Consider the following 57671-nt stretch of genomic DNA (forward strand, 5'->3'; position numbering starts at 1 on the left):
GCGAAGATCGCCGGTGCCCCGACTGCGTTCCAACTTAAAGTCACTCCGTCAGGGCACCGGCAATCTCCGCCAAGCTCCCGTCCGGGCACAACCGACGCGACGCTTGTGTTCATGTTCCACGTGAAACGTCTGCCGCCCGCAAACGCCAATTTGCTAACCTCGCATCAAATCGATCGAGCCGGATGACTGCCGCGCATTGCTCGACATTCGGCGCCGTTTGAGCGCAGGTCTCCCATCTCTAATCGGAGGATTCGTTAGACTTCCGTCCCCACTTCCCACTCGCTGTCGACTCGGGCGCCCCCCTTGCCTCCCTGCCGTAAGTACGAACGTATCGACGTCCACTAGCCCCCTCTCATACTCAAGCCGCCCATGCGAGCTTTGACCTGAAGATGCATTAGGAGAGGGTGGCGCTTACGGGGTGGCTTGTGTTCGAAGCAAATAACCCCTCAGGCGACCACAGTAATCGATGATGATCCGACTGCACCTCGATAACACGGTGGCTCATCGCCGGTATCCTCTTTACGTCCTGGACTACGCCGACCGGGGCTCGCCAGCGCCTTAAGTAAGTTCAACGATACGGTCGCATCAGCATCGGCGGATCCGCATGAGCCGGTACCGGGCAACTTGGTTCAAGAAGGATCGGCCGGGCGCGTTACACGTGAACCGTGGGCTTACGTGACACTCGCCCCGCCTGCGCAGCCAATCCGTCCTGATCGTCGATACGGTAAGAAATCACTCGACGCACACGTTTGTTCTGCGATGCACCGTTCCACGTGAAACATGAGTTCAACGATCACCCGATGTAAAACCTGGAGAACACCCCGTTGCCCCCTTGGACCAGGCATTGATCGCTCTAACGCATGGCCCTTTGTGAATCCGCAGTTCTGTCTCAGCGCGTGAGCCACCCAACCCTGTTTCACGTGAAACACAAGTCCAGACAGTTCAAGCGTCGAACGTGAAGATGTAGTTCCGGCGCTTCCAGTCATCACTGGGTGACATGCAGATTTGGAAACCGTGGACGTCAGCCCCCTCCCTTTTCGATGAACGTTTGCGCACTACCGGGAAATGACGCTCACAAGAAGGTTGAAGCTCGCCGAGTTGCCAGGCAACTCACCCCGGAGATTTGAGTGGTGGGGATTGGGGATGCCCTGACGGAGCGACTTTAAAGTTGGAGCGCAGTCGGGGCATCCCCAATCTCCACTGCCCGGGCGAATGGGAGAATGGCGCCGCAATAGCGGGATGTGGTTCAAGCGGGAACGACGAAGTATGAACGGCACCCCGGTACAGCCAGTCACGAAACCGGATCACGTCCAGAAATAGCGAGGGCGCATTCCCTGGAAATCTGATTGGTGGGGATCGGCGGTACCCTGACTGCGCTCCAACTTTAAAGTCGCTCCGTCAGGGCACCACCGATCCCCACGGCCCGGATGGATGAGAGAACGACACCGCGATACCGGCATGTGGTTTAAACCGGAAAGACGCACGAACGGCAGCTCGTCCAGTAGCAGCAAGACGCCACCAGATCACATTCGGAAATCCCACAGCCGCACTCCCCGGAAATCCGATCAGGGGGATCGGCGGCACCCTGACGGAGCGACTTTAAAGTTGGAGCGTAGTCAGGGTGCTGCCGATCCCCACTGCCCGGATGGATGAGAGAACGACACCGTGATAGCAGGACGTGGTTCCACGTGAAACACCAGAAGCAAAGAAACAAAACCCACCAACGCAAACTCCAAAGCAAGCCCCACCACAGAACGCCCCGTCCCTAGACGCACCGCGTTATCCACATCCCAACTCCACCGCACGAAATCCGTTTTCAGGAATTTGCTTTTCTGTGGATAACCCTGCACGTCAATTTCACTCGATTTTCGAAAAAATCCCGCAACCCCTTATTGCGGCAGTGCGCCATGGATTTGAGTTACCCACACATATCCACAAGCAACTGTGAATAAGTGACCTAGCACACAATCGGGATAACTTTCCCGATCCGCCCAAAATAATTGGGGACGGATACCCGACGCGAACGACCGTTCGCTAACCATCGAGAGGGTCGGAAAAGAAAAAGCCCGCCGAAACGGCGAGCTTCTTCATCGCTTCCAGGCGAAGCCAAATCGGCCAAACCGTCAGGCTGCCTTCTTGGCCAACCCCAGGTAAGTCTCGATGACCTTCGGGTTGGTTGCCAGCTCCTGTGCAGGACCTTCCAGCGCCAGTTCGCCCGTCTCGATGACGTAGGCATAGTCGGCGACCTGCAAGGCCGCACGGGCGTTCTGCTCGATCAGGAGCGTCGCCACGCCGGTCTTACGCAAATCGTTGATGATGTGGAAGATTTCCTTCACGATCAGCGGTGCCAGTCCCAGACTCGGTTCGTCGAGCATCAGCAATTGCGGCTTGGCCATCAACGCCCGGCCCACGGCGAGCATCTGACGCTCACCGCCCGACAGCGTGCCGGCCTGCTGCACCCGCCGCTCCTTGAGCCGCGGGAAAAGCTCGTAGACCACGTCCATCTGGTCCAGGAAGTTCTTCTCCCCTGCCTTCTTGCGACGATAAGCCCCCAGCAGCAGGTTGTCCTCGACAGTCATCGTGGAGAACAGCTCGCGCTTCTCCGGCACCAGACACATGCCACGCGAGACGCGCGCCTCGATGGTCAGCGCCGACATCTCCTGACCAAGATAGGCCACGCTCCCCTTGCTCGAACCATTGTGCGGCAACGCCCCCATGATGGCGTTGAGCATCGACGACTTGCCCGCACCGTTCGGACCGATCACGGTGACGATCTGCCCCGCGCCAACCCGCAGATGCGCCCCATGCACCGCCTCGACTTTGCCGTATGCGACGGCGAGGTCCTTGACCTCAAGAATCGCGTCTGCCATCACTCCACTCCTCCAAGGTACGCTTCGAGCACCGCCGGGTTCTTCTGCACGTCTTCCGGCAGACCCTCGGCAATCTTGGTGCCGAACTCCATCACCACCAGGTGATCGGTCAGATTCATCACGAAGTCCATGTCGTGCTCGACCAGCAACACGCTCATCCCCTCGGCCTTGAGCTTCTTGAGCAGATCGCCCAGCGCCTGCTTCTCTTTGTAACGCAGACCCGCGGCCGGCTCGTCGAGCAGCAGCAACGTCGGATCGCACGCCAACGCACGCGCAATTTCCAGAATACGCTGCTGACCCAACGCCAGACTGCCCGCTTCGTCGTACATGTGTGCGCCAAGGCCCACACGTTCGATCTGAAGCTTGGCTTCGTGCAACAGCATGGCTTCTTCGTGACGATCCAGTCGCAACACGCTGGACCACACACCGCCCTGCGGACGGCGACGCAGCCCGTTCTTGTCACGCAGATACGCACCGATCGCCACGTTCTCGAGTACGCTCATATGCGGCATCAGACGCACGTGCTGGAAGGTCCGGCCAATACCGCGCTTCACGATCTCGCGCGACGGCAGACGATCGATACGCTCACCCAGGAACGAGATCTCGCCACGCGTGGCCTGCAACACGCCGGTCACGAGGTTGAAGGTCGTCGACTTGCCGGCGCCGTTCGGACCGATCAGACCGACGATCTCGCCCGCCTTCACTTCGAACGACACGTCGTTCACGGCCACCAGACCGCCGAACTCCTTGCGCGCCTTCTCAAGCTTGAGCACCACTTCGCCCACGGCCGGTTTCGGGCGATGTCCCAGCGCGTCCGCCTGCTCCGGCGCCTTCGCGACACGACGTGCCGGGAAGATCTTGCCGAAGAACGGCCACACGCCGTCGCGCGCATATTGCAGCAGCAACACCAGCAAGATGCCGAAAACGATGGTCTCGAAGTTGCCGTTCGCGCCCAGCAGCACCGGCAGAATGTTCTGCAAGTAGTCCTTGAGCACCGTCAGGATCGCCGCGCCCAGCACCGCGCCCCACACATGCGACACGCCGCCGACCACCGCCATGAACAGATATTCGATGCCGTGGTTCAGGTTGAACGGCGTCGGGTTCACGGCACGCTGCAAGTGCGCGTACAACCAGCCCGAGATCGCCGCGAGGACCGCCGCGTAGACGAAGACAACGACCTTCATCCACGCAGTGTTCACGCCCATCGCTTCGGCCATCACGCCGCCGCCCTTGAGCGCGCGAATGGCACGGCCGGGACGCGAATCCAGCAGGTTCTTGATCGACACCACCGCCAGCACGACCACGATCCAGATCAGGTAGTACATCTGACGCCCGCTTGCCAACTCCAGACCGAACAGATTGATGGTCGGGATGTCGTTCAGGCCGTCGTACTTGCCCAGGAATTCGAGGTTGCCGAACAGGTAGTACAGCGCCAGCCCCCACGCAATCGTGCCCAGGGGCAGGAAGTGGCCCGACAGACGCATCGTGATCGCGCCGATGATGAGCGCGGCACCCGCCGTGATCACCACGCCGACGAGCAGACCCAGCCACGGCGAAGCGCCGTAAGCCGTCGTCAGATACGCCGTCGCGTAAGCGCCCAGACCGACGAACGCCGCCTGTCCGAACGACGTCATGCCGGCCACGCCGGTGAGCAGCACAAGGCCGATAGCGACAATGCTGTACAGACCAATGTAGTTGAGCAGCGTCACCCAGTATTCAGGCAAACGCACCGGCGCCGGCAGTACCGGCAACACGGCCAGCAGCACCAGGAAAATCAGGAAGTATTTGTTTTTCATTCTGTGGTCCGCCCCGGCTTATTCCTCGTCTTCTTCCACATGCTTGCTCGTGAGCGACAGCCACAGCAGCACCGGAAGGATCAGCGTGAAGACGATGACCTCCTTGTACGCACTCGCCCAGAAGGACGAATACGACTCCAGCAGGCCCACGAGAATGGCGCCGAGCGCCGCGACCGGATAGCTCACCAGACCGCCGATGATCGCGCCCACAAAGCCCTTGAGACCGATCAGGAAGCCCGATTCGTAATAGATGGTGGTGATCGGTGCGATCAGAATGCCGCACAGCACCCCGAGCACCGCCGCCAGCGTGAACGCCAGACGACCGGCCTGCACCGTGCCGATACCGACCAGACGCGCGCCCAGACGGTTCACCGCCGTCGCACGCAAGGCCTTGCCCGAGAGCGAACGATCGAAGTAGAAGTACAGCGCCAGGATCATCACGACCGACACGCCAACCACCCACAGGCTCTGCCCCGACACCATTACCGAACCGATGTTGAAGCTCGCGTCCGAGAACGCCTGCGTGCGCGAACCCTCAGCACCGAACATCACCAGACCCAGGCCCGTGAGCGCAAAGTGCACGCCGACCGAGACGATCAGCAGCAACAAGGTGCTGGCTTCGGCGAGCGGCTGATACGCCAGACGGTAAAGCATCGGTCCCATCGGCACGACGAGCAGCAGCGTGACGGCGATCTGCACGAGCATCGGCAAGGTCATCGGCGCGAGCGCCTTGACCACGAAGAACACGGCAATCGGAAACACGAGATATTTGCCCGCAAACACCGGCACAAGGCGACCCGCCAGTTTGCGACGCTCACTGTGACGCAGCAGGCTGGTCGTCTCCACGATGAACGTGCAGATGCCCATCGCCAGGAGCAGCCAGCTCGTCAGCGGAAACTTCTGGGTCTGGAGTGCCGCCAGCGTGAGCGCGCCATACGACACGAACTCGCCCTGCGGAATGAAGATGACGCGGGTGACGGAGAACACCAACACGAGCGCCAATGCCAGCAAGGCATAAATCGCACCCGTGGTGATGCCGTCCTGCGCCAGGATGGCTGCAATCGAAAGATCCATGCTCCTCTCACTTCGTTTGAGTACTTCTTGAACCGGCTGGCGACACAGCCGGTGTGATGCACGGTGTAGCGCGCTGCCACCCCGTTCCCCTTCAGTTCGATACACCTCGCACGGTCCCCGTGTCGCAGCGCAGCGAATTATGAATTGTATAAATCGTTATGCATTGGTAAAACCCGGGTGACTACTGAGATGACGCAATCGTCCGAGCGTTCCGACGCCTCCCGCTCTCCTCGGGAGGCGCCTTCGTGCGCCGGCCACCCGTTACTTCACGTACCTTTTCACAGACTTCTCACGGACTTCTTGCCGTACCGAGTCCCGCCCGCGCCGACCGATCCCCTACAGCCCCGCCGGCTGCCGGGATCCCTCGGGCGCCCAGGACAACTCAGGCAGCCTTGCGGCGACGGCGCGGCTTGGTCGGCAGCGACGGCGCATCGGCCAGCACTTCCGGCGGCAACGCTTCGCGCACCACGTCGAGCAGCCGGTAGATTTCGGCGAGCGTATCGCGCCCGACCTTGTCTTCCAGATAGCGATAGCGCTCCTCGACCAGCGGGCCGAGCTTCTTGCACAGGGCGCGGCTCGACGGCGTCAGCGACACCATCACGCGACGCTGGTCTGCCGCCACCCGGCGACGCATGATGAGCCCGGAAGCCTCCATGCGTTCGAGCATGCCCGACAGACTGGGGCTCAGGATGCAGCACTCACGTGCGACCTGCCCGATCTCCATTTCCCCGGATTCGCTATCGTTGACGGCCCGAATGACACGCCATTGTTGTTCCGTGATGTCGTAGCAATTGAGCAAGGGGCGAAATAAGCCCATCACCGCTTCACGCGATTGCAGCAACACCAGGGATAGGTTGCGGTGTTCGAATTCACCCGTCATGGATTTACGCTCGAAAGGATCGTCCGTTCAGCCCCCCGGCTGCGGCGATCAGGTTGGGACAATGCGGCCTCTCTTGTGCCGCTCGCAAACGCATGTCCTGCCGTCTCTTTGCGATGCGCGAAACTACCACGCTCAAAAAAAACGGGCGCGAACGCCCGTTCTTTCGGCCCGTCTGGTCAAACCGGGCGCTAATACCGCAGAAATTTTCGATGTGACAGCGGGGCATGCCTGCATGCTATAGGCAGCCCCGACGCGCATCAGTTCGCCAATTTCCACTTGCCGTCGACGATTTGCACCATCACGCGCGAGCGCTGGTCCAGACCATTGTGGTCGTTCTTGCTCATGTTGAAGATACCGGCAGTGCCCGGCATGTCCTTCACGTTCTCGAGCGCGTCGCGCAGCGCAGCGCGGAATTCCGGCGTGCCCGGCTTGGCCTTCTTCAGTGCGACCGGAATCGTCTTTTGCAGCAGCAGACCGCCGTCCCAGGCGTGGCCGCCGAAGGTCGAGATCGAACCGGCGCCATAGGCCTTTTCGTAAGCGGCCTTGTAAGCAGCCGCCGACTTCTTCACCGGATTGTCGTTCGGCAGTTGCTCGACGACGAGCAGCGGGCCGGCCGGCAGGAACGTCCCTTCGCAGTCCTTACCGCAAACGCGCAGGAAGTCGTTGTTCGCCACACCGTGCGTCTGATACAGCTTGCCCTTGTAGCCGCGCTCCTTGAGCGAGCGTTGCGGCAGCGCTGCCGGCGTGCCCGAACCGGCGATCAGCACGGCGTCCGGGTTCGCGCCCATGACCTTGAGCGTCTGGCCGGTCACCGACGTGTCGGCGCGGTTGAAGCGCTCGACTGCCACGACCTTGATCTTCTTCAGATCGGCGGCCTTCTGGAATTCCTTGAGCCAGCCTTCGCCGTAGGCGTCTGCAAAGCCGATGAACGCGGCGGTCTTCACGCCGTTGTTGGCCATGTGCTCGGCGATCGCCGTGGCCATCAGAATGTCGTTCTGCGGGGTCTTGAAGGCCCACGTGCGCTTCTCGTCCATCGGCTCGACGATGGCAGCGCCGGCGGCCATCGAGATCATCGGGGTCTTCGTCTCGGCAGCAACGTCGACCATCGCCAGCGAGTTCGGCGTGACGGTCGAGCCGAGCACGGCGTCGACGTGATCTTCACTGATCAGCTTGCGCATGTTCTTGACGGCGGTCGTGGTGTCGGTCGCGTCGTCGAGCACGATGTACTGCACCGACTGACCGTCGATGGTCTTGGGCATCAGTGCAATCGTGTTCTTCTCGGGAATGCCCAGCGAAGCCGCCGGACCGGTCGCCGACAGCGACACGCCAATCTTCACCTGAGCGTTCGCAACGCCCGCGACGAGCATCATGGCCGATGCCATACACAGCAACTTCAGTTTCATTTGGGTCTCCTCACAAAAATTTCGAATTCGTTTTTTTGATACGTCGTTGCGGTCGCCGATGTGACGGATGCGACAGCGTTCCGATACCGCCACCGCCACATTAACCGACCGCTCAGTCGGTAAATTGTCGCCCATCTTACGGGCACGGATGCCAGTTCGTAAAGTGCGGTTTCCCCACGTGTGGCATCCGCCACAGCGAGCATGCCGTCATCCGCCCCGCGAGCGCAACATCAACCGCGCAAAAAGGCGTCGTAACCGGTCTTCACGATCAGCACCGCAAGCACGGCAAGAAACATGCGCCGCACGAAGCCCACGCCGTGCTTGAGCGCGAGACGGCTGCCGACCTGGCTGCCCAGCACGTTCATGACCGCCATGGCCGCGCCGAGCTGCCACCACACGTGCCCGCTCATGCCGAACAGCAGGAGTGCTGCCAGATTCGTCGCCACGTTCACGATCTTCGAGGACGCCGACGCGTTCACGAAGTCCTGCCCGAACAGGCGTACGAACAGGAACACCAGGAAGCTGCCCGTGCCAGGGCCGAAGAAACCGTCGTAAAAGCCGATGGTGCCGCCCACGGCGATCGCCATGAGGGTCACCCCCGTGCCGCCCTTCACAGGGGCGTGAACGGTGCCGAAATCCTTTTTACGCAGGGTGTAGACCGCCACGGCCACGAGCACGAACGGCAACACCTTGCGCAACACATCGGCCGGGACATGCGTGACGGCGTATGCGCCGCAGAACGAGAAGACGAAGGCGGCGAGCGTCGCGGGCAGCACGATGGTCCAGCGCAACTGAATGCCGCGCGCGTAACGCAGCGCAGCCGAGGCCGTGCCCCAGATGCCGGCCATCTTGTTGGTGCCAAAGAGCAGCGGCGGCGCCGCATTCGGGAAGACGGCGAACAGCGTCGGCACGGAAATCAGTCCGCCGCCGCCCACGACCGCGTCGACCAGTCCGGCCAGGAAAGCTCCGCCCGCGAGCATCAGCAAATCGCTCAGCGCCCAACTCGTCAACATACATTCCCCATACACGACACCCCGAACCACCACCCCGCCCCGTGCTGCGAGGCCGGCCAGACGAAAACGGCGAGCATAGCGTTTTTATTCCGCATTGCGCGTACTAAAGCGGTGCGATTCTCGCAACACGGCGTAAAGGCCGGCCCGAACGCCCGTTTTGTGCGGGAAAACGGGGGAACGAAACTAGACACGAGTCACGCGCGAAGCGAGTTCGTTGACGGATACCAAGGGAGATGTCCTGAAGCAGGCGCTGCGATGAAAGGGACAGGGATGGATGCTGCTCGCCAGCATCGTGATCGATGCGACCGTGGTGGCCATGGGGTGGCGCCAGGCGAAGGCTTCACGAACGCGCGAAGCACAATATAAAAAGCGCTGTTGGAGTCTTCTCCAACAGCGCTTTCTTTTTTGGCGGTGCGCGTTATCGCGCTTGTTGTCTCCTCGTTCCTCGCCCCTATATCCTGCTGTGACGCGAACTGAGGGAGAGAATAAAGGAGCACCCAATGCACCACAAGTCAGCATTTACCCCTACGAATTAGGTTTTTTCTGACATTCATGCGCCAGGGTGATGAGCGGACGCCCCACAGGAGTGCATTTCCGCTCAAACGTCTTCCCGATTTCGCTCTTTTCGGGACGCCCAACCTCTCATTTATGAGTGCTGCGACATCGCTCTGAAGAACCGGCTACGGGCCGTCAGTTCGCCCACCAGACCGCGCCGGAACGACAGCACGCAGATGATGAAGATCGCGCCGATGACGATCGTCACCGACTCGCCGAGCGTCTGGAACCACGTCACGCCGGTCGCCGTCGCCAGCCAGTTGCCGATATCGCCGAGCTTGTTCTCCAGCACGATGATGACTACGGCGCCGACCACCGGCCCGAGCATCGTGCCCAGACCACCGACCAGCGTCATCAGAATCACCATGCCCGACATCGTCCAGTGAACGTCGGTGAGCGTCTCGAAGCCGAGCACTACGGTCTTGGTCGAGCCGGCGAGTGCCGCAAGCGTCGCCGAGAGCACGAATGCCAGCAGCTTGAAGCGGTCGACGTCGTAGCCGAGCGAGATGGCGCGTGGCTCGTTCTCCTTGATCGCCTTGAGCACCTGCCCGAACGGCGAATGCACGATACGCATGATGAGCAGGAAACCCAGCGCACAGATCGCCAGCACCACATAGTAGAGCGTCAGGTCCGAGTCGAGCGGCAACAGGCCGAACAGTGCGCCGCGCGGCACGCCTTGCAGGCCGTCTTCACCACCGGTGAACGGCGCTTGCAGACAGAAGAAGTAGAACATCTGGGCGAGTGCGAGCGTGATCATCGCGAAGTAGATGCCCTGACGCCGGATCGCCAGCAAGCCGATCACCAGCCCCAGCACGGCCCCGGCCACCACGCCCGCGAGAATGCCCACTTCCGGCGTGAAGCCGAGATTGCGAATCGCATAGCCGGTGACGTAACCCGCACTGCCGAAGAAGGCCGCGTGACCGAACGACAGCAGCCCCGTGAAGCCCAGCAGCAGATTGAACGCGCACGCGAAAAGCGCGAAGCACAGCACCTTCATGACGAAGACCGGATAGGCGCCTGCGAACGGCGCCACGATCAGGGCAAGCAGCAAAAGGGAATACAGCACGCGTTGTTGCATCGGTTGTTGCATTGTCCGCCCCTTACTTTTGTTTGCCGAACAGCCCAGCCGGGCGCAGCAGCAACACGATCACCATGATGAAGAACACCACGGTCGCCGAGGCTTCCGGGTAGAACACCTTGGTGAAGCCTTCGATCACCCCGAGCATCAGACCCGTGACGATGGAGCCCATGATGGAGCCCATCCCGCCGATCACGACCACCGCAAACACGGTGATGATCATCGACTGCCCCATGAGCGGCGAGATCTGGATGACGGGCGCGGCGAGCACACCGGCGAACGCGGCGAGCGAGACACCGAAGCCGTACGTGAGCGTGATCATCAGCGGCACGTTCACCCCGAACGCTTCCACGAGCTTCGGGTTCTCCGTGCCCGCGCGCAAGTACGCACCGATCTTCGTCTTCTCGATGATGAACCACGTCGCGAAACACACCACGAGCGACGCGACGACCACCCAGGCCCGATAGTTCGGCATGAACATGAAGCCGAGGTTGGTCGCGCCGGACAGGGCTTCAGGGGCGTCGAACGGCTGACCGGACACGCCGTAGATCGAACGGAACACCCCTTCGAGCACGAGCGTGATGCCGAACGTCAGCAGCAGGCCGTAAAGATGATCGAGCTTGTAGATCCAGCGCAGCATGGTGCGCTCGATGACAATGCCGATGATGCCCACCACGACGGGGGCGAGAATCAGCATGACCCAATAGTTGAGGCCGAGATAATTGCCGCCCATCCAGGCGAGCATGGCCCCCAGCATGAACAACGCGCCGTGCGCGAAGTTGATCACGTTGAGCAGGCCGAAAATCACCGCCAGGCCGAGACTCAGCATGGCGTAGAACGAGCCGTTCACAAGTCCCAGCAGCAGTTGGCTCAACAGCGCCGGTAGGGGGATGCCTAGTAATTCCATCGAAATCGATTCTCTGGCAGAAAGGTCGCGACGGGACAGGCGTCCCGCCGCTATCGTTGCATCGTGACTTGTTGTCTACGCGATGACGTTGCTGCGCTTACTTGAGCTTGCAGGTCGATTCAGCTTCCGTGGTGAAGGCCTTCTCACCCGGAATCGTGGCGACCACCTTGTAGTAGTCCCACGGCGCCTTCGACTCGGCCTTCGACTTCACCTGCATCAGGTACATGTCGTGGACCATCGTGCCGTCCTTGCGGATGTAACCCTTGCTGAACATGTCGTCGATCTTGATCTTGTGGAGCTGTTCCATGACCTTGTCGGCGTCCGTCGTGCCGGCGGCCTGTACGGCCTTCAGATACGTCGTCGTTGCCGAGTAGTCACCGGCTTGCAGGCTCGACGGCATCTTCTTCATCTTCTCGAAGTAACGCTTGGCGAAGGCGCGGGTCTTGTCGTCCTTGTCCCAGTACCAGCTGTCGGTCAGGTACATGCCTTCGGTGTTATCCAGACCGAGCGAGTGAATGTCGTTGATGAACACGAGCAGACCGGCGATCTGCATCTTGCCCTTGATACCGAATTCCTTCGCCGCCTTGATCGCGTTGATGGTGTCGCCACCGGCGTTCGCAAGACCGAGCACCTGCGCCTTGGAGTTCGCGGCTTGCAGCAGATAGGACGAGAAGTCCGAAGCGGACAGCGGGTGACGCACCTGACCGACCACCGTGCCGCCGTTGGCCTTCACCACGTCGGACGTGGACTTCTCCAGCGCGTGACCGAACGCGTAGTCAGCCGTCAGGAAGAACCACGACTTGCCGCCCGCCTTCACCACGGCCGAGCCCGTGCCGCGCGCGAGCGCAACGGTGTCGTACGCGTAGTGCACGCCGTACGGCTGGCACTGGTCGTTGGTGAGCGCATCGGAGCCGGCGCCGACGTTGATGTAGACCTTCTTCTTCTCGGCCGAGACCTTGTTCATCGCGAGACCGGTACCGGAGTTGGTACCGCCGATGAGCATGTCAACGCCCCCACGGTCGAACCATTCGCGCGCCTTCGAGGCGGCGACGTCGGCCTTGTTCTGGTGATCGGCCGTGACCAGTTCCACCGGCTTGCCGAGCACCTTGCCGCCGAAGTCGGCGATGGCCATCTTGATGGCCTCGGCACCGCCCTGCCCGTCGATGTCGGTGTACAGGCCCGACATATCGGTGATGAAACCGATCTTCACCGTGTTGCCATCAGCATGGGCCTGCGAGGCCATTGCCGCAAAACCGAACGCAGCCGCAACGGCCAACGCCTTCATCCGCATCGTCATCTTCGTCTCCTTCGTGGATTTGATCGCCTGGGTCCATCGCCCGGCATGCGCGCTACGCGTGCGCGCCGGGTAGCTCACCTCATACGCCCAACAACTCGTGCAGCACCGGCATCTTCGTCTCCAGCTCCGGAGCGCCGAAGCGCTCCACGATCTTGCCGTGCTCCATCACATAGAAGCGATCGGCCAGCGGAGCCGCAAAACGGAAATTCTGTTCCACCATCACGATGGTGTAGCCCCGCGCCTTGAGCGTAGTAATCATGCGCGCCAACGTCTGCACGATCACCGGCGCGAGGCCTTCGGAGATTTCGTCGAGCAACAGCAGATTGGCGCCGGTGCGCAGAATGCGCGCGACCGCCAGCATCTGTTGCTCGCCGCCTGACAGGCGCGTGCCCTGACTGTGGCGTCGCTCTTTCAGGTTGGGAAACATGTCGTAGATCTCGTCGAGCGACATGCCGCGCCCGCCGTCTTCGCGACGATTGCCGCTCATGCCGATGTACGGCGGCAGCAGCAAGTTCTCCTCGCACGAGAGGCTGGCGAAAATGCCGCGCTCTTCGGGGCAATAGCCCACGCCGTGATGCGCGACCTTGTACGTCGGCAGATGAATCGTCTCCTCACCCCCGATGCGAATCGATCCCTGACGCTGGCCGGTCAGGCCCATGATCGCGCGCAGCGTGGTGGTACGCCCGGCGCCGTTGCGACCGAGCAGCGTGACGACTTCGCCACGCCCGACCGTGATATCCACGCCGTGCAGGATGTGCGACTCGCCGTACCAGGCCTGAAGCCCTTCGACTTCCAGCGCCGGAACGTTCGTCCCGTTCTTGCGCTCGCCACCCTGATTGCCACCGTTACCGTACATAGCCGTCCTCACCCGTGGGCTCCCTGCATTTCGCCTTCCGCCGTGCCCATGTAGGCTTCCATCACTTGCGGATTCTTCGACACTTCGTGATACGGCCCTTCGGCAAGCACCTCGCCGCGCTGAAGCACGGTGATGGTGTCGGAGATGCCGGCAATCACGTTCATGTTGTGCTCGACCATCAGGATCGTGCGACCCGCCGAAACCTTCTTGATGAGCGCGGTGACGCGATCGACGTCTTCGTGCCCCATGCCTTGCGTGGGCTCGTCGAGCAACATCAGTTCGGGCTCCATAGCAAGTGTGGTCGCGATCTCGAGCGCACGCTTGCGGCCGTAGGGCAATTCCACGGTAAGCGTATGCGCGAATTCGGTGAGGCCGACTTCCGCGAGCAGTTCCATCGCACGGGCGTCGAGCTGGCGCAGCGTACGGCTGCTGCTCCAGAAGTGGAACGCGGTGCCGAGGTTGCGTTGCAAGCCGATACGCACGTTCTCGAGCACGGTGAGGTGCGGGAACACGGCGGAAATCTGGAATGAGCGGATGATGCCGCGGCGCGCGATTTGCGCGGGCGCTTCGCGGGTGATGTCTTCACCGTTGAAGGTAATCGTCCCGGCGCTGGGGACGAGGAATTTCGTCAGCAGGTTGAAGCAGGTCGTCTTGCCGGCGCCGTTCGGGCCGATCAACGCATGAATGGTGCCGCGCGCGACGCGCAGGTCGACCCCGTTCACCGCAGTGAAGCCACGGAACTCCTTGGTGAGTCCGCGCGTTTCGAGAATGAAATCGTTGTTCGCCATGTCTCCTGCCACATTCCTGGTTGGTGGTGCGAAGCATGGGGCGAATGCCGCAAGCCTGAGCATCATCGTCTGTGACAACCGCAAGGCAGACCGGTGACGCTATGGTTTGCGTCGTCGGCAGCAGGCCCCGCGTTCCCCAATGGGGCGCCGAATTCTTGGTTCGGTCGCCTATAAGGAATCGTTATTGTGTGTGGTTTGCTGCAACGCGATCATTGGGATTTGCACTAGGCTTCGCACCCCTCGAAACACGCATGCGCACACGCATTGCAGAACGTTCGGTCACATGAGGCGAGCCTGCGCGCCGCCCTTGTGCGACAAGGCTTTTGCGGCACACGCAAACGGGCGCGCGATAGCCGAAATCGATCGGCTATCGTCGCGCACCTACCGGACCATTAGGTATTACTACGTAAGTTTTTGGGAAAGCGGGACAGACGTTGCGAAACACGAGGCGACGATCAGGCAACCGACACTTCGGTTTTTTGTCGGCGCGCTTTCGTCAAATGGCGCGCAAGGCCCCAGGGCGGCCAAAATTTAAGAATATCTCCAAACCCACTATCGACTCCCCATGTAACGATCACTTGGTGCCTGCCGATGCCAACCGTTGCCCCACCAACAGTAGAAATGCCACGGTTTTTTGTCGAGCCAACGGCGGCGACGCGGACACGATATCGGCTAAACATCGGGGGAGACGATAGCAATGACTCAAGAGTATGTGTATCAATTCGATATCAACGGCTATGTGATCATTCCTGGAGCACTCTCGCCGTCGCACGTACGACGCTTGCAAAAGTACTGGTCTGCCAACCTGACAGCGCATCAGCTTTACGATGTGAACTTCGATTGGGGTGACGACTGGCGCGGACTGATCGATATCGATTCCGTCTATTCATTTCTCGATTTCGTATATCGATCCAAGTTCCGACTGGATCACATGTTCTGCGCCGACGAACGCTTCGTTAGCAGTGGCGGTCAATTGCACCATCAAGCCGATATGTTCGATGAAGGCATCTATTACTGGGTTCGGAACAAACGAATACATAGCGGCTTGGTTGCCGTCCAGTACGCGATATCGGACATACCTGAAACGACAAATCATTTCTGCTGCATCCCGGGCTCCCATCGAGCCAACTTCCCGGTTCCCGAGACATATCGAAGTCTCGCAAACAATGCGCTATTACGGCATGTCGCCCTAAATGCCGGTGACGCCGTCATCTTCTCGGAAGCCCTGGTTCACGGCACCTTCAAAGTAAAAGACTCGGGCCCCAGACGAAGCGTATTTGCGAGATACATGAACAACCACTCATATTTCAGAAGACCAGCCTCACAGCGCGAGATCAATTCGCTACCGCCCACGCCGAATCACGCCGCAGCACCAAATGCGCAAGTCTTCTCAACAAGTGGGCTCACGGCCCGACAGAAACAATTGGTCGTCGAGCCCGCCTACGCTCGGGGACACGCACCGGTCAGGAGCTGAACCCCCATGGAACCCATTAGCGTCAAGGCAATCGTTCGTAAGCACAACAGCGTCCTCTTTCTGACGAATCCTCGTGGCGAGTTGGAGTTACCTGGAGGGCGCCCGGAATCTGGCGAATCACTTGAAACCGCATTAGCCCGCGAATTCGAAGAGGAATGCGGTGTCGCAATAACATCGGCAACCTATGTTGGCAGCCGTTCCTGCGAGGTCGTAACCGGCAAGCGCGTATTGCTCGTGTTCTTTGCGTGCTCCATCTCATCGGACAGCCCGATACTCAGTAACGAACATACGGCCTATGAATGGATCGATGTAACCGCAGGGAAGCCGATCAACATGCCGAACTTTTACTGGCTCGCCTGCGCACAACCCAAAGAGATAGCGCCGCAACCGAACCGCCCCCCGATGGCAGCCAGTCATTACCCGTTATTTACGGGCGACGATGATCGGCAACGCCTTTCGATAACGTCCGAGATATACAACGCTGCAAGCATAGAATTCCTTCGACGTTACACACCATCGACCGGGCACATGCTCGATGTCGGATGCGGACACGGCCAAATCACCCAATGGCTGGCAACGAACCACCCAGACGCCACGGTTATCGGAATGGACAACAATACCGAACAACTTGCGATGGCGAGGTCCTTTGCGATGGCAGCGGACGTCAAGAACATCACATTCGAACACGGCGACATCAATGACATCTTCAGCGTGTTCCCGCCAACTCCGACGTTCGATCTCATTACCTGTCGCTTCACACTATTGCATGTCGCGCACCGCGCGGCTGCAATAGACGCGCTAGTTCAGCTTCTCACCCCATCTGGTGTTCTGATTCTCGAAGAACCATCCTTAGAAAGCCTCTTTTGCATTCCAAACGTAGCCAGCTTTGAACGCGCCAACGCCGCAATAAGCGCGTACGGAAGGACCCAAGGCATCCGCTACGACTGTATCGACGACATTTGGTCACTGATCACAGACATGAACGTCAAGATTCAAGACGCCCGCTTTAGCCAACCGACGATCTGGAAAAAAGAGCACAAGCGACTAGTCAGCCTTTCGTTTAGTCAGTTTTCCCCACGCCTCGTTTCCGCTGGAATACTTGACGCATCAAGCGCACAAAGCATCCTCCAATCGCTCGATAACGAGTTCATGAGCGACCTTGTAATCTCCGGCGGATTACGAACGCTTCAGATTGCGATCTCGAAGCATGAGGTGTCGCCATGACACCGGAAGTTCAGTGCATTTCTCGGGGAATTTACGAGAGAATTCCTGCCGAGGATGTCGTTGGATACTATCGTCGCCCTCACTCTATTCTCGTGTGGGCTGTAGACGGCGCATCAACACTCTCTGAATCTCCATTTACGACATTCAGCGATGTTTCCGACGCGGGTTGGTTCGCGCGAAAAATTTCAGACGCGCTTCCACAACTGGCCTCCCCCTCGTTCACGACATCGAGATTGCAAAGGCAACTTCGCACGATAAGGCAGCAATACTTTCTCGCTTCAGGCAAGACAACCCCAATGCATGATTGGCCCGTCGCGGCGGCGACAATTGTGGAGATCGCTACCGACATCCCCACGAAACTTTCTGTGACGATCCATCGTTATGCCGACTGCTTCGAACTGTTTCATCAGGAAAAAATTCCATCAAGTCCCAAGCACAATCGACCCGCTCCGCTCACTCACGCTTTCGACGAGTGGAAACCCCACTCAGGATTTACAGGCGACAGACTTTCGCAGTTGCGATCAAGACGGTCCCAACAACAACGCAACGAGTTCAGTTCTGCACTCACGTTGAACCCCATGAGCGCACTCAACGCTCAAAGGGTTCGCCTAACGCTCAGTACGCCCGCCCAGATTTTGGTGGGTACAGATGGCCTGTCACGCGCGTGGGACACCTATGGGCTGATGACAAAGGAAGAAGCATTGCGACTGGTAGCACAATCAGGGCTAGACGCCTTGCTCAACGTCATTCGACATCACGAAGCGTCGCTCGCCTGTCTCGCAGATCGCAAGCGGAGAGACGATGCAAGCGGCGTTTTTCTTTCCTTTTCCTAATTTTTTGAGCGAAATTCCCGCCGTTCATTTCGTTAAGCCCCTCACCGACTCTCCGCCTTCCTAGCGGCACGAATCATGTCGCTGGCGCGCTCCGCGATCATGATCGTCGGGGAGTTGGTGTTGCCGGAGGTGATGGTCGGCATGACCGATGCATCGACCACGCGCAGCCCCTGCACACCGCGCACGCGCAGTTGCGAATCGACGACCGCGTTGGCGTCGTCATCACGTCCCATGCGGCAGGTGCCGACCGGATGAAAGATCGTCGTGCCGATGTCGCCTGCCGCGCGCCTGAGATCGTCATCGCTCTGAAACGACGGCCCCGGCAGATACTCGCGCGGCTCGTAACGGGCGAACGCCGGCGCACCGACGATGCGACGCGTGAGCTTGATCGCATCCGCCGCCACACGCAGGTCGTCTTCCGTCGACAGATAATGCGGCGCGATGCTCGGCGCGACGCGCGCATCGGGTGAGCTCAGATGCACGTGACCGCGCGACGTCGGACGCAGATTGCACACCGACGCCGTAAACGCATTGAACTTGTGCAGCGGCTCGCCGAACTTCTCCAGCGATAACGGCTGCACGTGATACTCCAGATCGGGACGTGCGACATCGTCGCGACTGCGGGCGAATGCGCCGAGTTGCGACGGCGCCATGCTCATCGGTCCACGTTGCGTGAACGCGTACTGCATGCCGATCGTCAGTTTGCCGAGCAGACTGTTCGCGGTGAGATTGAGCGTCTTCGCGCCGCGCAGCTTGTACACCGTGCGCAACTGCAAATGATCCTGCAAATTCTCGCCGACGCCCGGCACGTGCGACACCACGTCGATGCCGAAACCGCGCAACCGTTCGCCGTCGCCAATCCCGGACACTTCCAGCAGATGCGGCGAGTTCACCGCACCCGCCGCGAGAATCGTCTCGACGTTGGCGAGCGCCGTGAAGTCTTCGTTGCCGCCGCGATACGCCACGCCCGTGCAGCGCGTGCCGTCGAAGAGCAGACGGCTCACGCTGGCGCCCGTGATTACCGTCAGGTTCGGACGCTGCGACGCCGGACGCAGAAAGCCCTTCGCCGCACTCCAGCGCACGCCGCGTCGCTGGTTGACTTCGAAGTAGCCAATGCCGAAGTTGTCGCCGCGATTGAAGTCGTCTGTCCGGGGAATGCCGATCTGCTCGGCGGCGTCGGCAAACGAGTCGAGCACGCGCCACGACAGCCGCTGCTGCTCCACGCGCCATTCGCCGCCGCTGCCGTGAAACTCGGTGCTGCCCTTGTAGTGATCTTCGCTGCGACGAAAGAGCGGCAACACGTTGTCCCAGCGCCAGCCATCGTCGCCCGTGGCGTCGGCCCAAACGTCGTAGTCTTCGCGCTGCCCGCGCATGTAGATCATGCCGTTGATCGACGAGCTGCCGCCGAGCACCCGGCCGCGCGGATAGGCGAGCGAGCGGCCGTTGAGACCGTCTTCCGCCTGCGTGCGATACAGCCAGTCCGTGCGCGGATTGCCGATGCAGTAGAGATAACCGACGGGGATGTGAATCCAGTGATAGTCGTCCTTGCCGCCCGCTTCGAGCAGCAGCACGGTGACGTCGGGGTCCTGCGTCAGACGATTCGCGAGCACGCACCCGGCCGATCCGGCGCCGACGATCACGTAATCGAAGCGCTCCTGTTTGTCTGAAGGCTTATCTGTATGCAACGCCTGCTTGCTCATTCCCGCATGTCTCCGTCGATGGCGCGGCACTCGCCATGGTGTGGTGCCGGCGCTGGTGCGGCACCCGAGTGGGGTGGACTGTCGCCACCCCGCGCGGGTTCATTTTTTGATTTACTTCGCCACCGGCATCGTGAACTCGGCCCCCTTCGCGATGCTGTCCGGCCAACGCTGCATCACGCTCTTGAAGCGCGTGTAGAAGCGAATGCCCTCTTCGCCATAGGCGTGATGGTCGCCGAACAACGAGCGCTTCCATCCGCCGAACGACTGCCATGCCATCGGCACCGGAATCGGCACGTTGATGCCCACCATGCCGATCTTCACCTGACGCGAGAAAGCACGCGCCACACCGCCGTCGCTCGTGAAACACGATACGCCATTGCCGAACTCGTGCGCGTTGATCAGCTCGATGGCCGACGCCAGATCGGGCACGCGCACGACCGCCAGCACCGGTCCGAAGATTTCGTCGCGATAAATGCTCATCTCGGGCGTGACGTGATCGAACAGCGTGCCGCCGAGGAAGAAGCCCTTCTCGTGACCCGGGACATTGAGGCCGCGCCCATCGACGAGAAGCGTTGCGCCCGCACTCACGCCCTGCCCGATATAGTCCTCGATCTTCGCCTTGTGGGCCGCCGTGACGACCGGGCCCATCTCGGAGGCGTCGTCAACGCCCGGTCCCACGCGCAACGCCTTCACGCGCGGCACCAGCGCATCGACCAGACGATCCGCCACCTGCCCCACGGCCACCGCCACCGAGATCGCCATGCAACGCTCGCCCGCCGAGCCGTAGGCGGCGCCGATCAGCGCGTCGACCGCCTGATCCAGATTCGCGTCGGGCATCACGACCAGATGATTCTTCGCGCCGCCCAGCGCCTGCACGCGTTTGCCGCGCTTCGTGCCTTCCGTGTAGATGTATTCCGCAATCGGCGTGGAGCCGACGAACGACAGCGCTTCGACGTCGGGGTGCGCCAGGAGCGCATCGACGGCGACCTTGTCGCCCTGCACCACGTTGAACACGCCGTCGGGCAATCCAGCCTCGCGCAGCAGATCGGCGATCAGCAGACTGGCGGACGGATCGCGCTCGGACGGCTTGAGCACGAACGTGTTGCCGCAGGCCAGCGCGATCGGAAACATCCACATCGGCACCATCACCGGGAAGTTGAACGGCGTGATGCCCGCGCACACACCGACCGGCTGTCGCAGATGCCAGTTGTCGATGCCGCCGCCAATGTTGTCGCTGTGCTTGCCCATGAGCAGGTTCGGCGCGCCGCAGGCGTACTCGACGATCTCGATGCCGCGCGTGACTTCGCCACGGGCGTCGGAGAACACTTTGCCGTGCTCTCGCGTGATGATGCGCGCGAGTTCGTCCTGATGTTCGTCGAGCAACGCCTTGAACTTGAAGAGCACGCGGGCGCGCTTGAGCGGCGCCGTCTCGGACCACGACGGCAGCGCGGCCTTCGCCGCCGCCACCGCGGCATTCACGTCCTGCACGCTCGCCAGCGCGACGCGCGCACTGACCGTGCCCTGCGCCGGATTGAAGACGTCGGCAAACCGTTCGCCGTCACCGGCCGCTCGCTGGCCACCGATGTCGTGCTGCACGACGGGAATATCAGCATTGCTCATGTTCGTTCCTCTGGATTTGGCGACGTGGTTCGCCGCTCGGTCATCGTTTTCCGCCCTGTCGCGCCTGTCTGCCGTCTCACTTTCTGCCTCGCTCTCCAACCGATGCACTCACCGGCACACGCGACGATGAGCCCCAAGCGTACTGCCGCCCCTCGAAGCAATCCAATGAGAAATTATCAAAAGCAATATAAGATTCCCTTATGTTGATCCCTCGGCGTCGCCGGAGGACCTCAGACCCTGCCGACCGCGCCCCCATGGAACTCGCCCATCTCCGTGCCTTTGTCGCCATTGCCCATGAGGGCAATCTCACGCGCGCCGCCCAGCGCCTGCATCTGACGCAACCGGCGGTCAGCCTTCAGGTCAAGGCATTGCAGGAAGCCTTGCGACTGACGCTCTTTACCCGCACGGCGCACGGGCTGGCGCTCACCCGCGACGCGCAGGCGCTGCTGCCGCTGGCCGAGCGCATGCTCGCCGCGCTGTCCGACTTCCAGCAGGCCGCCGGTGCACTGCGCGAAACCGTGCGCGGACGCCTTCGCATCGGCACCATCCTCGATCCCGAGTTCACGCGCCTGGGCGGCTTCCTGAAGCGGCTCGTGGAGTCGTATCCCCACATCGAGACGGCGCTACGGCACAGCATGTCGGGCGACGTGCTGCACCAGTTGGCGCGCAACGAGCTGGACGTCGGCTTCTATATCGGCACGCCCGACCCGACGCGATTTCACGCGATCACCCTCACCCCGTTCTCCTATCAGGTGCTCGCGCCTGCCGGATGGCGCGAACGTGTCGCCCGGCGCGGTTGGCGCGAACTCGCCGCACTGCCGTGGATCTGGACACCGCCGGAATCGGCCCACAACCGTCTGCTCTCGGCCGTGTTCGGCGAGGCCGGGGTTTCGCCCGTCAAGGTGGCGGAAGTGGATCAGGAGCCGTCCATGCTGGATCTGGTGAAGTCCGGCATCGGGCTATCGCTGGTGCGCGACTCGATTGCGCTGCGCGAAGCGCGCGCTCACGGTCTGGCGATTGCCGACAGTGTGAGCGTGCCGACCGAACTCACGTTCGTCACACTCGCTTCGCGCCGGGACGAACCCGCCATTGCTGCGGCCCTCCAACTGGTGGCGGCCGTCTGGGCCTGAGCGTCTACCGGGGGCGAAGACACCCGATAGAGGGCGGCGCAACGCCTTTCGTCCGGTTTCCACGCCGAATCAGCCCCCTCGCGTCACCAATCCGGCGCATAATCCATGCCTGCTCAGGCCTTCGAATTCAGCGCAGTCGAGACATTAGAAAGGCCCACTTCCTCGCAAATCATTCCCATGACGTGGCACGTTCCCCCAACGACGTGCCATGTCGGATCTTCGTCAACGTTCTAGAATTTAATTCTGCTTTCAAGGAGTCGACCATGTCTGATGTGCGAATGGAACGCGATACGTTCGGTGAAATTGCGGTGCCTGCCGATCGTTTGTGGGGGGCGCAAACGCAGCGCTCGCTGCTGAACTTCAAGATCTCGACCGAGAAGATGCCGCGCGAACTCGTGCGCGCACTCGCGCGTGTGAAGCGCGCCGCCGCCGAGGTCAACAAGGACCTGGGCGTGCTCGACGCCAAGAAGGCCGACGCCATCATCAAGGCGGCAGACGAAGTCATCGCCGGCCAGCATGACGACGAATTCCCGCTCGCCGTCTGGCAGACGGGCTCGGGCACGCAGTCGAACATGAACATGAACGAAGTGCTCGCCAACCGCGCCAGCGAACTGCTTGGCGGCGTGCGTGGCGAAGAGCGTCTCGTGCATCCGAACGACGACGTGAACAAGGGCCAGTCGTCGAACGACGTCTTCCCGACCGCCATGAGCGTGGCCGCACTCGACGCCCTCGTGAACCACCTCAAGCCCAGCGTCGATCAGCTGCGCGACACCCTGCACGCGAAAGCGCGCGCCTACGACGACATCGTCAAGATCGGCCGCACGCACTTGCAGGACGCCACCCCGCTCACGCTCGGTCAGGAAATCTCCGGCTGGGTCGCACAGATCGATCACGGTCTGAAGCATGTGAACGACGCGCTGCCGCACGTGGCAGAACTCGCGCTCGGCGGCACGGCCGTGGGCACGGGCCTGAACGCACACCCCGAATTCGCGAAGAAGGTCGCCGACACGCTCGCACGCGACACCGGCCTGCCGTTCGTCACCGCACCGAACAAGTTCGAGGCGCTGGCCGCCAACGACGCCATCGTCCATGCGCACGGTACGCTCAAGACGCTGGCCGCCAGCTTCATGAAGATTGCCAACGACGTGCGCTGGCTCGCCAGCGGCCCGCGTTGCGGCATCGGCGAATTGCAGATCCCGGAAAACGAACCGGGCAGCTCGATCATGCCGGGCAAGGTCAACCCGACCCAATGCGAAGCCATGACGATGCTGTGCGCTCAGGTGTTGGGCAACGATGTCGCCATCAACGTCGGCGGCTCCATGGGCAACTTCGAGCTGAACGTGTTCAAGCCGATGCTCATCCACAACTTCCTGCAAAGCGTGCGAGTCCTCGCCGACGGCGCCGTGAGCTTCAACGACAACTGCGCCATCGGTATCGAGCCGAATCGCGCCCGCATCAGCTCGCTGCTCGAAGAGTCGCTCATGCTGGTGACCGCGCTCAACCCGCACATCGGCTACGACAAGGCCGCGCAGATCGCGAAGAAGGCGCACAAGGAAGGCACCACGCTCAAGGCATCCGCCCTCGCACTCGGCCACGTCACGGCCGAACAGTTCGACGCGTGGGTTCGTCCCGAGCAGATGGTCGGCAAGCGGTAACCGGGCACCGCACTACCGTCTGCCCGCATGCCTATCTCGCCCCTGCCGCCGCTGCACTGTCTGATCGCGTTCGACGCCGCCGTGCGTCACGCGAGCTTCACCCGGGCGGCAGCGGAGCTCAACCTCACGCAAAGCGCCGTGAGCCGGCAGATCGCGCAGCTCGAAGAGTTTCTCGGGCGCGCGCTCTTCACTCGCGAGCATCGCACGCTGCGGCTGACGGTGGCCGGACAACGCTACGCCGAGCAGATTCAGCGTCTGCTCGGCGAATGCGCCGAAGCCACGGCCGATCTCATGAAACGCCGTGGCGATCTGGAACTCACGGTCGCGTGCTCGTCAGGCGTCGCCGTGCTCTGGATGACGCCGCAACTCATGCGCTTTCGCGCCGCGCATCCGGACATCAAGATCCGCGTGATCGTGAAAGACGGCATTACGTCGCTCTCCGCGTCCGAATTCGATCTGGGCGTGTACTACGTCCGTAACGATCTGCCGCCCGACTTCGCCGGGCGGCGTCTGTTCGACGAAGAAGTCTTCCCCGTCTGCTCGCCCGCCTATCTGAACGGACGTCAGCTCGCACCGGCCGATCTCGTGAGCGAAACGCTGCTCTTCATCGAAGACGGTCAGCGCAAGTGGATGTCGTGGCCCGACTGGTTCGAGCTGCAAGGCGTGAACGCTCCCAAGTTCCCGCGCATGGTCAGCGCGAACTACTATCCGCTGCTCGTGCAGATGGCCATCGAAGGCGGCGGCATGGTGATGGGCTGGCGGCACATGATCGATCCCTGTCTCGACGCCGGCCTGCTCGTGTCCGCGTGCGATGCGACGGCAAGTCTGGGCGGCGGCTACTACCTCGTGTGGCCTGCCGAGCGTCACGAGCATGCCGCGGCGCGAATTTTCCGCAACTGGATTTACTCGGAAACTCGTTTCCCATCATAGGGGTTACGTGACGTTTCAAAAGTTGCCATGCGCTGCACGCATGGCAACATGCGGAATTATCGCTTTGCCTGTCATTTTGTCTGAACTACTTTCTGTCCTATCCGCGCACGTTTTGTCAGCGGGAATGGCCGACTTTCTCTCGCACGGCCATGCCGACAGACGTGATTCGACAAAAAAGCAGGCGTATTACCGCATGACGTGAACGCAAGACACGCAACGGACGCCACCCATCCTCCGGGAGACCCAGATGCAGGCGACCTACGCAGTGCCTCAAGACAACCTGGCCCGTCAGCGCCGTCACGCGATCGTGGCGACGGTGATCGGCAACGGTCTGGAATGGTTCGACTTCACCGTCTATAGCTTCTTCGCAGCCATCATCGCGAAGCAGTTCTTCCCCACCGGCGACGACCTGTCGTCGTTCCTGCTGGCCGTCGCCACCTTCGGCGTGGGCTTCTTCATGCGCCCGGTCGGCGGCATCGTGCTCGGGATCTATTCCGACCGCGTGGGCCGCAAGGCAGCGCTTTCGCTCACCATCCTGCTGATGGCTGCGGGCACCGCCATGATCGGTCTGGCGCCCACGTACGACCAGATCGGTCTGGCCGCACCGCTCATCATCGTGCTCGCCCGTCTGCTGCAAGGCTTCTCGGCCGGCGGTGAAATGGGCGGCGCCACGGCGTTCCTGACCGAATACGCACCGCCGAATCAGCGCGCGTACTACTCCGCATGGATTCAGTCGAGCATCGGCTTCGCCGTGCTGCTCGGCGCCGCGGTGGGCACGTTCGTGACGACCGAACTCGACAAGGCATCGCTCGAATCGTGGGGCTGGCGCGTACCGTTCATCGTCGGCATGCTGATCGGCCCGGTCGGCTTCTACATCCGTAACAAGATCGACGAAACGCCGACGTTCCAGCACGCAGAGAAGTCCGACACGCCGCTGCGCGACGTCTTCTCGCAGTACCCGAAGGAAACGCTCGCGAGCTTCTCCATGGTCGTGCTGTGGACGATCTGCACCTACGTGCTGCTGTTCTACATGCCGACGTATGCCCAGCGCGTGCTGCACCTGCCGGCCGCGGACGGCTTCACCGCCGGTATGGTCGGTGGCGCGATGATTCTCGTGTTCGCACCGGTCGTGGGACGTCTGGCAGATCGCATCGGCCGCCGTCCGTTCCTGTCGGGTTCGGCACTGCTGATTCTGGTGCTCGCATGGCCGATGTTCACGTACATCAACGTCGCGCCCGGCCTGCACTCGCTGCTCACGTTCCAGATCGTGTTCGGCCTGCTGATCGCCTGCTACACCGGTCCGATTCTCGCTGCGTTCTCGGAGCTGTTCCCGGCGAAGGTGCTCTCGACCGGTCTGTCGGTGGCCTACAACTTCGCCGTGACGATCTTCGGCGGTTTCGCGGCGCTCATCATCACGTGGCTGATCGCCCGTACGGGCAGCAACATGGCCCCGGCAATCTACGTGATCATCGCCGCCGCCATCAGCCTCGTCGGCACGCGCTTCGTCAAGCCGCTCCCGAAGGCCTGAGTTTCCCCTGAACAAGGCGCGCCCTTTCCCGGCGCGCCTTGTGCTTTTTTCCCCAAGGAATTCCCACATGTCCCCCACGACCGTTACTTTGCTTCGCGGCGGCAACGTGCTCGACGCGGCCGCCGGCCGTCTGCTCGAACGCCATGACGTCGTCATCGAAGGCAACCGCATCACGGCGGTGAGTGCCACGCCGCTCGACGTCGCAGGCGCCACGGTGATCGACGTTGCCGGCAAGACCGTCATGCCCGGCATGATCGATTGCCACGTACACGTGCTCGCATCGCATCCGAACCTTGGCACGAACGCCAGTCAGCCGAACGTGCTCACCGTGCTCAAGTCGCTGCCGATCATGCAGGGCATGCTGCATCGCGGCTTCACGACCGTGCGCGATGCCGGTGGCGCCGACTGGGCGCTGCAACAGGCCATCGAGCAAGGGGTGATTCCCGGCCCGCGCATTTTCCCGTCGGGCAAGGCGCTCTCGCAGACCGGCGGTCACGGTGACTTCCGCCCGCGTAGCGACACGCTGGAGCCGTGCTCATGTGCGTTTCGTGCAGGCGCCATCGGCCGTGTGGTCGACGGTGTCGATCCGATTCGCCTCGCCGTGCGCGAAGAAATTCAGAAGGGTGCGACGCAGATCAAGCTGATGGCGTCGGGTGGTGTCGCCTCGCCGGTCGATCCCATCGCCAACACGCAATATTCGGAAGATGAAATCCGCGCCGCCGTCGCGGAAGCGGAAGCCGCTCAGACCTACGTGATGGCCCACGCCTACACGCCGAAGGCGATCGCGCGTGCCGTGCGTTGCGGCGTGCGCACCATCGAACATGGCAACCTGTGCGACGCTGAAACGGCGAAACTCATGGCCGAGAAAGGCGCGTATGTCGTGCCGACGCTCGTGACTTACGATGCGCTGACCAAGGATGGCGCCTCGCTCGGCCTGCCGCCGGAATCGGTGGCCAAGGTAGAGAGCGTGCAACGCGCGGGGCGCGAGTCGCTTTCGATCTATCGTGACGCAGGCGTGAAGATGGGCTTCGGCTCGGACCTGCTCGGCGATATGCACAAGTACCAGTCCGACGAGCTGACGATTCGCGCCGACGTGCTCGGCGCCGCCGAGACGCTGCGCTCGGCAACGGTGATCGGCGCGGAGATTCTGAATCGCGTGGGCGAACTCGGCGTGATTGCGCCGGGCGCGCTGGCGGACGTGCTGGTCGTCGACGGCAACCCGCTCGAATCGATCGACGTGCTCACGGGTCAGGGCGAAGCGATTCGCTGGGTCTTCAAGGACGGTAAGGTCGCAAAACAGCCGTGAAATCGCGATCGCTTCGCAATAACGCCGCACTCACCTCGCGGTAAGGCCACGGTTATCGCGAAGCGCGACAGATCTGTCGGACGATGAAAAAACGCCACGATGTCATGCACATCGTGGCGTTTTTTTGCGTCATCCCCATGGGAATCGACTCTACGCAGCGTGCGCAAAATGTAAAAGCGACGCACACACCGAGAGGACTAGTCTCGCCTCATAGAGGCTGAAAACAGGGTGCTCGCCATGACGATCGCTTCGCTAGTCCTTTTCCCCGAACGCCGCATCACTTCGCGGTTCGACATCGCCCCTGCGTTGAGCGACTGGCACGCCGTGAAAGTCCGGCAGCAAGACGTGACACCTCTGGAGGACAGTAGCGATGCCGCGTCGCTGGAGGGGCTTCGCAAGTCCATCCTGAACGAACTGGGTGAGATGGCGACAACGTGGCGATGCATGGGAGCGGCACTGAGTGTCGATATCAGCGATACGTCGTTGCCGGAATCCTTCGGCCCGATCAACGACCTCGCTGCGCAAGTCGATACCGCGTTACGCGAGAACGCCACCGACATCCTCAGCATCGACACGTTGATCGCGAACTTCGACACCGCTATCCGGAAGATCTACCGCTCGCGCCAGTTGCCCTGGGGGACGTGGCGATCCGTCGGCTCGCAAAGATCGGTGACGTCGGTCGATGCATTGACCCCTTACGCGCTTGCGGCGCATACCGCGCTGAGTCACATCGACAAGACCGTCAAATTGATGCGCACGGCGCTAGCGGCCGCGCAATGCGTGGAGACACAGCACAAGGAGGTCGAGCGCGGCGTTCCGATGTCTCCTGTGGCAATTCTCAAAAACCGGCGCGTCGTCGCACAGGCCTTTGCGAAAGTCGGAAAATTGCTGAACAGCACAACTTTGCTCGTCAATGGAGCGCTTACACGAGCCACGGCGGCCATGCCGCGAGACCGCCGGTACTGGAAGACGAAGATTTCCGTTCTCGTCATCCTCTGTGTGCTGACAGTTGCGCTCGGTGTCGCGTCGGTCATGCTCCCTCCGCTGCTTCCGGCCGTACTCGGACTCGGCCTGGGGCTGAAGTTTTCCGCCGCGCTCATCGGCATTCTCAGCACGACGCACAGCATCTTCAACGTCGTGGGCTACCCGCGCAATCGAGGCTGGACCGACCTCACGAACTGCATTACCAAGGTGCGCAATCTGTATCAGACGCTCAATCAGCAGATCAACGCCAGACAGCTCTTTGAAACCGATAAGGAGACGACCGAAATCACCGGCAAGATCGAGGCGTTGAGCGAAGAAATCGACACGCTGGGCGACATGCAGGACGAGATGGCGCAAAAAGTCGATACCCGCAGCCAGCGCCCCCGGCACAAATGAGCGCGCCCCAAAAGGTATCGGTCGTCGAATCTCTCATCTCGAAACTTTTTACAGGACTCTGACCGTCATGCCAAAGATATCCGAACCACCGATCCACTATGTACAGCCAGCGGGGATGGGCTACGCCACGCGCGCGAAGGCCATGCATCTGAACATGAGGTTGACGCAAGCGCTTGAGAAGGTGCGCCAATTAAAAGCCGAACAGGCTGCATTGATGCTCGCGCTGGACAACCCGAAGGAATCGCCCCCCACCTCTCCAACGCTGGAAAAGCGCAAGGACTTCATAGGGGACATGGTGAGCTGTGAGCCATCAGGGAAATCCGAGAATTCCGACGCGCCTGCCTGCGCCTTACAGTCCGCACCGTCCTCGCCACTCTCGCCGCAACCGCCAGGTCTTCGCGCGAACGCGATGCGAAAAATCCTGCGTGACAGCAATGGCGCGCACGATACCGCGAAGAAGAGCCCTACGGCCCACTGAATCGACGCCCCCAAAAAAAGCATTGCCCCCTGCGTATCGGGGAACGTTCCGATCCGTCAGGAGGCAAATCACATCGAGGCGCGAATGGCTGATGACGTTATCGCCTGTGCCATCGCAGGCTTACACCATGGCAGCGACTTCGTCTTACTTCTTCCAACCCGGCGTGACGAACACTGAACGCACGTCGTCCAGCGTTTGCGAGACCGTTTCGCGAGCGCGTTCGGTGCCCGCGCGCAGCATGTCCCACACGTAATCCGGGTTCTTCGCGTACTCCTCGCGACGCTCGCGCATCGGACGCAGCATTTCCTGCAAGCGCTCTTCCAGACGCGCCTTCACCTTCGAGTCGGCCAGCCCGCCGCGCACATAGTAATCCTTGAGCGCTTGCAGGCCTTCCTTGTCTTCGTCGAAGGCGTCGAGATAGGCGAACGCGACGTTACCTTCCAGGTGCCCGGGGTCTTCGACCTTCAGGTGCAGCGGGTCGGTGTAGCACTTCTTCACGGCGGCGCGGATTTCGTCGGGCGTGGAGGAAATGTTGATGACGTTGCCGAGCGACTTGCTCATCTTGGCCTTGCCGTCGATGCCCGGCAGACGTCCGATCGGCGGCACGAGGGCCTTTGCTTCGGTCAGGATCTCGCGGTTCGCCATGCGATTCAGACGGCGCACGATTTCGTTGGTCTGCTCGATCATCGGCAACTGGTCTTCGCCGACGGGCACGAGCGTGGCGCGAAAAGCGGTGATGTCGGCCGCCTGGCTCACGGGGTACGTGAGAAAACCGGCCGGAATGTCGCGCTCGAAGTTACGCAGGCTGATTTCCTGCTTGACGGTCGGATTACGCTCCAGACGCGCCACGGTAACCAGATTCAGGTAATAGAACGTGAGTTCAGTCAGTTCGGGCAACCACGTCTGCACGCAGATGGTCGTGACATCCGGGTCGATGCCGACGGCCAGATAGTCGAGCGCGACCTCGGAGACGTTGCGATGCACCTTGTCGCGGCCTTTGCCTTCGTCGTCGGTGTTATCGGTCAGCGCCTGTGCGTCTGCGACCAGGATGAATTGCTTGTACTCGTGCTGATATGCAACACGGTTCTTCAGACTACCGACGTAATGGCCCAGATGCAGCGGGCCCGTCGGACGGTCACCCGTGAGGATCACCTTGCGATCCGCAGGCGCCTTCGAAACACTCATTTTCCTCTCCGTAATCAAGCGTCACTACCCCGAATGGTAGCGCGTCGGCCCGATGACGGTGCAGAAACCCTCCCGCTTCATGCCGTTCCCGCCCCGCGCATGAGGCGCACATGACACGCTGCGCCATGAAAAACGGGGGCCGAAGCCCCCGTGCGGATTGCCGACGTTTGCGGCGAAAGCTCAGCGCGACGTCACGACCGGGATGCCCTTGAGCGATTTGCCATTGCTGCGGGCGTGTGCGAGCGCCTGTTCGACGGCGTCGCCCGTGGCGGCGGTGATGCCCAGACGCCCGGCAATCGTCGCTTCCACACGCTTGACCATCGCCAGATTCGCCAGCTTCACGTGACCGTAGCCGCGAATCTTCGCCGGCGCTTCGGCCAGCGCGATCGCATCCGCCAGCGTGTCGGCCGACAGACCGCCCAGCGCACGTTCCAGCGTCGTGCGGTAGTCCGCGATCAACTGCCGCTCCATACGGCGCTCCAGCGTGTAACCGAAGACGTCCAGCGCACCGCCACGCAGACCTCGCAGCTTCGCCATGCCCCGCAGCACCGGCCACAGCCACGGCCCGATCGTCACCTTCTTCGGTACGCCACCATCCTTGCCGCGCGCGATGAGCGGCGGCGCCATGTGGAACTCGAGACGGAAGTCGCTGCCCGGCTTGCCTTCGAACGTTTCGCCCAATGCGTCGGTGAACGCCGTTTGCGCATAGAGACGCGCCACTTCGTACTCGTCCTTGTACGCCATCAGACGCGAGAGCTGCTGCGCCACCGCGCGCGACAGACGTCCCGGTGCACCAGCCACACGCGTCTCCGCGTCGGCCACGCGCTTCACGAAGGCCGTGAATTGCGACGCGTATGCCGCGCTCTGATACTGCGTGAGCAAGTCCACGCGATGGGCGACGAGCGCGTCGAACGTCATGTCGTCTGCGACGGGCGCGTGCATCGGCGCATGCGCGGCCTTGGCCGTGGTTTCCGTGAGCGCAGCGGGATCGCCCGCCGCCAGACGGCCGATGGCCAACGCCAGGTGGTTCATCGGCACCGCCACGTTGTTCAGTTCGATGGCGCGTTGCAGCGCTTGCAGCGAGACCGGCACCAGGCCGAGTTGCCACGCGTAGCCGAGCATGATGATGTTCGAGCCCATCGTGTCGCCGAGGAAACGCTGGGCAAGCGCCTGTGCATCGCAGGCGTCGAGCTTGTCGTTGCCCGCCGCGTGACGCATCTTCTCCAGCAGCTCGCCGGCATGCAGATTCGCATCGGGGTTCTGCACGAACGTCGCATTCGGAATTGCGTGCGTGTTCACGACCACCCGCGTGCGGTCGCGACGCACCGTCTGCAACGCATCCGCACTCGCGCCCACGACCATGTCGCAGGCGAGCAGCACGTCAGCCTGCTGCGTGTCGATACGCACCTGATTGAGCGCCTGCGGCGTGTTCGCGAACCGCACGAACGACAGCACCGCACCGCCCTTCTGCGCGAAGCCCATGAAGTCGAGCACCGACGCGCTCTTGCCTTCCAGGTGCGCTGCCATCGTGATGAGCGCACCGATCGTCACGACGCCCGTACCGCCCACGCCCGTGACCATGATGTCGAACGGCGCGTCGCCCGCGAGCGCGACCGGTTCCGGCAGCGCGTTCAGACGTCCCTCGAATGCCGCCTGATCGAATGCCGCCGCCAGCGCCTTCTTCAACTGCGCGCCCTTGACCGAAACGAAGCTCGGGCAGAAGCCGTTCACGCAGGAGAAGTCCTTGTTGCACGACGATTGATCGATGCGACGCTTGCGTCCCATCGCGGTCTCGACCGGCTCGACCGACAGGCAGTTCGACGCCACGCCGCAATCGCCGCAGCCTTCGCAAACGGCTTCGTTGATGAACAGACGGCGGTCCGGATTCGGGAATTCGTTTTTCTTGCGACGACGACGCTTCTCAGCCGCACACGTCTGATCGTAGATGAGCACGGTCGCGCCGGGAATGTCGCGCAGTTCGCGCTGCACGGCGTCGAGTTCGCTGCGGTGATGGAAGGTCGTGCCCTTCGGGAACTGCCCTTCATGACCGACGTACTTCTCCGGCTCGTCGCTCACGACCACGAGCTTGGCGATGCCTTCGGCTTCGACCTGACGCGCGATCTGCGGCACCGAAATCGAGCCGTCGACCGGCTGGCCGCCGGTCATCGCCACCGCATCGTTGTAGAGGATCTTGTAGGTGATGTTCGCCTTCGACGCGACCGCCTGACGAATCGCCAGCAACCCCGAGTGGAAGTATGTGCCGTCCCCCAGATTCTGGAAGACGTGCGGACGCTTCGTGAAGTGCGAATGCGCCGCCCAGTCCACACCCTCGCCGCCCATCTGAATCAGACCGGTGGTGTCGCGATCCATCCACGACGCCATGAAGTGACACCCGATCCCCGCCTGCGCGATGGAGCCTTCAGGCACCTTCGTCGACGTGTTGTGCGGACAGCCCGAGCAGAAGTACGGCACGCGACGCACGCCGTCGGCCGCATTCGACAGAATCTCGTGCGCCACGAGATCGACCACGCGCTCACGGCGATCCAGTGCGGGACGATGTTTCGCGAGCCACTCGGCGAACACCGGCAACACGCGCGACGGACGCAACTCGCCCAGCGCGGAGAGCAGCGCACGGCCTTCGGCATCGGTCTTGCCGAGCACGACCGGACGCGTGCCCGTGGTGCGGTTATAGAGGTACTGCTTGATCTGCTGCTCGACGACCGGGCCCTTCTCCTCGATCACGAGAATTTCCTTCAGCCCGGCAACGAAGGTGTCCAGACGCGACATGTCCAGCGGGAACGACAGGCCCACCTTGTAGATGCGCACGCCGGCGGCGGCGAGATCGTAGACGGTGATGTCCAGACGACGCAGCGTCTCCATCAGGTCGAGGTGCGCCTTGCCGCACGTCACGATGCCGATGTCGGCCTCGGGCGACGGCGCAATCCACTTGTCGATGCTGTTCACGCGCGAGAAGGCGCGCACGGCGTCGAGCTTGTCCGCCAGGCGCGCTTCGAGCGCCAGGCTCGGCAGGTCGGGCCAGCGGTTGTGCAGACCGCCCGCCGGAGCGACGTAATCAAGCGGCTCGGTCCAGTCGGTGCGGATCTTGTCGAGGTCGACGGTACCGCGCGACTCGACCGTCTCGGAGATGGCCTTGAGGCCCGCCCATGCGCCGGAAAAACGCGACAGCGCATAGCCGTAGAGGCCGAATTCGACCAATTCGCCGATGTCCGCCGGATTGAGCACCGGCATGCTCCACGACATCATCGTGAAGTCGCTCTGATGCGGCATCGACGACGACACGCAGCCGTGATCGTCACCCGCCACCACGAGCACGCCGCCGTGACGCGACGCACCGTAGGCGTTGCCGTGCTTGAGCGCGTCGCCCGCGCGGTCCACGCCCGGGCCCTTGCCGTACCACATGCCGAATACACCTTCGACGGTGCGCTCCGGGTCGGCTTCCACGCGTTGCGTGCCCATCACGGCCGTGCCGCCCAGTTCCTCGTTGATGGCCGGCAGGAACTTGACGCTGGCTGCGTCGAGCAGTTTCTTCGCCTTCCACAACTGCTGGTCCACACCGCCCAGCGGCGAGCCCCGATACCCGCTGATGAAGCCGGCGGTGTTCAGGCCACGCGCGGCGTCCAGCTGGTGCTGCATGAGCAGGATGCGAACGAGCGCCTGCGTGCCGGTCAGAAAGATCTGGCCGCTGCGCGCCGTCAGGGCGTCGGAGAGCTGGTAGTCGGGATGGGCCAGGGGGTTGGCCGTCGGCGTCGCGAGCGCGGCGCGCATGGGGGCATTCATCGGGTATCTCCTGATCCCCCGCACCGGCCTGTCGCGTCTTCCTGGAATCGACTGGCCGACACTGCTTCGGGGGCGTTTGTTCTGTTCGTTTCGACGTCGGCGCGCAATGCATGGATAGGCGCAGGTACGGCTCGGATCGACGTCGGTTATGGAAGCAGTGTATGGGGAGGCAGGAGAAAGATTTTTACTATTTCACTCCATCTGGCGCACAATAAGAAACGTTTATTTCGCAAAAGGCGGTTTTGAAAAATGGAATTACTCGACAACTTCGCCCGCCAGATTCTGCGTCTGTTGCAGATCGATTCACGCCGCTCGGCGCAGGAACTGTCTGAAAACGTCGGCCTGTCCGCGACACCTTGCTGGCGCCGCATCAAGGACATGGAGCAAAGCGGCGTGATCCAGCGCTACACGGTGCTGCTCGACCGCGAAAAGCTCGGCCTGCACGTGTGTGCGCTGGCGCACGTGCAGCTCACGCGCCATACGGAAGGGGGCACCGAGCAGTTCGAGCGCGAGATTCGCTCGTGCCCTGAAGTCACCGAGTGCTACAGCACGACCGGCGAAGCGGACTACATCCTCAAGATCGTGGCGCCGGACATCAAGGCCTACGACGCGTTCTTGCACGAACACATCTTCCGGCTGCCCGCGGTATCGAACGTCAAAACAAGCGTCGTGCTGCGGGAAATCAAGTTCGATACGAGCCTGCCGATCTGACGCCAGTTGTGGCTGTGACATGGGGTCTGACGACTCTGATGGGCCACCGTGCCGCGCCCGCCCGACGTGCAGGGATCCCGGCCTGCGCAGCCCCTGCCTTCAACGTGTACCGATCATGTCGCAGTTCCTTACGATCGGTTCCCATATGTTGACAACGCGCCACATTTTCACTTGACGGAGCAGAGAATCTTCGCTAAAAATGCAAATGATTCTCATTTAACCAACGAATCAACGCTCTTCGTCCCAAGGCCGAATCACAACGGCACGGTGGCGCAAGATTTTTCGCCAGCCGCGCCTGCCAGCGTGTAGTGAAGCGTCGAGAGACGCTGCCGACACGCCGATTGCCACGAGCGCTTGCCAGCCAGCAACGGGGTTTTTTGCACTGGGAGCCAGCAGTGAAGCAGTCGTCGAGCGGCGGGGGCCGCGCCTTTGTCATGTCTACGCGTCGGGAGATCGGGGATTCGGGCACGACCGATTCGATCGCCTTCGAGGCGCAACGAATCGGAGCCTCGCGACGCCAGCGTGCGTCCGAGCCACGTCGGCGCCTGCATCCGCTCGCCGGCGCGGTGTTTGCCGCGTTCTGGCTGCCTGCCGCTTTCGCGCAACAGGCGCCGGCCGACGGCTCGGCGCCACCCGCCAGGCCCGGCCAGTCCGTCCAGACTCTTCAACTCGCGCAAGCATCGCCCGGCGCTGCGCTGCAACTCGCCGAGGCCAATTTGCGCGAGGTGAACGTGACGGCAACCCGTACGCCGACCGAAGCGGAACGCACACCGGCGTCCATTTCGGTCATCACCGATCAGGATCTCGAAGAGCAGCAGGCGCAGGACATCAAGGAAGCGCTACGCTACGAGCCCGGCGTGACCGTGCGTCGCGCGCCGTATCGCCCGGCGTCGGCCGCCGCCGGCGGTGGTCGCGACGGCAATTCGAGCATCAACGTGCGGGGGCTGGAAGGCAACCGCGTCGCGCTCTTCGAAGACGGCATCCGCCTGCCCTCGTCCTACTCGTTCGGCCCGCTCGAAGCCGGCCGTGGCGACTACATGAGCATAGACCTGCTGCGCCGCATCGAAATCCTGCGCGGCCCGGCATCGTCGCTGTACGGCAGCGACGGGCTTACCGGCGTGGTCAACTTCCTCACCAAGGATCCGCAGGACCTGCTCGACGTGTTCGGCAAGTCGACCTACTTCTCGCTGCGTCCGTACTACAACTCGATGGACCGCAGCTTCGGCACGACGGCGCAAGCCGCCTGGGGCGGCGAGCAGTGGCAGGGCATGTTGATCGTCGACGGCAACAAGGGTCACGAACTCGACGGCAAGGGCACCAACGATTCGGCGAGTACCGCGCGCACGACGGCGAACCCGCAGGACACCAACGGCAACTCGGTGCTCGGCAAGCTCGTCTTCAAGGCGACACCGTTCTCGACGTTCAAGCTCACGGCAGAAAACGTGCGCCGCCGCACCGACTCGGACGTGCTGTCCGCCATCGCGCCGCCCACGACGCTCGGCCTGCACACGAGCGACCGGCTCGAACGCAACCGCGTGAGCCTCGACTACGACTTCGCCGATGCGTCGCAGTCGTACATCCAGAACGCGCACGCCCTGCTCTATTTCCAGGACGCCAAAAACAGCCAGTACTCGTACGAGAAGCGCACTGCGGGCGACCGTACGCGCGACAACACGTACAAGGAGCGCACCGTCGGCGGCTCGTTGCAGGCAGAAAGCAACTTCGAGACGGGCCCGCTCGCGCACAAGCTCGTGTATGGCACCGACGCGAGCCTCGCCTACGTGACCAGCTATCGCAACGGCACCGTGCCGGGCGTGGGTGAATCGTTCCCGAACAAGGCATTCCCGGACACCGACTACACGCTGTTCGGCGCGTTCCTGCAAGACGAGATGCGCTATGGCGCGCTCACGGTCACGCCGGGTATTCGTTACGACGCCTACTGGCTGTCGCCGAAGCAGAACGACCCGCTGTACGTCTCGCAGACGAGTTCGGGCAAGCTGGTGCAGCCCACGTCGTCGAACGACTCCGCGTTCTCGCCGCGTCTGGCGATCATGTACGAGATCGCCCCGTCGCTGATTCCGTATGTCCAGTACGCACGCGGCTTCCGCACGCCGACGCCCGATCAGGTCAACAACGGCTTCTCGAACCCGATCTTCGGCTACATGTCGATCGCGAACCCGAACCTGAAGCCGGAGACGAGCGATACCGTCGAGCTGGGTCTGCGCGGCCGTCTGGCGACCACGCTCGGCCCCGTCACGTACAGCACCGCCGTGTTCGCGGGCAAGTACCGCAACTTCATCTCGCAGCAGAACATCAGCGGCTCCGGGCGTCCGGGCGATCCGCTCATCTTCCAGTATGTGAACTTCAGCCGCGCCAACATTCAAGGCTGGGAAGGCCGTGCCGCATGGGCCCTCAAGGGAGGCATCACCCTGCGCACCGCCATGGCCTACACGCACGGCACGACCGAAGACGACGGCGCCGCGAGCCAGCCGCTCAACACCATCAACCCGTTCTCGATGGTCGTGGGGGTGCGTTACGAGCCGAACAGCACGTGGTTCGCACAGGCCGACCTGATGTTCCAGGCGGCCAAATCGCAAAGCCAGATCGCCAAGTCCTGTACGGCAGGCACGCAGCAGAACCAGAACTGCTGGGCACCGCCGTCGTCGATCGTGCTCGACCTCTCGGGCGGGTACCACATCAACAAGAACGCGACGATCTATGCCGGTATTTACAACGTGTTCGACCGCAAGTACTGGAACTGGTCGGACGTTCGCAACCTCGCCGATAACTCGACCGTCAAGGACGCCTATTCGGCACCGGGCCGCAGCGTGGCTGTGAGCCTGAAGCTTCAGTACTGATCCCGAGGATCGATTATCGGAACCGCGCCGGCGCGCATGCGACATCAAGCCCTGCCTTTGCACTGATGTCGCCCTGCTATCGAAGTGCTCACGCTGTTTGTCTGCCCGCCGGCGCCTGCTAGCCAATGTCCCATAACGCCAGCCAACACGCTTTCAAGGAATCGCCATGATGACCGCTCAAAACGCCGCCTCCGCCGCCCGCCCGGCATTCCCCGCGCTCGCCGACGTCACCCGTCTGCGCAGCGAATTCCAACGTGTGAAGACCGAACGGAACCTGCGCGATCGCGATGCCGCCGCCGCCCTCGGGGTGTCCGAAGGTGAGACCGTCGCGGCCTTCGTCGGTGAGCATGTGGTGCGCCTGCGCCCCGAATTCGTCGAGATCGTCGAAGCGCTGCCCGCGCTCGGGCGCGTCATGGCGCTCACGCGCAACAATGCCGCCGTGCACGAGAAGGACGGTCAGTACGAGAAGCTCTCGCACCAGGGCACCATCGGTCTGGGTCTGGGCAAAGACCTCGACCTGCGCATCTTCTATCACCAGTGGGCGTACGGCTATGCCGTCGAGACGCCGGCGGAAAACGGCCCGCGCCGCTCGCTGCAATTCTTCGATAAGTCCGGCACCGCCGTGCACAAGATGTTCCTGCGCGAGCACAGCGACGTGGCCGCCTTCGAGGCGCTCGTTGCCCGTTTCCGTGCCGACGATCAGACGCCGGGCCAGCACGTCGTGGCCGCCGATGCGCCCAAGACCGAAACGCCCGACGGCGATATCGACGCCGCCGCATTCCAGCGCGACTGGCTCGCGATGACGGACACGCACCAGTTCTTCGACATGCTCAAGCGCCACGGTGTCTCGCGCTCGCAAGCGCTGCGCCTCGCGCCGGAAGGCCATGCCAGACGCGTGGCGGCCACCTCGGTGCGCGCCCTGCTCGACGACGCGGCCGGCACCGGGCTGCCGATCATGGTGTTCGTCGGCAACGCGGGCATGATCCAGATCCACACCGGCCCGGTGCAGAACATCAAGGTGATGGGCCCGTGGGTCAACGTTCTCGATGCGGGCTTCAACCTGCATCTGCGTGAAGACCTCGTGGATACCGCATGGATCGTGCGCAAGCCGACCGCCGACGGCATCGTTTCGTCGCTCGAATTGCTCGACGCCGCGGGCATGGTCATCGCCATGTTCTTCGGCGAGCGCAAGCCGGGTCAGGCCGAGCGCGAAGACTGGCGCGCCGCGCTGGTTCGCGTGGAAGGCTCGCAAGGTGTTGCGGAGGCCTCGGCGTGAAAACTTCTTTCGACGCGCGCGGCGGTTCGCGGGTATCGCGCCGCGCCTTGCTGACCGGCGGCGCCACGCTCGCGACGAGCGCGTGGCTCGGTGCACTGTGGCCGACCTCACTGGTCCACGCGGCAACGGCAGCGGTCGCCAAAGACGCCCCCAAGCGCGTGATCGTCGCTGGTGGCGCACTGACGGAAATCGTCTACGCGCTCGGCGCGCAGAATCGTGTGATCGCCAACGACCTCACGAGCCTTTACCCCGAAGCGGCTGCCAAGCTGCCGAAGATCGGCTATCTGCGCACGTTGTCCGCCGAAGGGGTGCTGTCCTTGCATCCGGACCTGCTGCTCGCCGGTGCGGAAGCCGGCCCGCCGAATGTCCTGACGCAAATCGAGGCGGCCGGTGTGCCTGTGCAGCATTTCAGGCACGGCTACACGGCGGAACTCGTGCGCGACAACATTCGCGGCGTCGCCAACGCGCTGAAGATGGGCGACGACGGCGCACGTGTGGCGGCACGCTTCATGTCCGAGTGGATGCAAGCGCGCGGCACGGTGGAGGAAACGTATGGCATCGCGCGACGTCCGCGCGTGCTGTTCATCCTCGGTCACACCGGCAATCAGGTGATGGTGGCGGGGCAGGACACAGCCGCCGACGCCATGCTCGCGTACGCCGGTGCCGAGAACGCCCTGCGGGGCTTCAACGGTTACCGGCCGCTCACCGCAGAGGCTGCCGTGGCCGCACAGCCGGACGTGCTGCTCACGACCACGACGGGGCCGTCTGCCGCGGATCCGAGCGCGTCGTTGCTTGCGCAGCCGGGGCTGGCCAACACGCCGGCGGGTCGTGCCCGGCGCGTTGTCAGTTTCGACGCGCTGTACTTGCTCGGTTTCGGCCCACGTCTGCCGCAGGCCATCGCCGATCTGGCCAAACGTGTGCACGCCGCATAACAGCGTGTGAAGGCCTGCGAAGGCGCGTGCAGGGACGACGAATGTTGCGCGGGCACCCTCGTGACATGCCCTCCCTGCCGCCCTGCCGATCCTCCTGAAAACCAGCCATTCGCCAGTGAACGACGCCATGTCAGCCGCTCCTCCGATTCCGAAGCCTTTGTCGTCCAGTCACGACCGGACGACAACGTCGAACGCGGTTTCGTCTTCTCTCGCCACGTCATCCCATCCTTCCAGCCCGCCGGCCGGTTCGCCGGGTCGTCTCGAAGGTCGTTCGCGCGATCGGGTTCGAGACAGGTGCGCCGCACGCCGGCGTCCGCCACGATGGATCGTGATGACGGTCCTCGTCGCATTGCTCGCGGCGGCCGTACTCGCCGCCTTGTGCGGCGGCGCTTATCGCATCGCGCCCGGCGAGGCCATCGCCGCGCTGTTCCGGGGGGCGACGGGTGACTTCGTGCAGGATCAGGCGCGCAACGTGATGTTGCAGATCCGTTTGCCGCGCATCGTGCTCGGCATACTCGTCGGTGCAGGATTCGGCGCGGCCGGGGCGGCATTGCAGGCGCTCTTTCGCAACCCGCTCGCCGATCCCGGTCTGATCGGTGTGGCGAGTGGCGCAGCGCTGGGCGCGGCGGGCGTCATCGTGCTCGGCGGCGTGCTCCTGCCGGCGGCGCTCGCTGCGTCGCTCGGCTTGTGGATGTTGCCGGTGGCTGCGTTTGTCGGCGCGCTGGGTGTCACGGCACTCGTCTACCGTCTTGCTGCCGGACGCGGGCGTCTCGCCCTGCCGTTGCTGCTGCTCGCCGGTATCGCGATCAATGCGGTCTCCGGCGCGGCCATCGGGTTGCTCACCTATCTGGCCAACGATACGCAGTTGCGTACCCTCACCTTCTGGACGCTCGGCAGTCTCGGCGGCGCACAGTGGTCAATGCTGGCGGTGATCGTCTGGCCCGTCGCGCTGGGCATCGTCGCACTCGCCTCGCAGTGCCGTTCGCTCAATGCGCTGTTGCTCGGTGAAGCCGAGGCGCTGCACCTGGGCGTTGCCGTGCAGTCGGTCAAGCGACGCGTGATGGTGGCCTGCGCGCTGTGTGTGGGCGCATTGGTGGCGTCGAGCGGCATGATCGGGTTCATCGGGCTGATCGCGCCGCACATCGTGCGTCTGGTCGTCGGGCCCGACCCGCGCGCCGTGCTCCCGGCGGCGGCGCTCTTCGGCGCGATTCTCACGCTGCTCGCCGATCTCGTCGCGCGCACCTGGGTCGCGCCCGCTGAATTGCCGCTGGGCATTCTGACGGCACTGCTCGGCGCGCCGTTCTTCCTCATGCTGTTGTGGCGACGTCGCGGACAGTTCGGGTTGTAACGACACGCCCGGCCTTCCCATACGACATACGACCTCACTCAGCTCAGCCCATCGACGACACCCGGACCTCCCCATGCTCAGCGCCTACGACCTGATGATCGCCCACACCGAATCCCCCGTGCTCGACGGCCTGTCGCTCGACATCCGTCCCGGCGAGTTGCTCGTGCTGCTCGGGCGCAACGGTGCGGGCAAGAGCACGTTGCTCAAGGCGCTCGCCGGCGAACCGTTGCCACCGCGCACACACATGAGCGGCGCGATCACGCTTAACGGCGCGTTGCTGTCGCAATACACCACGTCGGCGCTCGCGCGACTGCGTGCCGTGCTGCCGCAAACAGCGCAGTTGTCGTTCCCGTTCAGCGCGCTCGAAATCGTCACGATGGGACGGCTGCCGTTTCCGAAAGCGAAGTCGGGAAAGTCGGGGGTTCAGGGCAGGAGCGACGAGAAAATCGCCATGCTCGCGATGGAGCAGGCTGGCGCACTGTCGCTGATGGATCGCGACGTGATGACGCTTTCGGGCGGTGAATGGGCGCGGGTGCAATTCGCGCGGGTGCTGGCGCAACTCTGGCCGGACGACAATGCAACGGCGCCGTCCGTACCGCGTTATCTCCTGCTCGACGAACCAACCGCCGCGCTCGACCTCGCCCATCAACATCACCTGCTCTCACTCACGCGAGAACTGGCGAAGTCCTGGGGATTCGGCGCGATGGCGATCGTGCATGACGTGAATCTTGCAGCGCGTCATGCCGACCGAATGGCACTGCTCGCCGACGGACGCATACTCGCCACCGGCACGCCTCGGGAGGTGATGCGCGCCGATCTCATCGAGACGACGCTCGGGCTTCCCGTGCACGTGATCACGCCGCAGAGCCTGCCGGGTCATGCCGCCATGACAGGGGCATCGGCGGGCGTGCCGTTCGCATTGCCCGCGTAAGTTAGCTCGGGCCAGTTTTAGTCAGTTCAGGTCGGCATAAGTCAGTGGCATTCGGCGGATCACGACAGATCAAGCGGGACCGCGCCGAAAGCATCGGCATCAAACCGACGGAATGCCATCCTTCGCCACGTTCGCGCGCGCACACAACACGGCGGCGAGATCCCACAGCGCATATCCGACGCTCTTGAAAAGCACGGGGCCGCTCGAACGGAACCGGTCGGGGGTGATGATCGCGTCCATCAGCGGCGCCGCGCGTCCCCAGTCGATCGCCGCGTGCAGCAAATCGCCGGCTTCGTGCTTGACCTCCCACGTATCGACCACCAGCGTGCCGCGCACGGCAGCGTCGCGGCACAACTGTGGCGGCAACTCGCGCATGTCGGGACGAAACGCGCCCACGCCTGCCACGAAGATGTCGTCGCGCCAGCGCATCACATCGGCGTCGGGCAGCACAGGCTCGCTGCTGGTCGTGGCCGTAATGACGATGCTCACCGTACTGAGTACCGGCTCGATGGCATCGACGACGCTCGCCTCGACACCGAGGGTTGCGGCATGGTCCGCGAGCGCATGGGCACGCTCCGGACTGCGCGAACAGATCATGAAGTGCCGCGTGCCCATGCCCGCAGCGAACGCTTCAAGATGCGCCTTCGCCTGCACGCCCGCACCGACGATCAGCACCGGCCCCTTCGGCCTCGGCGCGAATTTGCGCGCAGCGAACAGCGTAACGGCCGCCGTGCGGCGGCCCGTGACGGTCGGCCCGTCGAGCAACATCAGACGCTCGCCCGTGCGCGGATCGAACACCATCACCTCGCCGATGATCGACGGCTTTCCGGCACGACAGTTTTCGGGATGCACGGTGATGTGTTTGGTCATCGCCACATCGCGATTGACGGCGGGCATGACGAGCAGCACGCCACCTCTGCGACCGCGTTCGGGTTCGGTCAGGGGAAAATGCAGACGCTCGGGCGCGCGGGCCGTGCCCGAGCGCATCTCCATGAGCATGGCCTCGATGCCATCGGCCAACTGGGGATAGGGCAACAGCTGCGCAGTTTGCTGTGCATCCAGCGTGATCATCGATATGTCTCCGCTTCAGGGCGTGCGCCACCGGCGGCAGAGCTTTCACTCGTCGTCGTCACATCGCGTCACGCTTTTTGCCAAGTCTGAATTCAGTGTAGCGCGCATCGTGAGAACGCGTCTGCCACATCAAAATTTAATCGTGACAATTCGTGTCATGGCGTCCACACGCAACGACGGAATTTGCTTATGAGGTCGCCCGCAACATCGCGCACATGCGCTCAGCGGCTCGCATTGCGCATGCGTTTGTCGTCGTTGACGGTCGCACCGCGTACCTCGAAGCGCACGCTGTCGCGAACGGTGCCGGTAGCGTCGACGAGTTCGAGCGTATGCCGCCCCGGCCACGGCAACCAACCGACACGCGAGGTGCCCGAGAGCGGCTTGCCGTCGAGCCGCCAGGCCGCCCCTTTGGGCCACGCCGCGGCGACCTGAAACCACAATCGCTGGTTCGCTGGCGGAATATCCGGATCGAGCGCGACGATGGTGCCGTCAGTCGGCCCGGCAATGCGCCAGAGCGGGCCGCTGGGCGCCTTCGTCGCGAGCGCAGACAGCGCAATCGTTGGCTGCGACGTGCCCGGCAGGAACCACTCTTCACGCCCGGGTTCGACATGCTCCGCATACTGCACTGCGACATGCTCGACACCCGGCGGCGGGGCCGGCGGCAGACTCGCCGTGCGGCGATGCAGATAGTCCATCACCCGATGCCAGATCGGCGCTGCGCCGGACACGCCCGAGACATCCCACATCGGCGCACCGTCCGCATTGCCGACCCACACCCCGACGGTATAGCGACGCGAATACCCCACCGCCCAGTTATCGCGCATATCCTTGCTCGTGCCGGTCTTCACCGCCGTCCAGTAGCGCGTGGAGAGCGGGCTGTCGAGCCCGAACGTGCGCGTTCTCGCCTGACGGTCGGCGATCATGTCCGACACGATGAAGCTCACTTGCGGGGAGAAGACCACGGTGCGTGCGGTATTCCCGGTGCGACTTTTCGTCGTGGACTTGCCGTCATCGGCAGGTGAGCGGGAGGTCGACGTCGCATGCCCATTCATCCGCTCATTCATCCGCTCAGGCATCAGCTCATTCGTACCGCTCGCCGTACCGCCATTGGCCAGCGCGCGATAAGCATTCGTCAGCGTGAGCAACGTGACGTCGGCGCTGCCGAGCGCCAGACTGAAGCCGTAGTAATCGCCGCTTTGCGTGAGCGGCAGACCCAGCGAGACGAGCGTCTGCGCAAACCGGCGCGGCGTGACCATCACGAGCGTTCGCACGGCAGGCACGTTCAGCGATGAGCCCAACGCCGTGCGCGCACTCACCCATCCCTTGAAGTGACGGTCGTAGTTCTGCGGAATGTACAGACCACCGCCCGTCGGCAAGTCGATGGGCGAATCGTCCAGCAGAGATGCTGCCGTGAGACGTTGCTCGGCAATCGCCTGTGCGTACAGGAAGGGCTTGAGCGTCGAGCCTGCCTGACGCAGCGACGTCACCCCGTCCACCTGCGCCGCAGACGACAACGCCGCGCCCGATGAGCCGACCCACGCCAGAATGTCGCCGCTGGCGTTGTCGATCACCACGATCGCACCATCCTGCACGTTGCGCGAGCGCCCCGGCGTGCTCAACTCGCGCAATGTCTGCTGAAGCGTGCTCACCGCGACGCGCTGAAGGTTCGCGTCCAGCGTGCTGACGATCCGCGTGCCCGCTGGCGGACGACTTGCGCTGAATACGCGACGCGCAAGATGCGGCGCGAGATCGACGGCGTCGCGCGTCCTCATCACGCTGGCCGGACGCGAAAACACCAACTGCGTGTAACCTTCCAGCCCGTTGCAATCGGCGGTCTGACCCATCTCCTTCAGAATGCCGCACGCCCGCTGCGAGACGCGTGCCGCCGACGCATTCGGCGCGCGCAGCAACGCGACAGCCAGGGCGGCCTCACGGGCATCGAGTCCGACGGGAAGTTTGCCGAAGAGTGTCTGCGAGACCGCGGAAATACCGACCAGCTCGCCACGGAACGGCACAAGGTTCAGATACGCTTCGAGAATCTGGTCCTTGCGCCAGCGCCGCTCCAGCCACACGGCCGTGGCCGCCTGACCGATCTTCTGTGTGACGGAGCGATTGCGCACACTCGGGCGCAGATCGTCGTCGAGCAATCCCGCCAGTTGCATCGTCAACGTAGAGGCACCGCGCGTTCGCGAGTGCCAGAGATTGCCCCATGCGGCGGCGGCCACGCCTCGCCAGTCGACGCCGCTGTGCTCGTAAAAGCGTTTGTCTTCGGAGACGATCAATGCCTCGCGAAACGCGGGCGATACGTCGGCAAGCGTCACCCAATCGCCCCGCTGCGCCTGCATGTCCGCACGCAGCCGCTGCAACGGTTCACCATGGCGATCCAGCAGAATCCAGTCCGACGCGCGCCAGTCCTGACGCACCTCGTCGAACGACGGTACGGCTTGCGCGGGTGCGGGCGTCACCAGCATGCCGAGCGACAGCACGACGCTCAGCACTGCATGAAAGGCGAGACGCACAGGGTGCCGATGACGAACGTCGCCAACCTTGCCAACGTCACTACCGTCACCAACGTCACGGACGCCGCTCTGCACAACCTCGCCGCACTCCCTGGGGACTGCGGCCATCCGCCTCATCCGTTGCCGATCGTTCATGACCATTTCACTGCGAAGCTTCCTGCGGCACGCGTGGCACGCCCGGTGTGCGCACGGCCATGATCCCTGCGACGAGCAGCAATTGTGCGAGCGCGTACAGAATCCAGATGGCGTACTCCTGCGCGGGAATCGTGCCGACGAATTGTGTGGTGCCGATGAGGGCGTCAGAAACGGTGAAGAGCAGCGCACCGACGGCTGCCCACTCTCCGCGCAGATTGGCCAGCAGCGCCGCCGACGCCATCATCGCCAGCACGATGACGTAACACGCGACCGGCGCTTTCAGCTCGCCCATGCCCGGCCAGTACATCGCATACGACAGCGCCGCCGCGATCCACACGACGACGATGGCGATTCGATGCCACGCAGGCACCTGCGCCCACGGACGACGCACGCGCCAGAACAAGGCGAAGTAGGCGAGATGCGCCAGCAGGAACGCGCCGAGCCCCATCACGAAGCCCTGTTCCAGTGCCGGTATCGCGAGCAGCACATCACCCGCGCCCGAGAAGATCAGCGCCGCCCACAACCAGACACGTTCACGCCGGTCCTGGTGGTACATCGCGGCGAACAGCAGCAACGCGCACAGCAACGCCTTCGCCACGGCCTGATCCGCGTACGGAGCCCCTCGCAGTGCGAGGGCATAGGCTGTGCCCGCGATGGCGGCAAGCCACCAGAAGCGGCGTGCCTCGCGCGGCAGCGCCGCCGCCGGCGCAAAGAAGTTCGACGTCATGTCAGTCCCTCTCCCGATCATCTGCGCTCGTCATCTCGCCACTATCCACGTTCGTCGTCCATGTCATCGCTTCCTCAATGCCTCAGTGCCTCGGCTCGTCGGATCAATTGTGCCGTGCATCTCATCACGCATTACACATTACGCATTGCACATTACGCCTCACGGCTTCGCGGGCACGACCTGCACCGGCGCGTTCGGGGTTTCGCCATACATCGCAGGTTCGTACATCGCTTCGACACGCGTGGGCGGCGTCGCGAACTTGCCCACGTTATTCAGACGCACGGTGTACTCGATCCGATGCTGCCCCTTCGGCAGATAGTCGTAGTACGCGCGGTAAGCGTCCTGCGCGCGCTCCTCGAACGCCGGCATCGCCCCTTCGCTCTTCTCGCCCTGCGTCGCAATCACCGAGTCGCGTCCCAGTCCGCCGCCCAGCACAGTCGCGCCGCCCGGCAGCGGGTCGCTCACCACGACCCAGCGCATATCTGCCTGCGCATCGATATCGAGCCGCACCCGCAACACCGCACCGCGCACGAAGCTGTCGCCCGAGCGATCGGCGGCGTCCTGCACCTGAACGCTGCGCGTCACGCGATAGCCGGCGGCGAACGGCGCCTTGAGCGGCACAGCGGCCAGACTCTGGATCGTCGCCCAAGGCTTGCCCGCACCGGTTTGCTCCAGACGCAGTACGTCGCGCCCGTTGTCCGCCCCGGCGGCGGCGTTCGTGAGCCAAGGCAACGACACCGGTGGCGGCACCGTGCCCGCCTTGAGCTTGTCCCAGTCAACGCTTTGCACGCCACCGCTGGTCTGGTTGTCGCGCTGCCACTGGATCGACGTCTGACCCGTGGGTGTATCGCGCTCGAACCGTGCCGAGAAGCGATCCACCGCGAGACCGCCCCAGACGTTGGCGGTCGTCGTCGACCACGCACCGCGCGATTGCAGACCCAGCAGGCCGATCACCAGACGCGGCATCTCGTCCTTCCATGCCGGGTTCGCGTTCATCAGCAATGCGAGCCGCGCGGCGTTCGTCTCAGGGCCGACCATGAGCCACCAGAGACCGTCGGTGCCTTGAGTCGAGAAGCCGACGCGCGTGCCCTGGTAAGACAGACGCGCCCGAAGGATCTGCTCGGCCTGTACCATGCGTTCGGCCCGCTGCGGCGCGTCGGGCAGACGTTGCAGAATCGCGTACCAATCGATCACGGCAGACGTCGGCCAGTCGTTCGGCGCGATAGTGAGCGAGCCGAGCATGCGCGCGTTGGCGCGGCCGTAGCGAGACAGCGCCTCGATCGCGCTGAGCTTGCGCAGCGTCAGGTCGTCCCGGGGCGCCCAGAAGCGTCGCGTGAGGCGCCCTTCCACGAACGCCGTCAGACCGTCTTCCATGCGGGCGAGCGCGTCGTCCGGCAGCGCATACGAGGGATCGAGCGCCTTCGCTTCGTTGCTCATCGCCAGCAGATAGGCGGTCAACGTATCGCTGCCTTGATTCGCGAAGCCTTCCTGTGGCGGGAAATAGCTCGCGAGGCCGTCTTCGTCGAGATACGACGGCAACGTGCCCATCACCCGCTTCCACTGGGCAATGTCACGCAATCCGAGCGCCTTGGACGCCTGCTGTTCCAGACAGGCATACGGATACAGCTCGAACCAGCGTTTCACGCCCGGCAACCCTTGCGACAGACGCGGCTGCATGTTGACGCGAACGCCACCACGCAGCTTGCCCGTGCTGTCGGTAACCGCCCCGGCGGGCGGCGCCATCGGTAGCGTCAGACTGCCTTCGACCTGCATCAGCACCGACTGCTGCACACTCGCGGGCATTGAGGGCTGAATGTCCTGCCCCACCTTGATCGCGTCACTGGCCGCAGGTGCGCCGGCGGCGGCGGGTGCCTGCGCACTCACCTCCCACAGCACCCGCTGTGCGCGCGTATCGGCCAGCCCGGTCGGCGCAGTGACCTCCCACGTCACCTCTCGCGATTCGCCCGCCGGCACATCGACACGCTGCGGTGCCAACGTCAACTGCGTCGCGCGAGCCGTCAATTGCACCTGCATGGCGTGCTGCGTCGTATTGCGCACCGTGAACTGCGCGCGGTAGTTGTCGCCCTCACGCACTAGCGGCGGCAATCCCGAGATCAATTGCAGATCCTGCGTGGAGCGAATGGTGGCGGAGCCGGTGCCGAACCAGCCAAGCGCCTGCGTGCCCGGCTTGCCGTCATCGGCCACTGCCACGATGCGGAAGCTCGACAGCGAATCGTTGAGCGGCACATCGACCGTGGCCTCGCCCTTGTCGTCGAGCACCACACGCGGCTGCCACAGCAACAAGGTATCGAACAGTTCGCGCGTCGGACTCTTGCCGCCGCCGCCACCAGCGGGCACGGCTTTACGACCGTAATGTCGACGGCCGATGATCTCCATTTGCGCGGTGGCCGTCGTCACGCTGTAGCTGCGGCGCTGCCACATGGCGTCGAGCAGATTCCAGCTGGTGTTCGGCGCCAGTTCCAGCAGCGCCTCGTCCACGGCGGCGACCGCGACTTCGGAGCCGGCGGCGACCGGCTTGCCGTCGGGCTGGGTGACCTTGATGCGCACCTTGGCGTGACCGCGTACCGGGTACGTCGGCGCATCGGGTTTTACGTCCACGGTCAAACGCTGTCCCGCCGTTCCCACGCGCAACTCGGCCAGACCGAAGCGGTAGGCGGGCTTGCCCAGATCCACGAGGCCTGTCGGCGCCTGATACTCACGGCCCTCGTACCAGAAGGCGCGGAACCACTCCAGCGGCTGCTTCCAGCCCCATTGGAAGAAGGAATACCAGGGCACCTCGTGAATACGGCCACGCACTGCCAGCACGGAGACGTAAACGTTGGGGCCCCACGTCGGATCGACCTTGAGGGAAATGTTCGGATCCTTCCCCGAGATTTCCATCGTGCGCGTCTCCATCACGCCTTCACGTTCGATGGCAACCAGCGCGGTGGCCGAACGGAACGGCATGCGCACCTGCAACCTGGCCGTCTCACCCGGCTCGTAGGCGCGACGCTCCGGCAGCACGTCCATGCGGTCGGTGTTGTCACCGCCGAACCAGACTTCGCCGCGGCCCGTTACCCACACGCCCGTCGTGGACGTGGTCAGATTGCCCTTCTCGTCCTTCGCCTGCGCGATCAGCGTGATTTCTCCCGGCTGTGACAGCGAGACATCGCACGACAACTGGCCGCGATCATCCGTCTTGCCGCTACAGACCTTGCCGAGATCCTTGACCTCCGTGCGGTTGTCGTAAGCGTAGAACCCGCCCACCATGCGCTTACGGCTGCTGGTCGTGATGCGGGCTTCGGCGCGCACTTCCATCGCCACGCCAGACTTCGGCTTGCCGTGCAGATCGAGCGCCAGCGCCTTGACCGGCAGCTTGTTGGTCACCGACACCCAGCTCTCGCTGCGTACGCCCGTGATCAGATTGGCCGGCCACAGCGTGGCATTCCCGCGAAGCGTCTGAATCTCCCCGTTAGGGTCGGCGAAGCTGGCTTCTAGCACCAGATCGCTCGGACGATCCACCTTCGGCAAATCCTTGAGCGTCAGCGTGCCGGCACCGTTGCGGTCGAGGACCAGTCGCTGCTTGTCAGCCACCAGCTTCTGATCGCTGGAACCTGAGCTTTCGTCGTTGCTCTGATCGTCGTCGTCAGCCCCCGACTGCGCCGAAGGCGGACGATAGGGCGTGAAACTGAAATCGTCATAGCCATCGAACGTCAGGTCACGTACCCGCATGAGCGCCGAGACACGAACCGGCAGATTACCGGCCGGTCCGCCCGCCACGTAATTCACCTGCACGTTCACCGGCGCTTCCGTCTTGTTGATGAGCGGTGACTTGGCCGCGCCGCGCACGCCGATGGAACCCGCCAGCACCGGCAAACGGAAAGCTTCGACACGGAAATGCCCGGCATCCAGCGATTGCGGATAGGTCGTCGGACGCGAATCGCTGTCCGTGTAGTCCAGCGTGACGGCATACTCGCCGAGCTTCGCGCCTTGTGGAATCTGGAAAGTGTTCTCTGCCAGCCGACCGTTGCGCCACTTGATGGGCTGCGTGTACGTCTGCCCGGACCCTTGGTGGGTAATCGTCAGTTGTGACGGCAGGCTCACGGGCAGCGCCAGCCCCTGCATCGTTTCCTGACGGATGAAGTGTTTCATCGATACCGTCTCGCCTACGCGGAACAGCATGCGGTCGAATACCGTCTGCGCACGAATCGTCGGGGTAGTGCCGCCATCGGTCGGCACATGGAAGCGCCAGGGCTCGATACCGCGATCCCAGTCGGACGACACGAACGCCATGTCAGGGTCGTTCCCCTGCGTGCGGGCGACGACGAAATACCCGGAGCGCCCCGTCTTCTGGCAATAGCGATAACGTTCGAGCGCCTTGTCGATTTTCGCCACGCCCGTTTTGTCGGTCACGGCCGACGCCACTTCGCTGCCGTCGCAATCGAGCACGCGCACCTTGGCATTGGCGACAGGTTGGCCCTTGTCGAGCGTAGTGACCCACGCCACGGCGTTCTCACGCCCCATCTTGAAGTGCACACCGAGGTTCGTGACGAGCACCGTGGTACGCACATACATCGGCAACGACTTGCCTAGCAGCGCCGCCCCCAGGGATTGCGACGCCAGCTCCACGACATAGAACCCCGGCTTCTGGAACGGAATGCCGACGACCTCGAACGGGCGCGGATCCTTCTCTTTGGGCACAGGCAACGTCAGCGCCTGAACCCCAGGCAAGCCGGAGAGCAGCGACAGGCTTCGCGTGTCATAACGCGTGACCTTGTCTTCGACGATGGCCGCCGCGTTAGGCCCGAAGGTCTCCCTTGCCGCAGGCGCGCTCAGGATCGACGGCATCTCCTGCGCGATCTGCTTGCGCGTCATCGTGGTCTCGTCGAAACGTCTTACGCGCGACATCCACGTCATGACGTCGGCGTCATCGTCCACCCGCAGCTGCAGCGTCCGTCCATTCGCACCCTCGCCCGCCACGCCCAGTCCATTGATCTGTAGCGCCGGCTCGACCTTACGTAGCGTGACAGGCAGCATCGGCGGCATGCCCGGCTCGGCAAATCGCTCCACGATGCCGAAGGGCGCCGCCGCAAATTTGGCCAGCGGCGGCATCGTCGCCGTCCTGGTCTTCAGCGGGAATTCACTCGCGTTATCGAGCGCGCGGCCGCTGTCATCCACGAAGCCCTTCGGCAACGAAATCGTCAGCTCGGCCTTCTCCGGAAACGGCGCCTCGAAGGTGATGCCGCTCACGCTGGACGAACGGTCCGAATCGTCAAGCTTGGGCGAACGCTCCGCGCCTGCGCCTTGCAGGCGGATCTTGGTCACCATGTCGCGCGCGACCGGCGAACTGAACGACAGACGTAGCGGACGCAACGGCGTGCACGGCGCATTGGCGTTTTCACGCTCGCAACTGAAGCTCGCGGTGAACGGCTCGCGAACCTCATATTCGAAACGGCGTGCCTGCCGGGTCGCAACGCCCGACGGCGTCGCAATCCCGGCGCCCCAGACCAGATGCATCTTCGCACCCGCCGCAAGCGTGCGATTGCATTGCAGCATCACCACGCGCGACGCTTGCTTGTCGAGATTGAACCGCTTGAGCAGCGCCGTGCGCGTATCGCCTTCGATCCACTTCACGCCGAGACGCTCGCCTATCCCCTCGGTCTCGCACCATGCGTTCTGACGCACACTGGCCGGATCGGCCGCACCGTTGAGCGTGAGAATGAATATCTGGTTTTCGTCGATGGGACCGTACGACGGGCGGATGGACGAGACGGCCGGCCCCCCGGTATTGAATGCGTATTTCGTGGTGCCGGAGAGTGCCGTACCCGACACGGCGGAAAGACCGCTGCGCATCTCGACGGCGCATTTCGCCCCCGGTGGCAGCGCGTTTTTGAAGTCATAGACCCAGATCTTGGGTTCGAGCCAGTGGCCATCGCCCGTGAGCGTGGCGTCCGAGCATCGGACGGTGGCAGGCGCTGTCGCCCGAGGGTCGCCGGCAGGCACGATCGCTTCGTCGAACTTCACGACGACCTGATTCACGCTGGCAACTTCGCCCTGCGGGCTGACGCTCACGACGCGCGCGGCCTGCGCCGGCGACACCGTAACCAATCCTAGACAAAGCGCCGCCCACGCCAACGGCGCAGCCGGCCAGACGCGTTGCGTTCGGCTATGCATGCCGGACTCCTCCCGGGTTCTGGTGAGGCGATTCTAACCTGCGGTCCTTGGCATTTCGAACCGTTTCCCAACAGAATCAGGGCGGAATTCGATATTTGGGATGGGATACCCGCCTCGCTCGGAAACGTCTGATCGATCCTCTCGGAATTCGTCTCAATCGTCGTATCGATGTCGCGACAATCGCGGCTGCGAAAGCCGCCTATGTCACACTGGCGTCTTTCCGTATTCGCCGCGTGCGTCACACATGTCCGTCGCCTTTCTCCATCCCAAGAAGAACGCGCTGGTCTATCTGGTGAAGATTCTCAGCGGCTCGCTGATCGTCTGGTTTGGCCTGCGTGCAGCAGGCTTTCCCGAACCCTACTGGGCGATGATCTCGCTCATCATCGTGACGGAGCCCGATCCGTTACAGGCGCGCAGCAACTTCAAGGCGCGCTCGATCAACACGATTACCGGTGCGATCGTGGCGTGTATCGTCTTGCTGGTGATGGGGCCGGGACTGGCGGCGATGCTCGTGGGAATCACGATCGCCACGCTGGCCGCGATGCTGGTTCAGAACTATCCGGCGAACTGGCGGCTCGGACCAGCCACAGTGGTGATTCTGATGTCGGCGGCGCTCAGCGGACAGGGGCAAGGCCTGCACGAAGAACTGAGCCTCGCCATGCTGCGCGTGATCGAAGTGCTGGTCGGCTCCACCGTCGCACTCATTCAGTCGCTGATTTACGGACGCTACGTGAAGCCCCTGCTGATGCCGGAGGACTGACGATCCGCCGTATCCCGAAAAGCGAGGCGGCGAGTGCCGCCTGCGCTCAGCGCTGCGCCGGCCGGTTGTTCGACAGGTAGCTCAGCGGCAACGCGTTGCTGCGCTTGAAGGCGCTCAGCACGATGTTCGAGCGCACGTTCTCCACGCCCGGCACCTGCATCAGCCGCTTCATGACGAATGCCGACAAGGCGTTCAGATCCGGAACGACGATCCTCAGCAGGTAATCGGCCTCGCCGACCACCGCGTGACATTCGAGCACCTCGGGCAGCAGATCGATTTCTGCCTGGAATCGCTCGATGACCTGATCGCCATGGTGCTGCAAGCGCAGCGTCGTAAAAGCCGTTACCGCCAGGCCCAGTGCCTCGGGCCGCAATACCACGCGATACCCCTCGATGACCCCTGCGGCTTCTAGCCGTTGCAGGCGTCGACCGATCTGCGACGCCGACAACGCCACATGCTCCGCCAACTGATGATGGGTGGCCCGTCCTTCCTTCTGCAAGGCGTCCAGAAGGGCCAAATCGAAGCTATCCAGATCAAGCATGACGATTCTCCGCAATAAATCACATTTTTATGCGAAATTTATGCAAACGACTTTCACCACAGGCGCATTATGCGCCCATTTCGCGTGACATGCGCAATACACTTTCAAACATTGTCATCGCTTGATTGAGTCGTTCGTATCATGTCCCTTACCGCCATGCTCCAGGAGCAATTCGACGCAGGTCTCTCGACCCGCCCCGACTTCACCATTGATCAACCCGTCGAACATTACGGCGCGGTGGATCACGCGGTGTGGCAGCAGCTCTACGAACGCCAGACGGCCATGTTGCCCGGTCGCGTCTGCGATGCTTTCATGGATGGCATTCGTGCTCTGGACATGGACGCGCGTCGTGTGCCCGAGTTCGAACGCCTGAACGAAAAACTGATGGCGGCAACCGGCTGGCAGGTCGTAGCGGTACCCGGACTCGTGCCGGATGACGTCTTCTTCGATCATCTCGCCAATCGGCGTTTCCCGGCCACATGGTGGATGCGTCGCCCTGACCAGCTCGATTACCTTCAGGAACCCGACTGCTTCCACGACGTGTTCGGTCACGTGCCGCTGCTTGCCAATCCGGTGTTTGCCGACTTCATGCAAGCGTACGGCAAAGCCGGCACGCTCGCGCAATCGCTCGGTGCGCTGCCGCTGCTGGCGCGCCTGTACTGGTACACCGTCGAATTCGGTTTGATGCGCGACGGCGACGGGCTTCGCATTTATGGCGCGGGCATCGTCTCGAGCCGGGGCGAAACCGAATTCTCGCTGACGTCGCGCGAGCCGAATCGCATCGGGTTCTCGCTCGAACGGGTGCTACGCACGCAATACCGCATCGACACCTTCCAGCAGACGTACTTCGTGATCGACGACTTTGCCCAGTTGTTCGACGCCATGCGTGCCGATCTGCCGGCACTGTTCAAGGCGTTTGCCGCACAGCCGTCGTTCGAGGCCAACGCGCGTCGGCCAGACGACGCGCGGATTCTGCTGCCAGCATGATGGCATGGCCCGGAGCGTTCCGGGTCATCGCCTCCAAAAACGTCCATCGCTCGTATTCAGCGCACCCTCGACAGCGCCTGAACGTACTTTTTCCAGTTTGGCACGCGCTATCGGAAAGCGCTTACACACGTGCACCGCCAGCCTGTGGAACAATGGTCGAGTCTCACAGTGCCTTGAAAGGAATGCCATGACAACACGACTCACATCCGAGGAACGCGCCACGCTGACCGAAGTGCTGCCCGAGTGGCACCAGGTGGTCGGCCGCGACGCCATCCAGCGCAGCTTCACGTTTCACGACTTCAACGAAGCGTTCGGCTTCATGACGCAAGTCGCGCTCAAAGCGGAAAAGATGGACCATCACCCGGAGTGGTTCAACGTCTACAACCGCGTGGACATCACCCTCTCGACCCATGATGCCGAAGGCCTGACCGAACGCGACGTCAAGCTGGCGCTGGCCATCGACCAGTTTGCCGGCGACCGGACGTCGCGCTGATCCTTCCTGTCGCGTTCCTTCCCTCACGCGCTCAGCGCTTCGGCGCGAGCAGCGTGCCGCGACAGGCCTTGCTGCCACAGTGGCAGGCGTATTCGCGTTTGAGCTTTTTGGTGTAGCGGGCGTCGATCACCAGACCGTAGTCGTAAAACAGTTCTTCGCCCGCTTCAATATCGCGCATCGCATAGATGTAGACGCGCTCCCCTTCCTCCCGCGCCTCGCAGTTCGGCGCGCAGGCGTGGTTGATCCAGCGTGCATTGTTGCCGTCGACCTTGCCGTCGATACAGCGGCCGTCTTCCAGGCTGAAATAAAAGGTGTGCGTCGGATGATCCGGATCATGCGGATGGCGACGCAACGCCTCGCGCCACGAAATGATCTCGCCCTTGTACTCGATCACGCGATCCCCTTTCTTGAGTCGCTTGATCGCATACACACCCTTTCCGTGGACGCCTGACTTCCTGACTTCGATTCTGCGCTTGGCTGCCATCTCTATGCGATGAGGTTTCGTGGATGCAAAAAAGCGCAGTGTACAGGCACGCGACGGTCATGTGCGTGACAGCCCCTGACGAAAAAAAACGTCACCCGGTCGCGGATGACGTTCTCCCCCTGATTCGCGCCGCTCAGGCATCGTGCCCGAGCGTGCCGATGCCAACCCGCCGCTCAGCTCTTGCTGTAGAGCTTCCAGACTTTGTTGCGCGTGGCGATTGACGCTTCAACATGCGCATTGCAATCGAGCGCGAGTCGCGAATCGTCGTACGTGGTGTTGAAATGATTGCAGTGATAGGTGCCTTTGCCACGCGCCGACATCTCGAAGTGCTCGCACGTCAGACACATGCGCTGCTGTGGCATATCGCCGCGAATTTCCGCCGTGGAGATGAGCTTGACGAGCATGCGGTACAGCTGTGCCCGATCTTTTTCGCTCAGCAGATCGGCGGCCGTCGTCACGAAGCTCGCCCATTGCGATGCCCGCTTGGCGGACGTGCGGCCTTTCGCGGTCAGACGCAGCGCCAGCGCACGACCGTCGTTGGCGTCCCGGCGCTTTTCGACGAGTCCCTTGCTCTCGAGCGTACTCACGGCCTCACTGACCGTGGCCGATGTCAGGGCGGCGTCTTCCGCGATCTCGCCCAATCGCATCGGCACGCCGCGCATGAGCAGGAGCGTGAGAATCTCACCCTGCGTCGGCGTCAATCCAGACAGTGCCGCGCCTTCCCAGGCGTGGCTCCGTAACGCAGTTCCCATGCGCAACAAACCTGCCGTTACGCGCTTGGAGAGCGCTTCATCAAGTGGGGTCGGGGTAGCCATGATTTTCGTTAGGATTTCTAAAAACTATACGTCGATAAAACAGCTTGTCAAATGAACTCACGGGCGGTGCATCACACGTCTCTACCTTGTGCATCGTATATTTTGGCGCCCCGCCCGGGGGAAACCCTAAGCTACTTCCGTGTCGATACTC

Annotated in this window: 41 protein-coding genes; 19 read left to right on the forward strand and 22 right to left on the reverse strand. The window is 62.9% G+C overall.

The annotated features are described in order from the left end of the window. Nucleotides 1-2123: 2123 nt before the first annotated feature. From PCA20602_RS06850 to PCA20602_RS06900, 11 genes are all read right to left on the reverse strand, one after another. Nucleotides 2124-2870, reverse strand: coding sequence for an ABC transporter ATP-binding protein (locus tag PCA20602_RS06850; RefSeq protein WP_039394132.1), 747 nt, complete (start codon nt 2868-2870; stop codon nt 2124-2126). Further along, nucleotides 2870-4666 carry a branched-chain amino acid ABC transporter ATP-binding protein/permease gene (locus PCA20602_RS06855; protein WP_150720596.1) on the reverse strand — a complete coding sequence of 599 codons (1797 nt, stop codon included), beginning with the start codon at nt 4664-4666 and terminating at the stop codon, nt 2870-2872. The genes PCA20602_RS06850 and PCA20602_RS06855 overlap by 1 nt, the downstream gene beginning before the upstream one ends. An 18-nt stretch (nt 4667-4684) precedes the next feature. Continuing rightward, nucleotides 4685-5740, reverse strand: a complete 1056-nt coding sequence (locus tag PCA20602_RS06860; protein ID WP_069341106.1) for a branched-chain amino acid ABC transporter permease — start codon at nt 5738-5740, stop codon at nt 4685-4687. Nucleotides 5741-6122: 382 nt separating this feature from the next. After that, nucleotides 6123-6620 (reverse strand): homoprotocatechuate degradation operon regulator HpaR, encoded by a 498-nt coding sequence (gene hpaR / locus PCA20602_RS06865; RefSeq protein ID WP_069341105.1) that lies wholly within the window; start codon nt 6618-6620, stop codon nt 6123-6125. Between the two features lie 257 nt (nt 6621-6877). After that, nucleotides 6878-8023: an ABC transporter substrate-binding protein gene (locus PCA20602_RS06870; protein ID WP_150720597.1), complete on the reverse strand. Its 1146-nt coding sequence runs from the start codon at nt 8021-8023 to the stop codon at nt 6878-6880. Nucleotides 8024-8253: 230 nt separating this feature from the next. Beyond that, nucleotides 8254-9036: a sulfite exporter TauE/SafE family protein gene (locus tag PCA20602_RS06875; protein WP_150720598.1), complete on the reverse strand. Its 783-nt coding sequence runs from the start codon at nt 9034-9036 to the stop codon at nt 8254-8256. Between the two features lie 646 nt (nt 9037-9682). Continuing rightward, on the reverse strand, nt 9683-10681 hold the full coding sequence (locus tag PCA20602_RS06880; RefSeq protein WP_150720599.1) for a branched-chain amino acid ABC transporter permease: 999 nt from the start codon (nt 10679-10681) through the stop codon (nt 9683-9685). 10 nt (nt 10682-10691) lie between these two features. After that, entirely contained in the window at nt 10692-11576 is an 885-nt protein-coding gene (locus PCA20602_RS06885; protein WP_150720600.1) for a branched-chain amino acid ABC transporter permease, read from the reverse strand. A 97-nt stretch (nt 11577-11673) separates the two neighbouring features. Then, a complete protein-coding gene (locus tag PCA20602_RS06890) occupies nt 11674-12867 on the reverse strand; it encodes an ABC transporter substrate-binding protein (protein ID WP_150721079.1) in 1194 nt (397 codons plus the stop codon). Between the two features lie 85 nt (nt 12868-12952). Continuing rightward, the gene (locus PCA20602_RS06895; RefSeq protein ID WP_150720601.1) at nt 12953-13729 is read right to left on the reverse strand and encodes an ABC transporter ATP-binding protein; all 777 of its coding nucleotides are present in this window, start codon (nt 13727-13729) and stop codon (nt 12953-12955) included. Nucleotides 13730-13737: 8 nt separating this feature from the next. Then, nucleotides 13738-14517, reverse strand: a complete 780-nt coding sequence (locus tag PCA20602_RS06900; RefSeq protein ID WP_069341099.1) for an ABC transporter ATP-binding protein — start codon at nt 14515-14517, stop codon at nt 13738-13740. A 697-nt stretch (nt 14518-15214) separates the two neighbouring features. Between PCA20602_RS06900 and PCA20602_RS06905 the strand changes: the two genes are divergently transcribed. Genes PCA20602_RS06905 through PCA20602_RS06915 form a run of 3 tightly spaced genes read left to right on the forward strand, consistent with a single transcriptional unit; the run spans nt 15215 to nt 18048 of the window. Then, nucleotides 15215-15991: a phytanoyl-CoA dioxygenase family protein gene (locus PCA20602_RS06905; RefSeq protein ID WP_150720602.1), complete on the forward strand. Its 777-nt coding sequence runs from the start codon at nt 15215-15217 to the stop codon at nt 15989-15991. 6 nt (nt 15992-15997) lie between these two features. After that, nucleotides 15998-17215, forward strand: coding sequence for a methyltransferase domain-containing protein (locus PCA20602_RS06910; protein ID WP_150720603.1), 1218 nt, complete (start codon nt 15998-16000; stop codon nt 17213-17215). Then, on the forward strand, nt 17212-18048 hold the full coding sequence (locus PCA20602_RS06915; RefSeq protein WP_150720604.1) for a hypothetical protein: 837 nt from the start codon (nt 17212-17214) through the stop codon (nt 18046-18048). Before PCA20602_RS06910 ends, PCA20602_RS06915 begins: the two co-directional genes overlap by 4 nt. 41 nt (nt 18049-18089) lie before the next feature. On the opposite strand, the gene PCA20602_RS06920 is transcribed toward PCA20602_RS06915, so the two are convergent. Further along, complete coding sequence (locus PCA20602_RS06920; RefSeq protein ID WP_150720605.1) at nt 18090-19748, reverse strand: GMC family oxidoreductase; 1659 nt, start codon at nt 19746-19748, stop codon at nt 18090-18092. Nucleotides 19749-19859: 111 nt separating this feature from the next. Further along, nucleotides 19860-21368, reverse strand: coding sequence for a CoA-acylating methylmalonate-semialdehyde dehydrogenase (locus PCA20602_RS06925; RefSeq protein WP_150720606.1), 1509 nt, complete (start codon nt 21366-21368; stop codon nt 19860-19862). Nucleotides 21369-21622: 254 nt separating this feature from the next. Here PCA20602_RS06925 and PCA20602_RS06930 point away from each other — a divergent pair, with 254 nt between their 5' ends. From PCA20602_RS06930 to PCA20602_RS06960, 7 genes are all read left to right on the forward strand, one after another. Beyond that, nucleotides 21623-22498: a LysR family transcriptional regulator gene (locus PCA20602_RS06930; RefSeq protein WP_150720607.1), complete on the forward strand. Its 876-nt coding sequence runs from the start codon at nt 21623-21625 to the stop codon at nt 22496-22498. 263 nt (nt 22499-22761) lie between these two features. Next, nucleotides 22762-24153: a class II fumarate hydratase gene (gene fumC / locus PCA20602_RS06935; RefSeq protein ID WP_150720608.1), complete on the forward strand. Its 1392-nt coding sequence runs from the start codon at nt 22762-22764 to the stop codon at nt 24151-24153. Between the two features lie 27 nt (nt 24154-24180). Next, nucleotides 24181-25083 carry a LysR substrate-binding domain-containing protein gene (locus PCA20602_RS06940; protein WP_150720609.1) on the forward strand — a complete coding sequence of 301 codons (903 nt, stop codon included), beginning with the start codon at nt 24181-24183 and terminating at the stop codon, nt 25081-25083. Between the two features lie 247 nt (nt 25084-25330). Continuing rightward, on the forward strand, nt 25331-26611 hold the full coding sequence (locus PCA20602_RS06945) for an MFS transporter (protein ID WP_150720610.1): 1281 nt from the start codon (nt 25331-25333) through the stop codon (nt 26609-26611). Between the two features lie 67 nt (nt 26612-26678). Next, a complete protein-coding gene (locus PCA20602_RS06950) occupies nt 26679-27917 on the forward strand; it encodes a metal-dependent hydrolase family protein (protein ID WP_150720611.1) in 1239 nt (412 codons plus the stop codon). A gap of 237 nt (nt 27918-28154) precedes the next feature. Then, complete coding sequence (locus PCA20602_RS06955; RefSeq protein WP_150720612.1) at nt 28155-29297, forward strand: hypothetical protein; 1143 nt, start codon at nt 28155-28157, stop codon at nt 29295-29297. A 67-nt stretch (nt 29298-29364) separates the two neighbouring features. Beyond that, the gene (locus tag PCA20602_RS06960; RefSeq protein ID WP_150720613.1) at nt 29365-29775 is read left to right on the forward strand and encodes a hypothetical protein; all 411 of its coding nucleotides are present in this window, start codon (nt 29365-29367) and stop codon (nt 29773-29775) included. A gap of 144 nt (nt 29776-29919) precedes the next feature. On the opposite strand, the gene trpS is transcribed toward PCA20602_RS06960, so the two are convergent. Beyond that, complete coding sequence (trpS, locus tag PCA20602_RS06965; RefSeq protein WP_150720614.1) at nt 29920-30960, reverse strand: tryptophan--tRNA ligase; 1041 nt, start codon at nt 30958-30960, stop codon at nt 29920-29922. Nucleotides 30961-31140: 180 nt separating this feature from the next. Beyond that, a complete protein-coding gene (locus PCA20602_RS06970) occupies nt 31141-34758 on the reverse strand; it encodes an indolepyruvate ferredoxin oxidoreductase family protein (protein ID WP_150720615.1) in 3618 nt (1205 codons plus the stop codon). A gap of 249 nt (nt 34759-35007) precedes the next feature. Between PCA20602_RS06970 and PCA20602_RS06975 the strand changes: the two genes are divergently transcribed. From PCA20602_RS06975 to PCA20602_RS07000, 6 genes are all read left to right on the forward strand, one after another. Next, nucleotides 35008-35469 (forward strand): Lrp/AsnC family transcriptional regulator, encoded by a 462-nt coding sequence (locus tag PCA20602_RS06975; RefSeq protein ID WP_044457521.1) that lies wholly within the window; start codon nt 35008-35010, stop codon nt 35467-35469. 434 nt (nt 35470-35903) lie between these two features. Further along, nucleotides 35904-38327, forward strand: coding sequence for a TonB-dependent hemoglobin/transferrin/lactoferrin family receptor (locus PCA20602_RS06980; protein WP_150720616.1), 2424 nt, complete (start codon nt 35904-35906; stop codon nt 38325-38327). Between the two features lie 166 nt (nt 38328-38493). Further along, the gene (locus tag PCA20602_RS06985; RefSeq protein ID WP_174980878.1) at nt 38494-39603 is read left to right on the forward strand and encodes a hemin-degrading factor; all 1110 of its coding nucleotides are present in this window, start codon (nt 38494-38496) and stop codon (nt 39601-39603) included. Continuing rightward, nucleotides 39600-40535, forward strand: a complete 936-nt coding sequence (locus PCA20602_RS06990) for a heme/hemin ABC transporter substrate-binding protein (RefSeq protein WP_150720617.1) — start codon at nt 39600-39602, stop codon at nt 40533-40535. The genes PCA20602_RS06985 and PCA20602_RS06990 overlap by 4 nt, the downstream gene beginning before the upstream one ends. Nucleotides 40536-40692: 157 nt before the next feature. Further along, a complete protein-coding gene (locus PCA20602_RS06995; RefSeq protein WP_246182102.1) occupies nt 40693-41883 on the forward strand; it encodes a FecCD family ABC transporter permease in 1191 nt (396 codons plus the stop codon). Between the two features lie 73 nt (nt 41884-41956). Next, a complete protein-coding gene (locus PCA20602_RS07000) occupies nt 41957-42814 on the forward strand; it encodes a heme ABC transporter ATP-binding protein (protein WP_150720618.1) in 858 nt (285 codons plus the stop codon). A 99-nt stretch (nt 42815-42913) separates the two neighbouring features. Here the strand turns inward: PCA20602_RS07000 and PCA20602_RS07005 are convergent, their stop codons facing one another. The 4 genes from PCA20602_RS07005 to PCA20602_RS07020 form a co-directional block, all read right to left on the reverse strand. Then, a complete protein-coding gene (locus tag PCA20602_RS07005) occupies nt 42914-43885 on the reverse strand; it encodes a delta(1)-pyrroline-2-carboxylate reductase family protein (protein WP_150720619.1) in 972 nt (323 codons plus the stop codon). A gap of 221 nt (nt 43886-44106) precedes the next feature. Continuing rightward, a complete protein-coding gene (gene pbpC, locus PCA20602_RS07010) occupies nt 44107-46356 on the reverse strand; it encodes a penicillin-binding protein 1C (protein WP_150721081.1) in 2250 nt (749 codons plus the stop codon). A gap of 190 nt (nt 46357-46546) precedes the next feature. Then, on the reverse strand, nt 46547-47266 hold the full coding sequence (locus tag PCA20602_RS07015) for a lysoplasmalogenase (RefSeq protein ID WP_150720620.1): 720 nt from the start codon (nt 47264-47266) through the stop codon (nt 46547-46549). A 159-nt stretch (nt 47267-47425) separates the two neighbouring features. Continuing rightward, nucleotides 47426-53440, reverse strand: a complete 6015-nt coding sequence (locus PCA20602_RS07020; protein WP_150720621.1) for an alpha-2-macroglobulin family protein — start codon at nt 53438-53440, stop codon at nt 47426-47428. A gap of 244 nt (nt 53441-53684) precedes the next feature. Between PCA20602_RS07020 and PCA20602_RS07025 the strand changes: the two genes are divergently transcribed. Then, nucleotides 53685-54200, forward strand: a complete 516-nt coding sequence (locus PCA20602_RS07025; RefSeq protein WP_069341082.1) for an FUSC family protein — start codon at nt 53685-53687, stop codon at nt 54198-54200. A gap of 46 nt (nt 54201-54246) precedes the next feature. Here the strand turns inward: PCA20602_RS07025 and PCA20602_RS07030 are convergent, their stop codons facing one another. Next, on the reverse strand, nt 54247-54741 hold the full coding sequence (locus PCA20602_RS07030; RefSeq protein WP_069341081.1) for an Lrp/AsnC family transcriptional regulator: 495 nt from the start codon (nt 54739-54741) through the stop codon (nt 54247-54249). A gap of 141 nt (nt 54742-54882) precedes the next feature. On the opposite strand from PCA20602_RS07030, the gene phhA reads away from it, so the two are divergent. Both phhA and PCA20602_RS07040 read left to right on the forward strand, forming a co-directional pair. After that, entirely contained in the window at nt 54883-55728 is an 846-nt protein-coding gene (phhA, locus tag PCA20602_RS07035; protein ID WP_150720622.1) for a phenylalanine 4-monooxygenase, read from the forward strand. A gap of 187 nt (nt 55729-55915) precedes the next feature. Next, complete coding sequence (locus PCA20602_RS07040) at nt 55916-56221, forward strand: 4a-hydroxytetrahydrobiopterin dehydratase (protein WP_150720623.1); 306 nt, start codon at nt 55916-55918, stop codon at nt 56219-56221. A gap of 31 nt (nt 56222-56252) precedes the next feature. Here the strand turns inward: PCA20602_RS07040 and PCA20602_RS07045 are convergent, their stop codons facing one another. Then, a complete protein-coding gene (locus tag PCA20602_RS07045) occupies nt 56253-56705 on the reverse strand; it encodes an SET domain-containing protein (RefSeq protein ID WP_069341078.1) in 453 nt (150 codons plus the stop codon). A 173-nt stretch (nt 56706-56878) separates the two neighbouring features. Further along, entirely contained in the window at nt 56879-57520 is a 642-nt protein-coding gene (locus PCA20602_RS07050; protein ID WP_069341077.1) for a MarR family winged helix-turn-helix transcriptional regulator, read from the reverse strand. Between the last annotated feature and the right edge of the window lie 151 nt (nt 57521-57671).

The organism is Pandoraea capi (assembly GCF_902459735.1).
Classification (GTDB): Bacteria; Pseudomonadota; Gammaproteobacteria; order Burkholderiales; family Burkholderiaceae; genus Pandoraea; species Pandoraea capi.

Bases quoted from the DNA above. Each gene is read 5' to 3' on its own strand.
- PCA20602_RS06850 (WP_039394132.1), bottom strand. From the start codon at position 2,870: ATGGCAGACGCGATTCTTGAGGTCAAGGACCTCGCCGTCGCATACGGC.
- PCA20602_RS06855 (WP_150720596.1), bottom strand. From the start codon at position 4,666: ATGAAAAACAAATACTTCCTGATTTTCCTGGTGCTGCTGGCCGTGTTG.
- PCA20602_RS06860 (WP_069341106.1), bottom strand. From the start codon at position 5,740: ATGGATCTTTCGATTGCAGCCATCCTGGCGCAGGACGGCATCACCACG.
- hpaR (WP_069341105.1), bottom strand. From the start codon at position 6,620: ATGACGGGTGAATTCGAACACCGCAACCTATCCCTGGTGTTGCTGCAA.
- PCA20602_RS06870 (WP_150720597.1), bottom strand. From the start codon at position 8,023: ATGAAACTGAAGTTGCTGTGTATGGCATCGGCCATGATGCTCGTCGCG.
- PCA20602_RS06875 (WP_150720598.1), bottom strand. From the start codon at position 9,036: ATGTTGACGAGTTGGGCGCTGAGCGATTTGCTGATGCTCGCGGGCGGA.
- PCA20602_RS06880 (WP_150720599.1), bottom strand. From the start codon at position 10,681: ATGCAACAACCGATGCAACAACGCGTGCTGTATTCCCTTTTGCTGCTT.
- PCA20602_RS06885 (WP_150720600.1), bottom strand. From the start codon at position 11,576: ATGGAATTACTAGGCATCCCCCTACCGGCGCTGTTGAGCCAACTGCTG.
- PCA20602_RS06890 (WP_150721079.1), bottom strand. From the start codon at position 12,867: ATGCGGATGAAGGCGTTGGCCGTTGCGGCTGCGTTCGGTTTTGCGGCA.
- PCA20602_RS06895 (WP_150720601.1), bottom strand. From the start codon at position 13,729: ATGTACGGTAACGGTGGCAATCAGGGTGGCGAGCGCAAGAACGGGACG.
- PCA20602_RS06900 (WP_069341099.1), bottom strand. From the start codon at position 14,517: ATGGCGAACAACGATTTCATTCTCGAAACGCGCGGACTCACCAAGGAG.
- PCA20602_RS06905 (WP_150720602.1), top strand. From the start codon at position 15,215: ATGACTCAAGAGTATGTGTATCAATTCGATATCAACGGCTATGTGATC.
- PCA20602_RS06910 (WP_150720603.1), top strand. From the start codon at position 15,998: ATGGAACCCATTAGCGTCAAGGCAATCGTTCGTAAGCACAACAGCGTC.
- PCA20602_RS06915 (WP_150720604.1), top strand. From the start codon at position 17,212: ATGACACCGGAAGTTCAGTGCATTTCTCGGGGAATTTACGAGAGAATT.
- PCA20602_RS06920 (WP_150720605.1), bottom strand. From the start codon at position 19,748: ATGAGCAAGCAGGCGTTGCATACAGATAAGCCTTCAGACAAACAGGAG.
- PCA20602_RS06925 (WP_150720606.1), bottom strand. From the start codon at position 21,368: ATGAGCAATGCTGATATTCCCGTCGTGCAGCACGACATCGGTGGCCAG.
- PCA20602_RS06930 (WP_150720607.1), top strand. From the start codon at position 21,623: ATGGAACTCGCCCATCTCCGTGCCTTTGTCGCCATTGCCCATGAGGGC.
- fumC (WP_150720608.1), top strand. From the start codon at position 22,762: ATGTCTGATGTGCGAATGGAACGCGATACGTTCGGTGAAATTGCGGTG.
- PCA20602_RS06940 (WP_150720609.1), top strand. From the start codon at position 24,181: ATGCCTATCTCGCCCCTGCCGCCGCTGCACTGTCTGATCGCGTTCGAC.
- PCA20602_RS06945 (WP_150720610.1), top strand. From the start codon at position 25,331: ATGCAGGCGACCTACGCAGTGCCTCAAGACAACCTGGCCCGTCAGCGC.
- PCA20602_RS06950 (WP_150720611.1), top strand. From the start codon at position 26,679: ATGTCCCCCACGACCGTTACTTTGCTTCGCGGCGGCAACGTGCTCGAC.
- PCA20602_RS06955 (WP_150720612.1), top strand. From the start codon at position 28,155: ATGACGATCGCTTCGCTAGTCCTTTTCCCCGAACGCCGCATCACTTCG.
- PCA20602_RS06960 (WP_150720613.1), top strand. From the start codon at position 29,365: ATGCCAAAGATATCCGAACCACCGATCCACTATGTACAGCCAGCGGGG.
- trpS (WP_150720614.1), bottom strand. From the start codon at position 30,960: ATGAGTGTTTCGAAGGCGCCTGCGGATCGCAAGGTGATCCTCACGGGT.
- PCA20602_RS06970 (WP_150720615.1), bottom strand. From the start codon at position 34,758: ATGAATGCCCCCATGCGCGCCGCGCTCGCGACGCCGACGGCCAACCCC.
- PCA20602_RS06975 (WP_044457521.1), top strand. From the start codon at position 35,008: ATGGAATTACTCGACAACTTCGCCCGCCAGATTCTGCGTCTGTTGCAG.
- PCA20602_RS06980 (WP_150720616.1), top strand. From the start codon at position 35,904: ATGTCTACGCGTCGGGAGATCGGGGATTCGGGCACGACCGATTCGATC.
- PCA20602_RS06985 (WP_174980878.1), top strand. From the start codon at position 38,494: ATGATGACCGCTCAAAACGCCGCCTCCGCCGCCCGCCCGGCATTCCCC.
- PCA20602_RS07000 (WP_150720618.1), top strand. From the start codon at position 41,957: ATGCTCAGCGCCTACGACCTGATGATCGCCCACACCGAATCCCCCGTG.
- PCA20602_RS07005 (WP_150720619.1), bottom strand. From the start codon at position 43,885: ATGATCACGCTGGATGCACAGCAAACTGCGCAGCTGTTGCCCTATCCC.
- pbpC (WP_150721081.1), bottom strand. From the start codon at position 46,356: ATGCTGGTGACGCCCGCACCCGCGCAAGCCGTACCGTCGTTCGACGAG.
- PCA20602_RS07015 (WP_150720620.1), bottom strand. From the start codon at position 47,266: ATGACGTCGAACTTCTTTGCGCCGGCGGCGGCGCTGCCGCGCGAGGCA.
- PCA20602_RS07020 (WP_150720621.1), bottom strand. From the start codon at position 53,440: ATGCATAGCCGAACGCAACGCGTCTGGCCGGCTGCGCCGTTGGCGTGG.
- PCA20602_RS07025 (WP_069341082.1), top strand. From the start codon at position 53,685: ATGTCCGTCGCCTTTCTCCATCCCAAGAAGAACGCGCTGGTCTATCTG.
- PCA20602_RS07030 (WP_069341081.1), bottom strand. From the start codon at position 54,741: ATGCTTGATCTGGATAGCTTCGATTTGGCCCTTCTGGACGCCTTGCAG.
- phhA (WP_150720622.1), top strand. From the start codon at position 54,883: ATGTCCCTTACCGCCATGCTCCAGGAGCAATTCGACGCAGGTCTCTCG.
- PCA20602_RS07040 (WP_150720623.1), top strand. From the start codon at position 55,916: ATGACAACACGACTCACATCCGAGGAACGCGCCACGCTGACCGAAGTG.
- PCA20602_RS07045 (WP_069341078.1), bottom strand. From the start codon at position 56,705: ATGGCAGCCAAGCGCAGAATCGAAGTCAGGAAGTCAGGCGTCCACGGA.
- PCA20602_RS07050 (WP_069341077.1), bottom strand. From the start codon at position 57,520: ATGGCTACCCCGACCCCACTTGATGAAGCGCTCTCCAAGCGCGTAACG.